The organism is Micromonospora sp. NPDC048169, assembly GCF_040652815.1.
In the GTDB taxonomy this organism is placed as follows: Bacteria; Actinomycetota; Actinomycetes; order Mycobacteriales; family Micromonosporaceae; genus Micromonospora.
On record NZ_JBEZMS010000027.1, the window covers coordinates 1,381 to 59,051 of the forward strand.

Genomic DNA, 57,671 nt, shown 5'->3' on the forward strand with positions numbered 1-57,671 from the left:
TGACCGCCGTGAGGGTGGTGCCCGTGAGGGCGGCTTCCGGGGCGGTGACCGTCGCGAGAGCGGCGCCCGTGACGGTGGTTTCCGGGGCGGTGACCGCCGTGAGGGTGGTGCCCGTGAGGGCGGCTTCCGGGGCGGTGACCGTCGCGAGAGCGGCGCCCGTGACGGTGGTTTCCGGGGCGGTGACCGTCGCGAGGGTGGTGCCCGTGAGGGCGGCTTCCGGGGCGGCGACCGTCGCGAAGGCGGTTACCAGGGAGGCGACAACCGCCGGGAGAGCTACGCCGGCGGCGACCGTCGCGAGGGCGGTTACCAGGGAGGCGATCGCCGTGAGGGCGGCTTCCGTGGTGGCGACCGTGACGGTGGCTTCCGGCGCGACGATCGTCGCGACGACCGGCGGCCGGGCGGCTTCCGGGGCGAGCGCGACGGTGAGCGCCGTGGCTACGGCGACCGGCCGGGTGGCGACGACCGCCGTGGCAACTACGGCCCGCAGCGGGAGCGCCGGGACGAGCGGGGCGAGGGGCGTACCGGCGAGGCGCCGGAGCTGCCGGACGACGTCGTCGCGAGCGACCTCGACTCGGCCGTGCGGGCGGAGCTGCTCTCCCTCGCCAAGCCGGTGGCGGAGACCGTCGCCCGGCACCTGGTCGCGACCGGTCTGCTGATCGACGAGGACCCGCAGCTGGCGCTGGCGCACGCCATGGCGGCCCGCCGGCTCGCCTCGCGGATCGCCGCCGTGCGGGAGGCCGTCGGACTGGCCGCGTACCACGCCGGTGAATGGCAGACCGCCATCGCCGAGCTGCGGACGTACCACCGGATGAGCGGGCTGCAGAGCCACCTGGCGGTGCTGGCCGACTGCGAGCGGGCGCTGGGCCGGCCGGAGCGGGCCATCGACCTGTTCCGCGGCGCCGACCGCGACAAGCTCGACCAGGCCGTCGCGATCGAGCTGCTGATCGTGGCTGCCGGGGCGCGTGGCGACCTCGGGCAGAAGGACGCCGCGGTGGCGATGCTCCAGGTCCGCGAGCTGACCGGCGACTCGACCGAGCCGTGGGCGGCGCGGCTGCGCTACGCGTACGCGGACGCCCTGCTGGCGGTGGGCCGGCGCGAGGAGGCGCGGGAGTGGTTCTCCCGGGCCGCCGACGTCGACTCCGAGGGTGAGACCGACGCCGCCGAGCGGCTGCTGGAGCTGGACGGCGTGGTCATCGAGGGCGACGACGAGCCGGAGGACGACGCGGACGCGTCCGAGCCGTCGGCCGGGGCCGCCCGCGACAATGACGACGACGAGGATGACCTCGACGACGACGACGACGACGACGATGACCTCGACGACGACGACGACGACGACGATGATGACGATGACGACGACCTCGACGACGACGAGGATGACGACGACCGGGATGACGACGCGCGGCTGAGCGAGGACGACTCCGCCTCGGGTGCGGGCGGGGACGCGGCGCGGGCCGGCTACCGGGACCGGGACGCCGGCGATCTGGACGACGACGAGCTGACCGACGCCGAGGCCGGCTCGCTCGCGGCCGGCACCACGGCGGCCACCGCCGAGGCACCGACCACGCCGGCCACGACCACGCCGGACACCGGCGTGACCGGCGACGGCCCGGCGGCCGACGTCGCCCCGGCGGACGAGGCCGGCCGGCCCGCGCCGAGTGACGCCACGGGCGGCGAGGGCGAGGCGGCGGAGCGCCGATGACCGGGTACGCCGGTGACACCGCCTCCGGCGCGGATCGGGGAGAACCCGACCGCGCCGGGGCGGGCGGTCGGCTGGTTGACGCGTACTCGCTCGTGGTCTTCGACCTCGACGGCGTGATCTACCTGATCGACCGGCCCATCCCCGGCGCGGTCGAGGCGGTCGGCCGGCTGCACGCCGAGGGGCGCGCGGTCGCGTACGCGACGAACAACGCCTCCCGCCGCTCCAGCGAGGTGGCCGACCTGCTCACCGGCATGGGCGTTCCGGCCGAGCCGGCGGAGGTGCTCACCTCCGCGGCCGCCACCGCCGAACTGCTCCGCGACCGGCTGCCCGAAGGTGCGCCAGTGCTCGTGGTCGGCGCGGAGGCGCTGCGCGCCGAGCTGCGCGCGGTGGGCCTGCGGCCGGTGTCCACTGCCGACGAGGAGCCCGCCGCGGTGGCACAGGGCTACGGCCCGCAGGTCGGCTGGTCCGACCTGGCCGAGGCGTCCCTCGCGGTACGCGCGGGCGCGCCCTGGTACGCCACGAACACCGACCGCACGCTGCCCAGCCCGCGCGGCCCGCTGCCGGGCAACGGCTCGCTCGTCGCGGTGCTGCGTACCGCGCTGGGCCGCGACCCCGACGTGGTGGTGGGCAAGCCGGAGCCGGCGCTGTTCACCACCGCCGCGCGGCGGGCCGGGGCCGGGCGCACCCTCGTGGTGGGCGACCGGCTGGACACCGACATCGAGGGCGCCCGCCGGGCCGGGCTGGACAGCCTGCTGGTGCTCACCGGTGTCAGCGACGCCGCCGAGTTGCTGGCCACGCCGCAGGAGCGTCGCCCCGCGTACGTCTCGTTCGACCTGGCGGGTCTGTTCGACCCGGCCGCTGTGGTGGCCGTGCCGGGCCCGGAGAACGCGGGCGGCTGGGCGGTGACGGAGTCCGGCGGGGATCTCGTGCTCGACGGCGCGGGACCGCCGCTGGCGGCCCTCGCCGCGCTGTGCGGGGTGGCCTGGTCGACGGCGGCCGGGCCGTGCGTGCGGGCGCAGTCCCCGGCGGCGGCCGAGGCGCTCGCCGCGTTCGGCCTCGACGGCTGAGGCGCCGGCCGCTCAGAGCAGCTTGCGGAGCTTCATCAGGTCGAACGGGTTCGCCTTGATCGAGACCCGGCGGGAGGCCACCGCCGACATCACGTCGAGCCGGCCGTGCACCAGCGCGACGAGGTCGTCGCTGCCGGTGGTCAGCGCGATCTTCGCCTTCGGGTCGTCGCCGTCGGCGAGGTCGACCAGCCGGCCACCCTCCAGCCGCCCGTGGAACGCGGTGCCGAGGTCGGTGATCCGGCAGGCCAGGGTGCGGTCCAGGTCGATGCGCCCCTGCGCCTCGGCGTTGCGGTCCAGCCGCGCGGCCAGGTCCTGCAACGCCTGCCGGCACTCGTCCACGCTGGCCACATCGTCTCCTCACCACGAACCACGCCGTTCCCGGCACCGTACCGCAATGGGACGTCCGGGGTCCCCGGTAGCGTGGCACCTGCACACCTCGCCCCGCGGAAGGACTCAGGCATGCAGGACGCGTGGCGCGCCTACCTCGAGCTGGCCATGGGCCTGACGGAGGCGCCCCGGAAGAAGGCACAGGACGCGGTCATGCGCGTCGTCGGCCAGGGCGGCGCGACCGCCGCCCAGATCCAGACGCTCGCCGAGGAACTGGTGGCGACCGGCCTGGCGAACCGGGAGTCGCTGACCAAGCTGGTCCGCTTCGAGGTGGACCGGGCACTGGGCGCGGTCGGGCTGGCCACCGCCGACGAGGTCGCCGAGCTGACCCGCCGGGTGCACGACCTGGAGCGGCAGTTGCGTGAGGCGCGCGGCCACCTCGGGCCGGGCGAGACGGCGCCCGCCACCCCGTCCGCCCCCGCCACCGCGCCGTCGGGGGCGGCTGCCTCTCCGCAGACCGGGCCCGCGCACGCTGAGTCGTCCGAGGCAGCACCGGCCGGGACCGAGCCGCCGGCGAAGACGGGCTCGCCCGCCGCGTCCTCCCCGGCGACGACGCCGACGAAGGCCCCCGCGACGACTCCGACGAAGGCGGTGGCGAAGAAGACGGTGGCCAAGAAGGCGATCGCGAAGAAGCCGCCGGCCACCGTGGCCCGTACCCCCGCCGACGATTCGCCCACCGCGCCCGCCCGGCCGGCGAAGAAGGCCACCGGGCGCCGGGCGGCCGGGTCGTGACCGCGCCCCGGCCCGGCCCGCAGCCGGGCCCGCGGCCCGGGCCACCCCCGGGGGTACGGCCCGCGCCGGTCGAGGAGGTCGGCGAGGCCCGGCACCCGGCGGTCGACGCCGCGGTGCTCGGCATGGCCAACGCCGAGGCGCTCGCCCCGGCCGACCAGATCGCCCAGTACGAGGCGGCGTACGAGACGCTGCGCGAGACCCTCGCCACCATCGACCAGGCCTGAGCAGAGGCGGAGACACACCTGATGGCTCGTCGTACCCGGCTGGACGCCGAACTGGTCCGGCGCGGGCTGGCCCGCTCCCGGGAACAGGCCGCCGCGCTCGTGGAGGCCGGTCGCGTGCAGCTGCGCGGAGTGCAGGCGCGCAAGGCCGCCGCGATGGTCGACCCGGCCGATCCACTGCTGGTCACCGGCGAGGACCCGGCCGACGCATACGTCTCCCGGGGCGGCCACAAGCTGGCCGGCGCACTCGCCGCGTTCGCCCCCGGCGGGCTGACCGTCACCGGCCGGCGCTGCCTGGACGCCGGCGCGTCGACGGGCGGTTTCACCGACGTGCTGCTGCGCGGCGGCGCCGCCGAGGTGGTCGCCGTGGACGTCGGCTACGGGCAGCTCGCCTGGTCGCTGCGGACCGACGAGCGGGTCCGGGTGTTCGAGCGCACCAACGTGCGTACCCTCACGCCGGAGGCGATCGGCGGCCCGGTCGACCTGACGGTGGCCGACCTGTCGTTCATCTCACTGCGGCTGGTGCTGCCCGCGCTGGCCGCGTGCACCGGCCCCGGCGGTGATCTGGCGCTGATGGTCAAGCCGCAGTTCGAGGTCGGCAAGGAGCGCGTCGGCGCTGGCGGCGTGGTCCGTGATCCGGCGCTGCGGGCCGAGGCGGTGCTCGACGTGGCCGCGACGGCCGCCGGCCTCGGCCTCGGCCTGGCCGGCGTGGCGGCCAGCCCGCTGCCCGGCCCGAGCGGCAACGTCGAGTTCTTCGTATGGTTGCGCGGGGACGCGCCCGCCGCGGACCCGGAGCGGGTCCGCGCGGTGGTGGCCGCCGGCCCGCAGGGCGCCGCCGCGACGGCGGCCACGACCGAGGAGGTGTCCGGGTGAGCCGTACCGCGCTGCTGGTCACGCACACCGGCCGTCGACGCAGCACCGAGCACGCCCGCGCGGTGGCCGCCGACCTGATCGCCGCCGGTTTCGAGGTGCGGGTGGTGGCCGAGGAGGCCGACGACCTGGACCTGCCGGGCGTGGTGCCGGTGACCGGCCCGGAGGCCGCCGAGGGCGCCGAGATCGTGTTCGCGCTCGGCGGGGACGGCACGTTCCTGCGCGCCGCCGAGCTGGCCCGACCGGCCAAGGTGCCGCTGCTCGGCATCAACCTGGGCAAGGTCGGCTTCCTCGCCGAGGCGGAGATCGACGACCTGGACACCGCCGTACGCGACGTGGTCGACCGCAACTACACGGTGGACGAGCGGCTCACCCTCGACGTCACCGCCGAGTTCGAGGGCGGGCCGACAATCGAGTCGTGGGCGCTCAACGAGATCAGTGTGGAGAAGGGCGAGCGCGCCCAGATGCTGGAGCTGCTCGTGGACGTGGACGGCCGGCCGCTGTCCCGGTACGGCTGCGACGGCGTGATCTGCGCGACCCCGACCGGCTCGACCGCGTACGCGTTCTCCGGCGGCGGGCCGGTGGTCTGGCCCGAGGTGGAGGCGCTGCTGCTGGTGCCGATCAGCGCGCACGCGTTGTTCAGCCGCCCGCTGGTGACCGCGCCGACGTCGACGTTCGTCATCACCGTCGACCCGTTCACCACCCTGGCGGTGCTCTGCTGTGACGGCCGGCGCGTCTACGACCTGCCGCCCGGCGCCCGGGTCACGGTGCGCCGGGGCACGCTGCCGGTGCGCATCGTGCGGCTGCGGGCCCGCCCGTTCACCGACCGGCTGGTGGCCAAGTTCGACCTGCCCGTGCAGGGCTGGCGGGGCAACCGCCGCTGACCAGCGGCTCAGCGGAAATTCTCCGTTCGGCCCACCGGCCCCGGCGCTCGCGCGCGTTACGGTGGGCGTACGGGCCGCGAAGAGGTGAGTCCGGGCGCGGCGGTGAGGCCCGTCGTTTCCCGGATGCGGCCCGTCTGTCGCGGGCTCGGCCAGGGGGTGGTCGGGACCGCGACGGTCGGGACGCCGGAGCGTCGCAGCCGGCCCGCGGCGGGCGGACCGGCACGCCGAGTCCGGTCGGGTGTCGACCCCGGCCGGGCCGACAGGTCGCAGGGCCGCCGCCGGAGGAAGCGGCGGCACGCGAACTGGGCGACGCGGTCTCCGGCGTCCCGGCCCCACTCCGTCGTGCCCGTGTCGACCTGGCGCCGATGCGGCGTCCCGGTGACCCGGCGCCGGGCCGACAAGGACGACCTGGGCGCACTGTGGACGTCGCCGCGGGAGGCGCCGCATCGGCACGGGCTGAACCGTACGGGTGCCCGCGCCCCGCCCGGGCGGCTGGTCAACTGTCACACGGCGGGGCTACTGTCGGGTGCTGTGCTGGAAGAGCTGCGCATCACCGGACTGGGCGTCATCGAGGACACCACGCTGCCGCTGGCCGCGGGGATGAACGTCATCACCGGCGAGACCGGCGCCGGCAAGACCATGGTGGTGACCGGCCTCGGCCTGCTCTTCGGCGGCCGCGCCGACGCCGGCCGGGTGCGCGCCCAGCCGGGCCGCGCGGTCGTGGAGGGCCGGCTGCGGCTGGGCGGCCGGGTGGCCGAGTCGGTGCACGCCCGGATCCTCGACGCCGGTGGCGAGCCCGACGAGGACGGCGCGCTGCTGCTCAGCCGCACCGTCACCATCGAGGGCCGCTCGCGCGCGCACCTGGGCGGTCGCGCCATGCCGGTGGCCACGCTCGGCGAGGTCGGCGAGCAGGTGCTGGCCGTGCACGGCCAGTCCGACCAGCTGCGCCTGCTGCGCCCGGCCGAGCAGCGCGCCTCGCTCGACCGGTTCGCCGGGCCGGAGCACGAGAAGCTGCTCGACGCGCTGCGCGAGACGTACGCCAGGTGGCGCACAGTCGTCGATGACCTGGCCGACCGGCGGCGCAACGCCCGGGAGCGCAACCAGGAGGCCGACCTGCTGCGCCTGGGCCTGGACGAGATCACCCGGGTCGACCCGCAGCCGGGGGAGGACGAGGAGCTGAAGGCCGAGGCGCAGCGGCTGGAGCACGCCGAGGGGCTGCGCACCGCCGCGCAGGTGGCGCAGCAGTGCGTGGCCGGTGGCGTGGAGCCGGCCGACGAGACGCCGGACGCGAGCGCGCTGCTCGGCACCGCGCGGCGCACCCTCGAGGCGCAGGCCGGCACCGACCCGGCGCTGGGTGAGCTGGCGGCCCGGCTGGAGGAGGCGGCCACGCTCGTCACCGACGTGTCAGCGGAGCTGTCGGCCTATCTGGCCGCGCTGGACGCCGACCCGGCCCGCCTGCAGACCGTCTACGAGCGGCGGGCCGCGCTGCGCGGGCTGACCCGCAAGTACGCCGACGACGTCGACGGCGTGGTGGCGTGGGCCGAGCGGGCGCGGACCCGGCTGTCCGATCTGGACACCTCCGACGAGTTGCTGGACGAGCTGGACCGCGAGGCGACCCGGCTCGCCGGTGAGGTGGCCGACCTCGCCGGCCGGCTGTCGGCGTCCCGGCGGGAGGCAGCGGTCCGCTTCGCCGAGGAGGTGACCGTCGAGCTGGCCGGGCTGGCCATGCCGCACGCCCGCATCGAGGTGGCGGTGCTGCCGCGCCCGGCGGGCCGGTCCGAGCCGAGCCTGCCGGTCAACGGCGTCGAGACCGGCGTCGGCGCGGACGGCGCCGACGAGGTGGAGCTGCGGTTGCTGGCGCACCCGGGCGCACCGGCGCTGCCGTTGCAGAAGGGCGCCTCCGGCGGCGAGCTGTCCCGGGTGATGCTCGCCATCGAGGTGGTCTTCGCCGGTTCCGGTGGCCCGCCCACGCTGGTGTTCGACGAGGTCGACGCGGGGGTCGGCGGCCAGGCCGCGGTGGAGATCGGTCGCCGGCTGGCCCGGCTGGCCCGCAGCCACCAGGTGCTCGTGGTCACGCACCTGCCGCAGGTGGCCGCGTTCGCGGACCGGCACCTGGTGGTGGCCAAGGACACCGGGGGAGCGGTCACCACCAGCGGGGTGCGTGTGGTGGAGGACACCGAGCGCGCCCGCGAACTGGCCCGGATGCTCGCCGGTTTGCCGGACTCGGATCTGGGTATCGCCCACGCCGAGGAACTCCTGGCAGTGGCGGCCAAGGAAAGGCGTCCGTGATACCCCGATTGTGAGCGCAAGCACACCGGCGCGGGTCCCGGTGTGCTTCCCTGGGTAGGCGGCCCTGCTCAGGCATGTCGCGACAGCAAAACCTGCCTCACATGCCAGGATGGTCACGATGCGTCTACCCACACTGCGCCGGAGCCGGAACCCGGAGCCGGGCTCCATCGTCGGCACCGCGCGCCTGGACCGCCGGACGAAACGGCTGGTCGGGCGGCTGCGGCCCGGCGACATCGCGGTCATCGACCATGTCGACCTGGACCGGGTGGCGGCCGACTCGCTCGTCGCGGTGGGTGTGGCGGCGGTGCTGAACGCGAAGCCGTCGGTCTCCGGCCGCTATCCGAACCTCGGGCCCGAGGTGTTGGTCTCGGCCGGCATCCCGCTGCTGGACGATCTCGGCGAGGGCGTCTTCGAGCAGGTCCGCGAGGGCGACCGAATCCGCATCGAGGGCAACACCGTCTTCGCCGGCGAGGAGCCGGTCGCGCACGGCTCACTGCAGGACGCCGAGACCGTGGCCAAGTCGATGGCCGACGCCCGGGAGGGCCTGTCGGTGCAGTTGGAGGCGTTCGCCGCCAACACGATGGACTACCTGCGGCAGGAACGCGACCTGCTGCTCGACGGCGTCGGCGTGCCGGAGATCCAGACCCAGATCCAGGGCCGGCACTGCCTGATCGTGGTGCGCGGCTACGACTACAAGGCCGACCTGGACGTGCTGCGCCCGTACATCAGGGAGTTCAAGCCGGTGCTGATCGGCGTGGACGGCGGGGCCGACGCGCTGGTCGAGGCGGGCTACACGCCTGACATGATCATCGGGGACATGGACTCGGTCACCGACGACGTGCTGCGCTGCGGCGCCGAGGTGATCGTGCACGCCTACCCGGACGGGCGGGCGCCCGGTCTGGCCCGGGTCAACGGGCTCGGCGTGCCGGCGATCACCTTCCCGGCGGCGGCCACCAGCGAGGACCTGGCCATGCTGCTGGCCGATGAGAAGGGCGCCTCGCTCCTGGTGGCGGTGGGCACCCACGCCACCCTCGTCGAGTTCCTGGACAAGGGACGCGGGGGCATGGCGTCGACGTTCCTGACCCGGCTCAAGGTGGGCGGCAAGCTGGTCGACGCCAAGGGCGTCAGCCGGCTCTACCGGCAGAGCATCTCCGGGTCGTCGCTGCTGCTGCTGGTCCTGTCGGCGCTGGCCGCCATGGCCTCCGCCGTGGCGGTCTCCACCGTCGGGAAGGCGTATCTGGGCGTGGTCTCCGAATGGTGGGACAATTTCGTGTTCCAACTCGGCCAGCTCTTCTAGCCCTCCCGACGATCAAGAGGCTGCAAGCGTGATCAACTTTCGTTACCACGTGGTGTCCCTGACCGCGGTGTTCCTGGCACTGGCGATCGGCCTGGTGGTCGGCACGGCCGCCCTCAACGGGCCGGTCGCCGACTCGCTCCGGGAGCAGGTGAACGGCCTGCGTAAGGACAACTCGCTGATGCGCCAGTCGGTGAACAGCATGCAGAAGCAGTTGGAGACCGAGGAGGACTTCGCCGGCGAGATGGCCCAGCTCGTCCTGCCCGGCAAGCTGACCAGCCGCCGGGTGCTGGTGCTCACCCTGCCGACCGGCCGCGACCAGGCCGACGGCGTGGTGAAGATGCTCCAGACCGCCGGCGCCGACATCACCGGACGGATCAACGTCCAGGACAAGTTCGTCAACCCGGACAGCAACAACAACCTGCTGGAACTGGCGGTCACCGCGGCCCGGCCGAACAGCGCGCCGACCGGCAACCTGCCCGGCAACGGGCACGGCGTGGAGACATCCAGCGCGCTGCTGGCCAACGTGCTCGTCGACCGTCCGGCCGGAAGCCCGCCGGTCAGCGAGGCCGACCGGCGTGCCGTGCTGGAGCAGTACGCCACCGCCGGGTACCTCACCCCGGCGGACCGGATCTCCACCGCCGCCGAGGCGGTGGTGATGGTCACCGGCCAGCCGTACGTGGACAAGGACTCGGCGAAGAAGGACGAGTCGGTGGTGAAGATCGCCGAGCAGTTCGACCGGGCCGGCGCGCTGGTGGTGGCCGGCATGGGCTCGACCGGCGGGAACCTCGTCTCCGTGGTCCGCGGTGACCCGGTGCTGTCGCAGACCATCTCCACCGTCGACAACGCCAACACCGTGCAGGGTCAGCTCGCCACCAGCCTCGCCCTGGCGGAGCAGCTCACCGACAAGAAGACCGGCCAGTACGGCGTGGGCGACAACGCCGCCACCCGGGTGCCTACACTGCCCCGGTGACCGCTCCGGGCCGCCCGGTCCGTGCCGCGTCGCGTTCGAAGTCCGGATCGAGGAGGTCCCGTGAGACTGGGTCGGCTGCTGGCCGTGGGCGCGGGCGCACTGGCCGCCCGCTACGTGCTGCGCCAGACGCGCACGTCGCCGGGCGGGCCGGCGCTGGAACGCACCAACTACCGGGGCCGCACGGTGACCCTGGCCGCCGGTCCGGCCCTGGCCGTCGGCGCGGCCACCGGGGCCGCGCTGGGCGCCGGTAGCGCACCGGCCGGCGCCGCCGCGCTCGTCGCCGGGCTCGGCGCGGGCGCTGTCGGCCTCTACGACGACGTGGTCGGCGCCCGTCCCGAGCAGAAGGCCGCCAAGGGCTTCGCCGGGCACCTCGCCGCGCTGCGGGAGGGGCAGATCACCGCCGGGATGGTGAAGGTCGCCGGGGTGGGCGTGGCCGGGCTGGGCGCCGCGGCGCTGCTGGCCGCCGACCGCCGGGTCGCCGCGCACCCGCGCCGCCGCAGCGCCGGGGCGTTCGGCCGCGGGGTCGACGTGCTGCTCGGCGCCGGCGTGGTGGCCGGCACCGCCAACCTGGTCAACCTGCTCGACCTGCGGCCCGGCCGGGCGCTGAAGTCCGGCATGCTGCTCGGTGTGCCGCTGACCACCGGCCCGTACGGCGGCGTCGCGGCGGGCGCTGTCGGCGCCTCGGCGGCACTGGTCGGCGACGACCTCGGCGAGCGCGTCATGGTGGGCGACAGCGGCGCCAACGCCCTGGGCGCGCTGCTCGGGGTGAGCCTCGCCGCGCGTACCGGGCCACTGGGCCGGGCCGGGGTGCTGGCCGTGCTCGCCGCGCTCACCGCCGCCAGCGAGAAGGTCAGCTTCACCCAGGTGATCGCGTCCACGCCCGGGCTGCGGCATCTCGACGAGCTGGGCCGGCTCTCGGACTGACGTGACGAAACCGGCTCCTCTCGCCGCCGCCGGCCGGGTCGCCGGGGCGGCCGCCCTCATCGCCGTCCTCACCGTGTTCAGCCGGCTCGCCGGCTTCGGCCGGACCGCCGTGTTCACCTGGACGCTGTCCACCAGCGACCTCGGCGGCGCCTACGTGGTGGCGAACTACGTCCCGAACTTCATCTTCGAGATCGTCGCCGGTGGCGCGCTCGCCAGTCTCGTCGTACCGCTGCTGGCCGGCGCGGTCGAGGCGGGTGACCGGCGGGCGGTGGCCGCCACGACGGGCGCGCTGCTGACCTGGACCTTGACCCTGCTGGTTCCGCTGGCCGTGCTGGTGGCGGTGTTCGCCGATCCGCTGCCGGGCCTGATCGGCAACGGTCTCAGCACGGCCCAGCAGGAGTCCGGGGCGCGGATGCTGCGCGTGTTCGCGCCGCAGCTGCCGCTGTACGGCGTGGGCATCGTGCTGACCGGCGTGCTCCAGGCGCACCGCCGCTTCGCCTGGCCGGTGATCGCGCCGCTGCTGTCCAGCGTCACTGTCATCGCCGTCTACCTCGGCTTCACCGCCACCGAGGGGCGGCTGGCCACGATCGGCGAGGCCGGGCGCGGCGGCGAGTTCCTGCTGTCCGCCGGCACCACGCTCGGCGTGGTGGTGCTCTCGCTGTCGCTGCTGATCCCGCTGCGCCGGCTGCGGCTGCGGATCCGGCCGGGCTACCGGTTCCCGGCCGACGCACGGGCCCGGGTCGGCGGTCTGGCGGTCGCCGGGGTGGTCACCGTGACCGCGCAGCAGATCGCGCTGGTGGTCGCGCTCAACCAGGTCACCTACGGCCGGACCGCCGACGTCGGCGTCTACAACCTGGCCCAGACCGTCTACTTCCTGCCCTGGGCGGTGCTGGCGGTGCCGCTGGCGGTGGCCGCGTACCCGACGCTCGTGGCGGCCCGGGCCACCGGCGACGAGCGTGCCTACCGGGAGACGCTGGCCCCGGCGGTACGCGGCGTCGTGCTGCTCAGCCTGCTCGGCGCCGCCGCGCTGGTCGGCACCGCCATTCCGGTCGGGCACTTCTTCTTCGCCGACCCGCTCGACGCGCGTACCGCGGCGGCCGCGATCGCCGGGTTCGCGCCCGGCCTCGTCGGCTACGGCCTGTTCGCGGTCCTCACCCGCGCCCTGTACGCGCGCGGCGAGACGCGCCGGGCCACGGTCGCCACCGCGCTCGGCTGGCTCAGCGTGCCCGCGCTCGCCGTCCTCGCCGCCCAGGCGCTCCCGCTCGCCGACCGGGTGCTCGCGGTGACGCTGGCGAGCTCCGCCGGGATGCTGCTGCTCGGCGTGCTGCTGCTCGTCGCGGTCCGGCGGGCCGCCGGTGGCGGGGCGCTCGCCGGTGCGGGCCGGGCCGGCGCCGCCGGGCTGCTCGCCGCCGTCGTCGCGGCGGCCGGCGGGACGGCCGTCGCGGCGGGACTCGCCGGGCTCGGCGACGGCACCCCGACGACACCGCGGGCGCTCGCGCAGGGCATGCTGTCCGGGGTCGTGGTCGGTGTCCTGTTCCTGGCCGTCGCCTGGCTGACCGACGCCCGCGACCTGCGGCCGCTGCTCGCGGCCGTGACCCGCCGGCTACGCCGGCGACGCCCGGCCGGCGGGGACGACGGCCCGCCGGCGCAGCAGCACCCCGGCGAGCGGGGTGACGGAAGGGAGACCGTTTCCTCATGACGGACGCCTCGCCGGCACCGCGCTGGCCCGGGTCGGTGGCCCTGGTGCTCGCCTCCAGCACCGGCGGGGTCGGGCAGCACGTGCGCTCGGTCAGCCGGGGGCTGACCGAGGCCGGCGCGTCCGTGCTGGTCTGCGGCCCGGCCGCCACCGAGGAACAGTTCGACTTCACCGCCGCCGGGGCCCGGTTCGCGCCGGTGGAGATCCCGGCCAGCCCCACGCCGGGCGACGCGCGCGCGGTCACCGCGCTGCGCCGGGCGCTCGCGGACACACCTGTCGACGTGGTGCACGCGCACGGGCTGCGCGCCGGCCTGGTCGCCGCGCTCGCCCGCCCCGCCGCGCCGCTGGTCGTCACCTGGCACAACGCGGTCCTCGCCGGTGGCCTGCGCGGCGCGGTGTCCCGGCTGGTCGAGCGGGTCGTCGCCCGGTCCGTGCGGGTCGCCCTGGGCGCCTCCGCCGACCTGGTCGACCGCGCCGCCGCGCTCGGCGCCGCCGACGCCCGCCTGGCCCCGGTCGCCGCGCCGGTGCTGCCCGCGCCGCGTCGCCGCCGCACCGCGGTACGCGCCGAGTTCGGCGTCGCCGCCGACCGTGAGCTGATCCTGTCAGTGGGTCGACTGCACCCGCAGAAGCGGTACGACGTGCTGATCGACGCCGCCGCCCGCTGGCGCACCCGCACCCCCGCCCCGCTCGTGGTGATCGCCGGCAGCGGTCCGGCGTACCTGCCGCTGGCCGCCCGGATCTCGGCCGCCCGCGCGCCGGTGACGCTGCTCGGGCACCGCACCGACGTGGCGGACCTGCTGGCCGGTACCGACCTCGCCGTGGTGACCAGCGACTGGGAGGCCCGACAGTTGTTCGCGCAGGAGGCGCTGCGGGCGGGCGTGCCGCTCGTCGCGACCGCCGTCGGCGGGCTGCCGGACCTGGTCGGCGACGCCGCCGTGCTGGTGCCGCCCGGTGACGTGGACGCCGTCGACGCGGCGGTGCGCGACCTGCTCGACGACCCCGTACGCCGGGCCGAACTGGGCCGCCGTGGGATGGCGCGGGCCGCTACCTGGCCCACCGAGGCGGACACCGTGGCCGCGCTCGCCGGCCTCTACGCCGAGCTGACGCCCCAGCTGTCGACCGGGAACCGCTGATGCTGCGCAGACTGACCCCGGTCCTGCTGACCCTGATCGTGGTGGCGCTGGGCATCACCGCGCTCTCCGCCCGTCCGGACGACGGCGCGTCCCGGCCCGGCGCCGACTTCGTGGTGCTCGTCGGCGCGGCGGGCCTGCGGTGGGACGACGTCGACCCGGAGAACACGCCGACGCTGTGGCGGATGGCCGAGCAGGGCGCGATCGGGTCGCTCTCGGTGCGCTCCGCGCACCGTCCCACCTGCCCGGTCGACGGGTGGCTCACGCTCGGCGCGGGGAACTACGCGGCGTGGCCCGGCGCCCGCCCGGGTGGCGGCTGCCCGGCCACCTCGGTCACCGTCGAGCGGCCCGACGGCATCGGCGCGAACCTGCCCGACCAGGCCGGCGCGGTGGCGCACAACCAGGACCAGCTCTCCTGGGGCGCCACGCCCGGCGCGCTGGCCGAGTCGGTGCGCTGCTCGGTGGCGGTCGGGCCGGGCGCCGCGGTGGCCGCCGCCCGCCCGTTCGGGCGGGTCGACAGGTACGCCCCCACGCTGCCCGAGGACCCGGCGGAACTGCTCGGCTCCTGCGTGCTGAGCATCGTCGACATCGGCACCGTCGACGACGACGACCGAGCCGTACGGGCCGTTCAGGCGCGGCAGGCCGACGCCCGGCTGGCCCGGGTGCTGGCCGCCCGGCCGCCGCGCTCGCTGGTGCTCGTCGCGGGCGTGTCCGACACCGACTACCCGGCGCGGCTGCACGTGGCGGTCGCCGACGGCCCCGGCTGGGAGGGTGGCTGGCTGACCTCGCCGAGCACCGCCCGGTCCGGCTACCTGCAACTGATCGACCTGGCCCCGACGGTGCTCGCGGTGCTCGACAAGCCGATGCCGGACCGGGCGTTCCTCGGCCGGCCGGCGGTGACCGTCGACGACCGGCCGGACGACCTGCGGGCCGCGATCGAGGCGCCCGCCGACGCGGACCGGGAGGCCGCCGCCCAGCGCCGCGTCGCCGGCTGGTTCTTCACGCTGCTCGCCGCCGCCCAGCTCGCCCTCGCGGTGGCGGTGCTGCCGCTGCTGCGCCGGGCCCGCCGGCACGCCGGACCGCACGGGCCGGAACCGGTGTCCCGGCGGATCGTCGCAGTGGTGGAGCTGCTGCTGATCGCGGTCGCGCTGGCAGTGCCCGCGGCGCTGCTCGCCGACGCCGTGCCCTGGTGGCGGGGGGACCACGCCGGCCTGTGGTACGCGTCGGTGACCGCGCTGCTCATCGTCGGCGGCACGGCCCTGGTCCGGTTCACTCCCGGCCACGAGCGCACGCTCGGCCCGCTCGGCGCCGTCGCCGGGCTGGCCACGCTCGTCGTGGGTGTGGACGTGCTCACCGGCTCCCGGTTGCAGCTCAACGGCGTGGTCGGCTACTCGGCGCTGGAGGGCGGCCGGTACGCCGGTCTCGGCACCGTCGGGCTGGGCGTGTTCATCGCCGGGGCGCTGCTGAGCGGCGGCTGGCTCGCCCAGCGGTTCCGCAAGGGCTGGCGGCCGATGGTGATGGTGACCGTCGGCGGCCTGGCCGTCGTGATAGTGGGCAGCCCGTACCTGGGCGCCGACTCGATCGGGGCCATCGCGCTCACCGCCGGGGTGAGCGTCGCGGCCGCCATCTGCACCGGCGGCTGGCTCACCGTGAGCCGGCTGGCCTGGGCGACGATGGCCGCGCTCGCGGTCACCGTCGGCTTCGCCCTGGTCGACCTCGGTCGCCCGGCGGCCGAGCGGGGCAGCCTGGGCCGGTTCCTTGCCGCGCTCGGCGACGGCACCGGCGGGCTCACCGTGCACCGGTCCGGCAGCTCCAACTTCCAGACGCTGGTGAACAGCCCGCTGACAGTGCTGGCCCTGGCCGGGGCCGCGCTGGTCTGGCTAGCGCTGCTGCAGCCGTGGGGCGGGCTGATGCGGCTGTTCGGCATCTACCCGGCGATCCGGGCGGCGATGGCCGGCACCGGCGTGGCCGTCGGGCTGGGCGGCGTACTCGGCGGGCGGGCGCTGGACGTGGCCGGCGCGGCGGCGGCGCTCGTGGTGCCGATGGCGGCCCTCGCCGCGCTGCGGGTGCTGGACCACTCCACCGACCGTACGGTGCCCGACAGCGGGCGTCCCGGCGGGGAGACGGGCGCGGTCCCACCGGGCGGCGGGCCGGGCGGTGGCGGCGCGGCCGGTGACGGTTCCGGCGGCGACCGGGCGGCTGCCGACGGCGCGGCCGGGGCGGGCGACGGCCCGGGGGAGACCGGGAAGCCGGCCGGGCGGGACTCCGCAGGCGAGGAGGCGCCGGAGGGCCCACGTGCCGCCGGTGCGCGGATCCCCGCACAGCCGGCCCCGGCGTCCACCGAGATCCCCGCCGGCTGAACCGGACCGTCCGGGCCGCCGTGCCGGGTCGCCGCGCCGGGCCGGAGAGGGCCGTCGCGCCGGGCCGGAGAGGGTCGCCACCGGCCCCACGTGCGCCGACAGCGGGTGCGACGCCGGCTCACGGTCCGGATGGTGTTACCGTGGAATCCCGTGGATCGCGTGATCACTCTGCTGATCGGCACGGCGGTTCGCACGACCGCTACGGACGACACGGGAGCAGGCGTTGGCCCCTACAGCACGGACGACCAGGCACATTTTCGTCACCGGGGGCGTCGCCTCCTCGCTGGGTAAGGGCCTCACCGCCTCCAGCCTCGGCAGTCTGCTGACCGCGCGCGGACTGCGCGTGGTGATGCAGAAGCTCGACCCGTACCTGAACGTCGACCCCGGCACGATGAACCCGTTCCAGCACGGCGAGGTCTTCGTCACCGAGGACGGCGCCGAGACCGACCTCGACGTCGGCCACTACGAGCGGTTCCTCGACCGGGACCTCTCCGGCAAGGCGAACGTCACCACCGGCCAGATCTACTCGGCGGTGATCGCCAAGGAGCGGCGCGGGGAATACCTCGGCGACACGGTGCAGGTCATCCCGCACATCACCAACGAGATCAAGGCCCGCATCCGCGGCATGGCCGACCCGGACGCCGACAGCCAGGTGCCCGACGTGGTGATCACCGAGGTCGGCGGCACCGTCGGCGACATCGAGTCGCTGCCGTTCCTGGAGTCGATCCGGCAGATCCGCCACGACCTGGGCCGGGACAACTGCTTCTACCTGCACGTGTCGCTGGTGCCGTACCTGGCGCCGTCGGGCGAGCTGAAGACCAAGCCGACCCAGCACTCGGTGGCGCAGCTGCGCAGCATCGGCATCCAGCCCGACGCGCTGGTGCTGCGCTGCGACCGGGAGATCCCGGAGAAGGTCAAGGAGAAGCTGTCGCTGTACTGCGACGTCGACCGGGAGGCGGTCACCGCCGCGCCGGACGCGCCGAGCATCTACGACATCCCCAAGGTGCTGCACCGCGAGGGCCTCGACGCGTACGTGGTGCGCCGGCTCGGCCTGTCGTTCCGCGACGTCGACTGGACCCGCTGGGACGACCTGCTGGAGCGGGTGCACCAGCCCCGGCACACGATCACCGTGGCGCTGGTCGGCAAGTACGTCGACCTGCCCGACGCGTACCTGTCGGTGAGCGAGGCGATCCGGGCGGCCGGGTTCGGCCACCGCGCCCGGGTGCAGCTCAAGTGGGTGCCCAGCGACGACTGCGTGACCCCGGCCGGTGCCGCCGCCGCGCTGTCCGGCGTCGACGGCATCGTGATCCCCGGCGGCTTCGGCGTGCGCGGCATCGAGGGCAAGGTCGGCACCGCCCGGTACGCGCGGGAGAACGGCGTCCCGCTGCTCGGCCTCTGCCTCGGCCTGCAGTGCATGACCATCGAGGTGGCCCGGCACCTGGCCAACCTCGACGGGGCGAACTCGCTGGAGTTCGACGAGGAGGCAGTGCACCCGGTCATCGCCACCATGGCCGACCAGGAGGACATCGTCGCCGGGCGCGGCGACCTGGGCGGCACCATGCGGCTCGGGGCGTACCCGGCGAAGCTGGCCGAGGGCTCGATCGTCGCCGAGGCGTACGGCAGCACCGAGGTCAGCGAGCGGCACCGGCACCGGTACGAGGTGAACAACGCCTACCGCGACCAGCTCGCGAAGGCCGGCCTGAACATCTCCGGCACCTCGCCGGACGGGCGGCTGGTCGAGTTCGTCGAGCTGGACCGCACCCTGCACCCGTTCTTCGTGGCCACCCAGGCGCACCCGGAGCTGAAGAGCCGCCCCACCCGGCCGCATCCGCTGTTCGCCGCGTTCGTCGGCGCCGCCGTGGCGTACTCGCAGGCCGACCAGCTGCCGGTGGACCTGGACGGCGCGTCGAAGAAGACCGGCCGCGGCGGCGGCGCGAAGGCGTCCGGGAAGTGAGCGGCGTCGAGCACCGCTATGAGGTGACCGGCCGCCGGGAGATCTGGTCCGGCCGGATCTTCTCCGTGGTCAGCGACGACGTCACCATGCCCGGCGGCGGCAGCGCGACCCGCGACTACGTGCGGCACGTCGGCGCGGTCGCCGTGGTGGCGCTCGACGACGCCGGTCAGGTGGTGCTGATCCGCCAGTACCGGCACCCGGTCGGCCGGCACCTGTGGGAGCTGCCCGCCGGTCTGATGGACGTCGGCGGCGAGGACCTGGCCGCCGCCGCGCTGCGGGAGCTGGGCGAGGAGGCGGACCTCACCGCGGGGCGCGTCGACGTGCTCGTCGACCTGCACAGCTCGCCCGGCTTCACCGACGAGGTGGTCCGGGTCTTCCTGGCCCGCGACCTGGCCGACGTGCCGGCCGAGCAGCGGCACCACCGCCACGACGAGGAGGCCGACCTCCAGGTGGTGCGCGTGGACCTGGACGAGGCGGTGCGGATGGTCCTGGCCGGCGAGATCACCAACGCCTCCTGCGTGGCCGGACTGCTCGCCGCCGCCCGCGCCCGCGAGACCGGCTTCACCGAGCTGCGCCGCCCGGAGGCGCCGCTGCCGCGCTGAGGGGGGACTTCGCTTGGGGCGGCCCGGCGTACCGCGCCGGGCGGCCCTTCGCGGTAGTTCACGTCCGTCCGGCGTCGCCGCGGCGCCGGTGCGAAGATGACATCGAACTCTGTCCCGTCGGCGGGTGACGTCTCCACCGGGCGGCCCGAGGGGTTGCCTGACAGACCGTCAGGACCAGCGGCCACCGGATGTCACAGTGTCGCGGCCGGTGGACCTTCCACGGGCCTAGACTGCCGCCGGCGGGACCGGCAGACCGCGCCGGCAACGGAGCCGGCGCGGCGCCGCGCAGTCGGGGGTGAACCGCCCCGGAGGAAGGTGTCTGCATCGTGAAGGTCGGAATCCCCCGCGAGGTCAAGAACCACGAGTACCGGGTGGCGATCACACCCGCGGGCGTCAACGAGTTCACCCGCCACGGCCACGAGGTCTTCGTGGAGGCAGGCGCGGGCGTCGGTTCCAGCATCACCGACGACGAGTTCGCCGCCGCCGGCGCGAAGATCCTGGCCACCGCCGACGAGGTGTGGGACACCGCCGAGCTGGTGCTCAAGGTCAAGGAGCCGATCGCCGAGGAGTACCACCGGATGCGCGAGGGGCAGGTGCTGTTCACCTACCTGCACCTGGCCGCGTCCCGCGAGTGCACGGACGCGCTGGTCGACCGCAAGGTCACCGGCATCGCGTACGAGACGGTCGAGCTGCCCGACCGGTCGCTGCCGCTGCTGGCCCCGATGTCCGAGGTGGCCGGCCGGCTCGCCCCGCAGGTGGGCGCCTTCTACATGATGCGCACCGGCGGCGGGCGGGGCGTGCTGCCCGGCGGCGTCTCCGGCGTGTACGCGGCGAAGACCGTGGTCATCGGCGCGGGCGTGTCCGGCCTGAACGCCGCCGCCATCGCGCTCGGCCTGCAGTCCGAGGTGCTGCTGCTGGACAAGAACGTGGCCCGGCTGCGCCAGGCCGACGCCATCTACCGGGGCCACCTGCAGACCGTCGCCTCCAACGCGTACGAGATCGAACGGGCCGTGCTCGACGCGGACCTGGTCATCGGCGCGGTGCTGGTGCCCGGCGCGAAGGCCCCGAAGCTCATCTCCAACGAGCTGGTCTCCCGGATGAAGCCGGGCAGTGTGCTCGTCGACATCGCCATCGACCAGGGCGGCTGCTTCGAGGACTCGCGCCCGACCACGCACGCCGACCCGGTCTACAAGGTCCACGACTCGATCTTCTACTGCGTGGCGAACATGCCGGGCGCGGTGCCGAACACCAGCACCTACGCGCTGACGAACGTCACCCTGCCGTACGCCCTCGAACTGGCCAACCAGGGCTGGCAGCAGGCGCTGCGCAACGACCCGGCGCTGGCGCTGGGCCTGAACACCCACGCCGGCAAGGTCGTCTACGGGCCGGTCGCCGAGGCGCACGGCATGGACGTGCTGCCGCTGGACGAGGTGCTGAGCTGACCGACGCCGCGGTGCGCGGGGCCGGCGCGGAACCCGCGCCGGCCCTGCGCCGTGCGGTCCGGGCCTACCTGGACCACCTCACCGTCGAACGCGGGCTGTCCGCGAACACGCTCGCCTCGTACCGCCGGGATCTGGACCGCTACCTGGCCACCCTGGCCGCGGCCGGGGTGACCGACCTGGCCGCCGCCGGGCCCGCGCAGGTCGAGGCCCACCTGGCCCGGCTGCGCGCGGGCGACGACGACCACCCGCCGCTCGCCGTCTCGTCCGCCGCCCGCGCCGCCAGCGCGGTACGCGGCCTGCACCGCTTCGCGCTGCGCGAGGGACTCGCCGGCGCCGACCCCAGCCGCGACGTCCGGCCGCCCGCACCGCCGCGCCGGCTGCCCCGGGCGCTGCCGGTCGACGCGGTCCTGCGGCTGCTGGAGGCCGCCGGCCTGCCCGGCGCCACCGGCGACGCCGCCGCCCGCGCGCTGCGCGACCGGGCACTGCTGGAATTCCTGTACGGCACCGGCGCGCGCATCTCCGAGGCGGTCGGCGCGGCGGTCGACGACCTCGACCTGGACGCCGGCACCGTGCTGCTGCGCGGCAAGGGCGGCCGGACCCGGCTGGTCCCGGTCGGCGGGTACGCGGCCGACGCGCTGCGCGCCTGGCTGGTCCGGGGCCGCCCGGCGCTGCTCGCCGCCGGGCGTGGCACCCACGCGGTCTTCGTCAACGCCCGTGGTGGCCCGCTCACCCGGCAGGGCGCCTGGGCGGTGCTGCGCTCCGCTGCCACCCGCGCCGGCCTGCCCGTCGACGGGCGCGACGCGGTCTCCCCGCACACGCTGCGCCACTCGTACGCCACCCACCTGCTCGACGGCGGCGCCGACGTGCGCGTGGTGCAGGAACTGCTCGGCCACGCCTCGGTGACCACCACCCAGGTCTACACGCTGGTGACCGTGGAGCGGCTGCGCGAGGTGTACGCGACAGCGCATCCGCGCGCCCGCTGAGCGCCGACGCGACCGGCCCTGGCTGACGGGCGGCCGACACGCCGACCCGCTACCGAACGCGCTGCTGGCCGGTGGCGTACAGTCGGCATCGGCGCGGGCCTCCAGGTACGACGGACCGGGGGTGCGCAGCGGCGCCGCGAGGGACGTCGGACGGCTCCGACGCCGGGTGGTCGTCGGGAGGGGGCAACGAGGACATGGCAGGCAACGGTGACCGTGCCGAGACCTGGACGTCGGAGCTCCGTGAGCAGCAGGCGACGCTCGGTGCCGATCTCGGCCCCGCCGACCCGGCCGCGTACACCATGCGCAAGCCGATCCCCGAACCCATGCCGACCGACCGGCACGGCCCGGCGCGGATCATCGCGATGGCCAACCAGAAGGGCGGCGTCGGCAAGACCACGACGACCATCAACCTGGGCGCGGCCCTGGCCGAGTACGGCCGCAAGGTGCTCCTCGTCGACTTCGACCCGCAGGGCGCCCTCTCCGTCGGGCTGGGCGTCAACCCGCACAACCTGGACCTGTCGGTCTACAACCTGCTGATGCAGGACGACGTCACCGCCGAGGACGTCCTGATCAAGACCGACGTGGCCGGCCTGCACCTGCTGCCCGCCAACATCGACCTCTCCGCCGCCGAGATCCAGCTGGTGAACGAGGTCGCCCGGGAGATGGCCCTGGCGCGGGTGCTGCGCACCATCCGCAAGGAGTACGACTTCATCCTGATCGACTGCCAGCCCTCGCTGGGCCTGCTGGCGATCAACGCGCTCACCGTCGCGCACGGCGTGCTCATCCCGCTGGAGTGCGAGTTCTTCAGCCTGCGCGGTGTGGCGCTGCTGCTGGACACCATCGACAAGGTGCGCGAGCGGCTCAACTTCGACCTGGAACTCGAAGGCATCCTCGCCACCATGTACGACAGCCGCACCACCCACTGCCGGCAGGTGCTGCAGCGGGTGGTCGAGGCGTTCGGCGACAAGGTCTACCAGACCGTCATCACCAAGACGGTGAAGTTCCCCGAGTCCACGGTGGCCGGCGCCCCGATCACCACCCTCGACCCGGCCTCCTCCGGCGCGCGCAACTACCGGCAGCTGGCCCGGGAGGTCATCGCCGCCCAGGCGGACCGGTAGGGCGTACGCCGGCTGCCCGCCGCGTCGTCTACGGTTTCCCGGTGACCGCACCGCCCCTCGACCCGCCGCACGGCCCCGGTGACGCCGCCGTCGCCGCGGAGCTGGCCGCCGAGGTCGACGGTGTGGTGCCCGACAGCCCGGAGACCAGTGGCTTCACTGTCCGGCTGGACAACTTCACCGGCCCGTTCGACCTGCTGCTCCAGCTGATCAGCAAGCACAAGCTGGACGTCACCGAGGTCGCCCTGCACAAGGTCACCGACGAGTTCATCGCGTACCTGCGCGCCATGGGCGACCAGTGGGACCTGGACGAGACAAGCGAGTTCCTGCTCGTCGCCGCCACCCTGCTGGACCTGAAGGCGGCCCGGCTGCTGCCCTCGGCCGAGGTCGAGGACGAGGAGGACCTGGCGCTGCTGGAGGCGCGGGACCTGTTGTTCGCCCGGCTGTTGCAGTACAAGGCGTACAAGGAGGCCGCCGCGCACATCGCCGAGCTGGAGGCGGTCGGCGGCCGGCGCTACCCGCGGGCGGTCACCCTCGAACCGCGGTACGCCGAGGCGCTGCCCGACCTGGTGCTCGGCATCGGCCCGGAGCGGCTGCGCAAGCTGGCGGTCAAGGCGATGAGCCCGAAACCGGTGCCCGAGGTGTCCATCGCGCACGTGCACATGGTCCGGGTCAGCGTCCGGGAACACGCCGGCATCATCGCCGACCGGCTGCGCCGAGCCGGGGTCGCCACGTTCTCGCTGCTCTGCGCCGACTGCGAGATGACGCTCGAAGTGGTGGCCCGGTTCCTGGCGCTGCTGGAGCTGTACCGGCAGGGCCTGGTGGCGTTCGTGCAGGAGCAGGCGCTGGAGGAGCTGACGGTCCGCTGGACCGGCCCGGCCGACGGTGACGCCGAGCTGACAGTCGACGAGTACGCCGGCACCCCCGAGCCCACGACCACGTCCGTCCCCGCCGCGCCGGCCGACGACGCTGCTGCTCCGGCCGACGATGCTCCGGCCGGCGCCGTCGTGACTGGCGATGCTGCCGTGACTGGCGATGCCGCCGTGCCGGGCGGCGTCGCAGCGCCTACGGCATCCGAGCCCGCCGTGCCCACCGAGGCGGCGGACGAACCCGCACCGACGCAGGAGTGAACGGATGAGCGACCAGGAACGCCGCGACTCCCTGGCCGACCAGGCCGCCGCCTGGGTGCCCCCGTGGGAGCGCCCCACCCCGCCCAAGCCCGCCCCGGACGACACCGTCCCGGCCGACACCCACCCCTCGAAACCCGACATCACGGACACCGCATCGAAGCCGTCCACAGATCTTGGAAGCGAGGGGCCCTCAGAGGGGCCGATTCCTTCCAAGATCGCCGCTGCGGTCCCGGCCGTGCCGGATCTTGGTACGGGGGCGCCCTCTGAGGGGCGGGACCGTACCAAGATCTCGGGGGCGAGCGGGGCGAGCGGGGCGAGCGGGGCGGGCGGGGCGGGCGGGGCGGGCGGGGCGAGCGGGGCGGGCGGGACGGCGACCGGGTCCGGGGGCGGTGCGGCGGGCGCTGAGGGGTCCGACGACGATCGCCCGTCGCCTGCGGTCGGCGATCGGCCAGTGGCCGCCCTCGGCGACGACGCCGGGCGGGACGCGGCGCGGCAGGAGGGCGGGGGAGCGGGTGCTGAGGGCGTACCCCCGAAGCGGGGACGGCGGCGAGCCGTGCCGGAACCGCCGCCCGCACCCGTCCTGGACGACGCGGAGCTGCGCGGCGCCCTGGAGGCGATCCTGCTCGTGGTGGACCAGCCGGTCAGCGAGCTGACCCTGGCCGAGGTCCTCGAACAGGCCCCGGAGCGGGTCGGCGCGATGCTCGACGAGATCGCCGCCGGGTACACCGCGGCCGGGCACGGGTTCGACCTGCGCCGGGCGGCGGGTGGCTGGCGTCTCTACACCCGCCCGGAATACGCGACGTACGTGGAACGGTTCGTGCTGGACGGGCAGTCCGTGCGGCTGACCCAGGCCGCGCTGGAGACCCTGGCCGTGGTCGCCTACCGCCAGCCGGTGACCCGTTCCCGCATCTCGGCCATCCGGGGTGTCAACTGCGACGGGGTCCTCCGTACCCTGGTGGGTCGCGGCCTGGTCGAGGAGTGCGGCACCGAAGCGGACAGCGGCGCCTACCTCTACCGGACCACCACCATGTTCCTGGAGAAGCTGGGGCTGAACTCGGTGGACGACCTGCCGCCGCTCGCCCCGTTCCTTCCCGACGACGTAGAAGAGCTTGCCGATGCGACGCGATGACCGTGCCCCGAAGCCCGACGCCCCCGTGTACGAGGGCGCCGAGCGCCTGCAGAAGGTGCTCGCCGCCGCGGGGGTGGGTTCCCGGCGCGCCTGTGAAGACCTGATCTTCCGGCGCCGGGTGACAGTGAACGGGCGGGTGGCGCAGCTCGGCGACAAGGCCGACCCGGCCCGCGACGTGATCGTCGTCGACGGGGAGCGGCTCCAGGCCGACGTCCGCCTGGTCTACGTGGCGATGAACAAGCCGCGCGGGGTGGTCACCACCATGGCTGACGAGAAGGGCCGCACCGAGCTCGCCGACTTCATCGGCGCGCGGCTGGAGCAGCGGGTCTACCACGTCGGGCGGCTCGACGCCGACAGCGAGGGCCTGCTCCTGCTCACGAACGACGGCACCCTCGCCCACAAGCTCATGCACCCGTCGTACGAGGTGCTCAAGACCTACCTCGCCGAGGTCGCCGGGCCGATCCCGCGCAACCTGAGCAAGCGGCTCACCGCCGGCGTCGAGCTGGAGGACGGGCCGGTGAAGGTCCACGGGTTCAAGGTGGTCGACACGCTTGGTAAAACCGCCCAGGTGGAGCTGACCCTGCACGAGGGGCGCAAGCACATCGTCCGGCGCCTGATGGCCGAGGTGGGACACCCGGTGTCCCGTCTGATCCGTACCTCGATCGGTCCGATCAAGCTCGGCGACCTGCGCACCGGGCGGCTGCGGCGGCTGACGAACGCGGAGGTCGCCGCCCTGTTCAAGGCGGTGGGTGACTGACCCGCCGATCGGGGTACCGCTCCCGGTAGGCTTCGACGCGGTCCGCGGGCCGGCACACGCCGGCCCGGCGGGACGCCCGCGCGGCGCGGGCATGATTGACGACAGAACCATCCGCTCAACGGCGCCCGGGAATCGGGCGACCCGCGAGGTACGGGCTGAGGAGGACAACGGTGGAGGAAAACGTACCGGCCGGGCGATGCGTGGTCGCTGTGGACGGGCCGTCCGGTTCGGGGAAGTCCACCGTGTCGCGGCGACTGGCCACGGGCCTGGGCGCCCGCTACCTCGACACCGGCGCCATGTACCGGGCGCTGACCTGGGCGGTCCTGCGCTCCGGGGTGGAACTCACCGACACCGAGTCGGTGGCGAAGGTCGCCGCCGAGGCCGACCTCCGCATCGGCACCGACCCCCAGGGGTACGCCGTGACAGTCGACGGCACCGACGTGTCCACAGCCATCCGCGGCGCCGAGGTGACTCAGGCGGTGTCCGCGGTCGCCGCCGTCGCCGCCGTACGCGAGCTGCTGGTGGACCGGCAGCGGCGGGTGATCGCCGACGCGGGCCGGATCGTGGTCGAAGGCCGGGACATCGGCTCGGTGGTCGCGCCGGACGCGGACCTGAAGGTGTACCTGACCGCCTCCGAGGCGGCGCGCGCGAAGCGCCGCAGCGCCGAGGACGCCGCCGACGTCGCGGCGACCGCCGCCGACCTGGCCCGCCGGGACCGGCTCGACTCGACCCGCACGGTCAACCCGTTGCAGCAGGCCCCCGACGCGGTGGTGCTGGACACCACCGAGCTGGGCATCGACGAGGTAGTGGCACGTCTGCGCGACATGCTCACCGAGCGGGGTGTGGCGTGAGTGACAATGATTTCGGTAGCTGGGTGGAGCTGCGCGAGCCGGAGGCCGACTCCGGTGAGCCGACCGGCCCGCAGCCCGTGGTGGCAGTGGTCGGCCGTCCGAACGTCGGCAAGTCCACGCTGGTCAACCGCATCATCGGCCGCCGGCAGGCGGTCGTGGAGGACATCCCCGGCGTGACCCGGGACCGGGTGCCCTACGACGCGCAGTGGAACGGCCGGGCGTTCACGGTGGTGGACACCGGCGGCTGGGAGCCCGACGCCAAGGACCGGGCCGCGGCCATCGCCGCGCAGGCCGAGACCGCTGTGGCGACCGCCGACGTGGTGCTGTTCGTGGTGGACGCCATGGTCGGCGCGACCGACGTGGACGAGGCAGCGGTGAAGATGCTGCGCCGCAGCGCCAAGCCGGTGATCCTCATCGCGAACAAGGCCGACAACGCCACCATCGAGATGGAGGCGACCTCGCTGTGGTCGCTCGGCCTCGGTGAGCCGTTCCCGATCTCGGCACTGCACGGCCGGGGCTCCGGCGACCTGCTCGACGCGATCATGGACGCGCTGCCCGAGGCGCCGAAGATCGTGGAGGACCGGCCGCGCGGCCCCCGCCGGGTGGCGCTGGTGGGCCGCCCCAACGTCGGCAAGTCCAGCCTGCTCAACCGCTTCTCCGGCGAGGAGCGCGCGGTGGTCGACTCGGTCGCCGGCACCACAGTCGACCCGGTCGACAGCCTGGTCGAGATCGGCGGCGAGACCTGGCAGCTGGTCGACACCGCCGGCCTGCGCAAGCGGGTCGGCAAGGCCAGCGGCACCGAGTACTACGCCAGCCTGCGTACCGCCTCGGCGATCGAGGCGGCCGAGGTCGCCGTGGTGCTGCTCGACTCCAGCGAGGTGATCAGCGAGCAGGACCAGCGGATCCTCACCATGGTCGTCGAGTCCGGGCGGGCGCTGGTCATCGCGTTCAACAAGTGGGACCTGGTCGACGGCGACCGCCGCTACTACCTGGACAAGGAGATCGACCGGGAGCTGCGGCGCATCCCCTGGGCGATCCGGCTGAACCTGTCCGCGAAGACCGGCCGCGCGGTCGACAAGCTCGCGCCCGCGCTGCGCAAGGCGCTGGCGAGCTGGGAGACGCGCATCCCCACCGCGCAGCTCAACCAGTGGCTCACCGCGCTGGTCCAGGCCACCCCGCACCCGGTACGCGGCGGACGCGCGCCGCGCATCCTGTTCGCCACCCAGGCCGGGGCGGCGCCGCCGCGCTTCGTGCTGTTCACCACCGGCCCGCTGGACGCCGGCTACCAGCGCTTCGTCGAGCGCAAGCTCCGCGAGGAGTTCGGCTTCGAGGGCAGCCCGATCGAGATCTCGGTACGCCCGCGCAAGAAGCTCGGCCCCGGAGGCCGGGGCAAGGCCCACGGCTGACGCTTCGGGCGCCGCCGTTTTGCCGCGCCACACCCTCCTAGGATGCTCTAGGGGGTGTGGCGCGCGGCGCGGGAGGGGCCTCTGCGCGCGGTGCGAAGATCCTGCGCTAAGCTGTACCGGCTGCCGCGGGGGAGACCTGGCGGGGGCATCGGGACGTGGCGCAGCTTGGTAGCGCACTTGACTGGGGGTCAAGGGGTCGTCGGTTCGAATCCGGCCGTCCCGACAGCAAAAGAGCAGGTCAGGGCCTTGATTCACTTTGGTGGGTCGAGGCCTTCTTGCTGTTTCGTCTCACAATTCATCACGTACGCGCGTACTGCTGAATTTCGTGTCACGGGAGTCACCCGAACAGGCCCGATTCCAGGTGCTCGGCGGCGACCTTGAGGTGGCTGTTGTCCGGGTGGACGTAGACCCGCTTGGCCAGCGTGCCGCCGTCCGCGTGACCGGCCCAGGCCGCCAGCACGACGTCGGGCACCCCGGCGCCGGCGAGGTAGGTCAGGCAGGCGTGGCGGGCATCGTAGGGCCGGACCTTCCGCACGCCGACCTTCTCCATCAGCTTGTAGACCCGGCGGCGCAGCCAGTCGGTGCGTTGGGGGCGGCCGAGCTCGTCGACCAGGACGTAGCCGCTGTCGACGTATGCCTCGCCCGTCTGCAGTCGTTCCTTCTTCTGCAGGGTCTGGAAGTCCTTCAGCGCCTTCGCGACCGTGGCCGGCATCGGTAGCCCGCGCTTGCCGGCCGCGGACTTGGCCTCCTTTTCCTCGACCTCGCCGTCAACGAGCGTCCGGGTGTTGTCGCCGGCGGCGATCGTCCCGGCCTCGAAGTCGACATCGGACCACCGCAGCCCGCACACCTCAGCGGGCCGCAGACCCATGAGCGACAGCAGGCAGGGAGCATGCAGACGCTCGCCGGCGATGCCGGCCAGGAACGCCTTCACCTCGTCCTGGGTCCAGGGCTTGTGCCTCGCCTTCTCCTCAGCGGCGGCCTTCGCCGCTGCCCGGGGGATGGTCACGAATGCCGCGACGTTCCGCACCACGAGCTGACGGCGAACCGCGACGTTCAACGCGGTCCGGAGTCGGCCGAGGGTCAGGCGGACTGACCGGACGCCCAACCCCGTTCCCGGCTTGCCGCCCCGGCGCCGTCCCTCCGTGAGCATCCAGTCGATCAGCGCCTCGATGTCGGCCTCGGTGAGGTCCTGGAGCGCCTTGATGCCGAGGCGGGCGCGGACAGGCAGGAGCGCGTCGCGGTAGTTCGCGGTGGTGGCCTTCTCGACATCGCGAGTGGCGGACGCCAGCCACTCGTCGAGGAACTCATCGACGGTGATCCTGCCGGGCTTGACGTACGTGCCGCGGTCGGTCTCGTGCTTGATCCGGGCGTACTCCGCCTTGGCCTCCTTCCTGGTGTCGAACGTGTAGGTGCGTTGGTCGCGACGTCCGTCCGGCTTGCGCCCGACGTCGAGGACGAACCGGTAGCGGGTCTTGCCGCTGCGAAGGGTGACCTTCTTGATCGGGTCCGAGGCGCTCACGTGCGTCCTGTTCCTTCCATGAGGGATGGGCTGCCGCCCTGGTCTCGTGCGTGAAGCTACCGCGCACTTGACCCGATGGTACCTAGAAGAGGTACCTATTCGCGGTCCCGTCGGACTCGTGAGTTGGTGATTGGTGATAGGCGGTGTGGGATGTGGCAACCTCGACTCGTCACCTAGCCGTTCTGACAGTTCGAGGAGTTGAGGCATGCCGCGACAGCGTCCTGTCGCCGAGAACCTGCCGCCGCTGCCGACGCGGGAAAGGCGGGATCAGCAGGTCAAGATCCGCCTCACACCCTCGGAGATGGAGAGGCTGACGGCGATGCGGCCTGATCTCACGCCGTCCGGCATTCTCGCGCTGCTCGTCGACGACGTGCTCGCCGGGCGGTACCGGCCGGCGTGGGCGGCCGCTGCGCCCGACGAGGCCGGCCATCAGCGAGAGACGTAGACTCAGGTGTCCGTTCGCACTAGAGGATCCTCGCGGCCGGACTGCTGCCGTTCGATGCCAACGAGCCTAGGCAGGTCCGCCGTACGTACGCGGTAGGTGGTTCCGATCCGAAGCACCGGGCAGGGGAAGGCGCCGCTCTTCGCCAGTTCATAAGCCTTCGTGCGGCCCACGCCGAGAGCGCGAGCGGCGGTCGCGAGATCGACCATCGCCGGTAGTTGGAGTAGCTCGTCCCGGTTGAGAGTGCTGACGGTCATCACCCTGCTCCTTAGGTCGAGGGGAGCGGACGCCTGGGCGTCCGGCTGGAGAGGCATGGTCTGACATGCCTCGACACGACCATCCGGTTCGGGCGTTGCTTGTGGCGCTACCTCTCCTTCGGCTGCCCAAGTCGGAGCGTCGGTAGCGCCTCGTTCATCCGGCACCGGCTACCGCTGAAGGCGCTGACGGCACCGCAACCAGCGGGATCGCAGATCTGCGGGGCGGAAGTTCGGTGTGCCAGGCGCCCTCGGGTGTTTGCGCGGGGAGAAGTTGCTCAGGATCAGGCAGAGTCGTTGGTCGGGCAGCGGCAGTGCGGGGTCTTGAGGAAGCTGTGAGACTCGCGCCAGCGTTTGCTGTCCCGGATGTGGTAGCGCCGTTTTCCTGGCCAGGTCCAGTGCGGCGATCATGTGTCGCAGGCCCCGGTCGCGTTGTGTCGTTGGCCCGCAGCCGGACCTGGCGTCCCTGATGTCGCCAGTCCCGGCGGGGTCGCAGGTTCAGCGGCTCGAACTTGTCCACACGCAGGACCCGCCCATCGGCGGATGGATGGCCGTAGAGGTCGGAGATTCGGCGCATCTTCGACATGAAGTCGGGGTGGTCGACGCTGATCCCCGCGACGTGGCCCGGCAGCGATGAGGCGATCGCGCGGCTAGAGACGCGACCAGCAGGAGAACGGTTGGCCGAGGAACAGGGGGTCTGATGCCTCCCGGGCGCCCTGATAGCCCGGGTGCAACGCGACCGTCGTGGATGCGTGCTCGTGCAATCGTGAATGAGCCAGAGAACTCCGCAATGATATTGATTACTTTTTTAAAAACTTTTACTATGGCGACCATGGCGCAGAGTGACACCTTCGGCCGTCCCCAAGATCTTGCCGAACAGAGGGCGCTCTGGCGCAAGCAGGCCAGCGCGATCCCAGGGCTGCTCGGCGGTAAGGCCGTGTGGCTTCGGCTGGTCCTTGAGCTCGTTAAGCAGGTTGGCGAAGGTCGCGCGGTCGGCCTTGACATGAAGCCGGAGTTGTCGTTTGACATCGAGAGCGTCGAACGACGTCAAGGCGGCGCAGCTCCCAGGATGGAGCCCGCGACATGGCGGGCCTACTACGGCTTCCTTCGCGGCCTCCAGCTCGTCGGAAACGCCGCGGACGAGCTTCACCTAACCGCGACCGGCTTGCAGCTTCAGTCCGATCCGACGCCTGCACGTCTGGCGACGATCCTGGCCGACCGCATCAGGCTGTTCGCGGAGGTACTATCGCTGATCGCCGTGGAGCCGCTAACCGTCGACGAGGTTGATGAGCGTATTCGAGCGCGATATAAGCAGTCTTGGAAAAGCAAGGGGAACACTCGTATCCGGATGGACTGGCAGGAGGTTCTCGGCCTGATCGAGGCAGTCGGCAACCGGCGGTGGGGCATCACGCCAGCTGGGCGGACTGTGCTCGTAGGTCGTGTGCTGGTAGGGCCGGAGGCTTTCCGTGCAGCAGCTGTTAGCGTGGCCGAGCTTCCTGAGGCTCCGGCCGAGATTGCTGCTCTTCTGGAGGAATTCTCGACGTCGGCGCGCACGCATGAGTCGCGCAACACCTACAACATTTGGGTGCCGAGTCCGCCGTCGAATCCCAATAAGGTCGAAAATCTCAGAACCATCATGAACGCGACCCTGGGGCGGATCGAACGAAGAGAGCTCTTTTCGTTCATTAGCGAGACGTTCGACCTGAGGCGCAGCAGCGTGGAGTCGATGCTGCCGTTCTTGCGGGCGTCAGGTCTTCTCATCGAGGTGGGTCGCGGGGTTTTTGAGGCCACGCCAGCGGCGAGAGCATGGGTCGAGTCGGGTGAGGACGTAAACTTCTTACGAATCTTGCACGCCCACATGCGATTCGTCGGTGAGATGATCCGTGCGGTGGAAAATGACGTCACTCGAAATGAGATGTACTCTGAAGCTGCCCAATTCGGGTTGAACATTGATAAGTGCCGCTGGATTGCTAGCTTCCTGCTCAACACCGGACTAATCGAGGAGCCGCGCTACGGGAGTCTCCGGGCCACGCCGCGAGGGGCCGCGCTGGCGGCTGAGTTGCCTTTAGCCGACGTGCCGAGCACTCCGCATGGGCGTTCAGCTCAGACGCAGGACACTCGACGGGTGCCGGATGGAACTCAGCCGCTTCAGGTGAAGCAGGACCTAGCCCGCCTCTCCAGGGACCCTCTGGCCGGAGGCGAAGGTGCCGGCCGGGCTTTTGAGAAAGCCATCTGTGACTCTTTTCTCGCTATGGGGTTCGAGGCTCGCGCGATCGGCAGATCTGGCGACACGGACATCCTTGTCCGATGGCGTAACGGCGACGGTTCACAAGCGACGGCGATCATCGAAGCGAAGGCGCGATCGTCCGGCCATGTTACCCACACCGACGTGAGCGATGTAGCGATCGAAACGCACAAAGGGCGCCAGCATGCCAGTTTCATCGCAATCGTTGGTCCCGGCTTCAGCGGTGACACCATTAAGAACATGGCGTCGCAGAAGAAGTGGGTGCTGCTAGACGCCGACCGGTTGGGAACGCTCGCGGAGGCCTCGATCGCCTTGGGGCTTCGGCCGTACGAAATAGGCCAGTTGTTCCTCGTTCCGAACGGACTTTCGGATCTCGACGATTTGATCGCGGACCGCCGGCGGGAGTTGCAAATCGTGTCGTTCCTGCTTGCCAAGCTCGCTGAGGAGGAGAGAGAGGCGGGCGAGGCGATTTCTGCCCGAGATATTTCTCGGGACGGGCGAAGAACGGAACTCCGTCCGAGTGTAGAAGAGATCGTCAATGCGATTGACGTCATGTCAGGCTTGCACGCTGGTGCCCTGCGGCTGGTCGATCCAGCCGACGACCCAAGATTCGCGACGTACGTTCTCGGCGATGCTCTAGCGGGAGCGAGGCGCCTCCGCGCGCTAGCCGACGCCATCGAGTGCCGACCCAGCGAAGCCCAGTAGGCCCTGGTACGCCTGTGAGTCCAGCTCGATGAAGGTGAGACCTCAGGCCGATCCCGACAAGCGAACGCCCGCGAGTGAGCCGCGAGCCGCATAACGGCTCCGGCCGGCACCGCTCGGCCGTTGAGATGACTAGTGCGGCGGCGTCGCCCTTGCTCTGCTGTCGGAGCAAGATATGGCCATTGCTTATCGATCTGCGACCGTGCGCGGTCGCAGATCGGCAATGGAGGCAGGCCCGCACACCCCGCGCCGGCCCCGTGCAGACGTTCGGTTGAGTGCGGCCAGGTAGGTGCGGACGATCGGGACCAGTCTCCGGCCCACGCCCAGGCGTAGCTTGACGAACGGCGGTGGGGTGGAATCGCAGGACTACACCTGCTACCGCGCCGCTTCCGCTCCTCGCCGCTGCGCGGCTGCGGTGCGGGTCGGCTTGCTCTCGAATGACTACCGCAGCGCCCGCCGGCGACCGCAACGACGCCAGCAGGTCGGCAGGCGCAAGCTTGGCCGTCCCAGACCAGCGCGGCAGACCGCGCCCGAGCTGGCCTATACCGAGGGCAGTCGGTGGGTACGCGGACGGACCCCACTCAGGCATACGTGGCCGAGACCTCGTACGCCGACAGCCCAGCGGCGCTGGTAGCCCCGGACGCTCACTTGCCGGCAGCGCCCGGGGCGCACAGTGGCGGGTGATGGAAAACGATCAGCCCGCCCCACCCCGGAAGGCCCGGCACCGTGCCCACCAGCGGCCGGCCCGCCCGCACGCGATGCTGCTCCGACTATCGGACGAGGAAAAGGCTGCGATCGACGCGGCAGCCGCAGCCGCAGACCTGACCCCCACGGGATACGCGGCCAAGGCGGCCGTCGCCGCCACGACCGCCGGCCAAGCTCCCAGCGACGCGATCGGTGACCTGCGAGGCCTGCAGCATGAGCTGTTCGCTGCCCGCCGCGCCGTGGCGATGTTTGGCAACAACGTCAACCAGGCCGCCGCGGCCTTCCACGCCACCGGCCAGCTACCGGACTGGACAACCGACGCCGTCCGCCTTTGTGCCGCAGCGGTGGCTCGGCTCGACGAGATGATCTCCATGATCCACCGGAGACTGCGGTGATCACCCGCGTGCACCGACGCGGCTCGCGGGTCGGCGGACTGCTGCGCTACCTGTGGGGCCCGGGCAAGGCGGAGGAGCACACCAATCCCCACCTGGTGGCCGCCTGGGACGGCGCGGGTCCGCTGACGGACCTGGAGCCCAAGGCCACTGCCGGCGGCAGGCGGGATTTCCGGGCGCTGACGGCGTTGCTCGAGCAGCCGGTCCGGGCGGGCTACCGGCCGCCGAACAAGTTCGTGTGGCACGCCAGCATGCGGCTGGCGCCCGAGGACCGGCACCGCACCATCAGTGACTCGACGTGGGCAGGCATGGCGGTGCAGATGCTCACCGAAGTCGGGATCGCCACTACCGCGACTGATCCGGGCCTGCGGTGGATCGCCATGCGGCACGCCGATGACCACGTACATATCGTCGCCACGCTGGTGCGCGAGGACGGGCGGACCAACTGGATGCGCAACGACTACCCGCGCTGCGTCAAGGCCACCTACAACGTCGCTCGCCGCTACAACCTGCACCGCCAGGTCCCGCCGGCGGACCGGACCGCCCACCGCCGTCCCCACCCGGTCGAGGTCAGCAAGGCCCGCCGCACCGGCCGCGCCCAGACGCCCCGCGACGAGCTGCGCCGGCGCGTACGCAGAGCCGTGGCCGCAGCCGGCTCCGAGGAGGAATTCTTCACCCGGCTCCGCGAAGCAGGAGTGCTGGTCCGACTCCGACACAGCAGCACCGACGCCCAGCAGATCACCGGGTACGCGGTGGCGCTACCCGGCGCCCGGACCGCCGGCGGACAACCGGTCTACTTCGGCGGAGGCCAGCTGGCGCCCGACATGACCCTGCCCAAGCTGCGGCTGCGCTGGGGCACCCCGACGCCGCAGCAGACGGCACCAACGGTCGGCCGCAGCGAACGTGTCGAGGCGATGCGCCAGGCCGCCAAGGTCGCCACCGCAGCCGCCGACGACATCCGCCGCGCCGCCCGTACCGAACCGGGCCGGGCGCAGGCCACCGCGGTCGCCGCGGCAGATGTGCTCACCAGCTTGGCGTACGCGATGGAGGGTGACCGGCGCGGGCCGCTGCACCGAGCCGCCGAGGTCTTCGACCGGGCGGCCCGCGACCTGTACGGGCGGGCCCGTCGGCCCACCGGCCGCAGCCAGGAGATGCGCGCCATGTCGCGGCTGGTAGCGCTGATGGGCCGCATAACCGGCGACGACGACGCCATCGCCGCGCTCGCGCTGGTGATGGACCTGGCCCGCCTCGCTGACACCCTCGAGCAGCTACGCACGGCACAGCAGCGCCTGCACCAGGCCGAGGCGGCGCGAGCCGCGGCCGATGCGCTGCGGCTGGTAGCGGGTGGCCGGCAACCGGCGGTAGCGCTGCCGCTCACTGCCACGCCCACCTCCGAACCGACAGTGGGAGGCGGCCGACGCGTGACGCGCGGCCGCTGAGCAGGCAAGGGAGGTGCACGTGCCGCACCCGCAGCAACACGAGGACCCGATGGCCGAGACCCGCCAACAGTTCCTGCAAGGGCTGGCCACGATGGCAACCGTCGGCGAGGCCGGCGCCCGCTGGGCCGCCGTCGGCATCCAGAACAAGGCCGCCGACCGCGAACGCCAAGCCCACCGCGACCAGGCCGCCGCGGCAGCCCGCCGCGAAGCCGACCGACTGGCCGCCAAGGTACGCGTGGACCGCGAACGGATGGCGGGATCGCTTGACGGTGGCTGGCTGGTCAACAAGGCCACCTTCGCCGAGGCCGCCGCCGTCTGGCGTACCGCGACGCTCCACTCCGGCAGCGACCCGGTCGCCCGCCGCTTTACGGAATTCGCCGAGCAACGACTGCGCCAGTTCCGCCCCGACCTGATGGACGCCTACGAACGCCACAGGCAGGCCGGAACCCCGATCCCCGAAGCCATGCGCGCCGCCGCCCGGGAGGTGTGGGAGAGCGATGCCCGTACCGGTCATCGCCACGGTGGGGCCCGCGCTCACGGCGGCACCCCCGACCGGCCGGGGATCACGCCTGACGGGCCGGTCGCGCTGCCGCCGGGCGGTCGTGGGGTCGTCGACGACTTCGACGCTGCTGTCCGGCAGGAGGCGATCAGACTGGCTGAGCACGTACGGCCCGAAGCCCTCGACGAGCTACAACGCCAATGGCGTGCCACGGGCAAACTCCCCGCAGGCGAACCCGTACAACTCCTTCGTGACCTTGCAGCGGAGATGAGTCAGGCCGTTAGAGCCCGCGAGGCTACCGGGCGGCCGGTTGAGGCGATCCGCCTGGCCCGCAGCCACGTGGAGGATGCCCTGGGTCGCGACCTGCAGAGCCGAGCGGCTATCGAGCGTGGTGAGGGGGTCCGCGACGGCGGGACAGTTGATGACCCCCGCACTCCGGCAGGCGAGCATGTAGTCCAGCAGTCGGCGATCGTGCTCCACGACGACGCTGCTGATCACTCCGTCGTCACCTCAGCTGCGTTCCATCATGTTGACACGCTTGCGATACCGGCCTGGGCGCAGGCCTTCCCGAACCTTCGCGTGGCCCAGGTCAACCTGGCGGTCGCCAGGAAGCAGCCCGCGGCAGCGGTCACCGCGGTGCCGATGCGCGGCAGGACACGATGATGCCGATCCGCACGGACGCGGCTATTCAGCTCGACGAACTGGCCGCTGAGGTCGCGAGGCTAGCGGCACAGGTCGCCAACCTGCAGCAGACTCAGACCGAGCGCGCCCACGCTGGCGACGGGGATGATCAGCTGCCGCTGTACTCGACCGTCGAGGCTTGGGTGACCACGTACCTGCTGCCGACCTTTCCGCGTCCGGTCGGCGAGGTCGGCATGACTCGCTGGCACTGGTGCGAGCAGTGGTGGCGCCACGACGAAGCAGTGACCCGGCTGACGGCTCTCTGGTACGGCTGGGAACAGGCCCGCCTGCAGATGACCGGCATGCTGCCTTGGCTGCGAGAGCTCGACCACCAACTGCCCATCCTCTACGGTGACGACGGCCCGTTCCGCAACTGCACCCCAGGCGGCGAACTCGGGAAGCACCAGCACCGCTCGTCGCCTGGGGTGCCGGCTCAGCCCGCACCCGAGGATTGGTGGAGGTGGTGGGACTGACGCTGCCCTGGGCGTTGCAGTCGTCACCCCTAGACCGCGGCCAAGCCGAAGTGATCGACGAAACCGTGATTCACCGGCTGCGGCCGACACAGCACTCCGCGACGCGCGTCGGCGGCATGAGCGGATTCGCAATGAGCACGCTCGGCGTCCGAAGCGGTGGCTCCGGCCAGCCAATCTTGGGGCGACGAAGCTCCCGCGGCAGCGGAGGTCGCCTGGGCAGACAGCTAATTGGTGGTCACGTGCAGGAGAGCTGCTTGCTCTTTCTTTAGTGCGGCGAACGCCTCGTGAACATGTGCAACGAAATTTGCCCCTGGATGCCTAATCAACGCGGCCTCCTTGACATGTCCGTCTTCGCCTTCTATCACGATTTCTTGAGCGGCGACGTGCGCGCAGAAATCTCGAAAAACTTGCGGAACTTCGACCCCAATTAGAAGGTCGGCGTGTTCGATAATCAAGTCGCGCATCCGCCGATTTGCTGGTTGAAGAGCATGGTCTCTCCATCGTCGCCAGACATCTGTCCCCCCTTCGGGAGTCCTTTCGCTCTGTGCTGGTAGCAGCCCTTCCGATCGCATTGCAGTCCAGATTCGTTCATTCACATCGACCAGCGCGTTCAGAGGGCCGTAAAGATCTCGAAGTTGACTGTTGATTCGTGACAATTTGGCTTGCCTACGCTCTTGTCGGAATTGTCCTATTTGGTTGAGCGTGAATACAAGTACGGCCACCAGTACGCTCGCGCTGGCAGCAATGACGGCAGCAGTCATAGCTCAATCTTCCCGCACGGACGCCAGCAAGGCCAGCCTCTCGCAGGCTGACCAGCTGGTGCGGCACCCCGTCGGCCCGGAAGCCAGCCAGCGCCACACCGACGATACCGAACATGTCGGCCATCGAGACGATCCGGATGAGCACCAAGGTCAGGGTTCGATGCAACCTCGACCCAGGCGACGTGGTGAGTCCGGGCGGGCTGATCTAGCAGTCTGCCGTGAGAAGTGTCAGCATGGCGACTTCCAGGAGGCGGCGGGAAGATTAAGTTTGTGACTGCAGGTGGTTGTGGCTGCAGGCAGGTGGCGAATCCGTCCCCATGCTCGCTCATTCGCAAATCTCTCGACCGATACCTTGAGGTCGAACTCTAGATCCGGAGGGAGTGCGTTGACCGGAACTAACCGGTTGCTAATCGCCTTTACGCGCGTAATCTTGACTCTTTGCATGTTTCCGCACTCGGTGTCAGTGGTCGGGTTTTTTGCTATTCCGGCTGTGGCGTTAACCCAAGCTGAGGCGACGCCGATCCGTGCCGCCGCATTTCTAGCTGCCTTGACACTTCCTTTGCTGCTGTCATTTAGGTTTCAAATATTTATTGCTGTCAGGATTCATCGACTTGATGTTCTCCTTGAGGCGAGTTCCCGCAGGCGCACGGGCTGCGTACGCGCAGCGCTGCTCCAACGCCAAAGGGTCCGTCGCAGCATTGCCGCTATCCTTCGTTGCGCCAGCTTGCTGTCAATTCCGGCAATCGTCGTCTCTGCATCTGTGTTCAGCAAGAGACTAGAGGGTGCCGAGCTGGAGAAGGTATCCATGACGGCAATTATGGCCATTTTGTTCTTCTGCGGCTTCTCATTACCAATAATATCCGGCAAGCTGCATACATTGAGTCGCCGCCTGGCGGCTGAGGTGCCGGAGCCTTCCTCGACTGCGGGTCTTGATGGCTTCGTATTGTATCTCCGGCCTTTTCGAAATGATCGGATTGGCGCAAGGATTATCAACGCCTCTTTGTACGACCACTGGCGCGCGTTGCGCAGGTATACCGAGGAGGAGATTCTATGCTTTTTGCTCGGCAGGGCGTTCGGTGATGTCGTGGCGATGGGGTCGCCGTCGGATAGGCTGCCCGCCGCCGGTGCAAAGCGCATTTACGTACCGGACAGGTTGTGGCGGGCCGAGGTTACAAGCCTGATAACCCGGGCAGTGATTGTAGTGGTCAACATTGCAGAAGGGAAGCAAACCCTATGGGAAATAAAGAAAGCGCGGGAACGCCTGGATGTCACCCGGATACTTCTCTTGGCACCACTTAGAACGTTTAGCGAGCAGTATATTGACGAGCTCTGTAGTTGTTTTGAGGATGCACCGTACTTCCGAACACTTCTGAAGTTGCACAACAATCGAACATCGCACGACTGGCCGGGACTTCATACTTCTAGTGCCTACATTACTGCTTTTTGGTTTGATGGCAGGGGGGCAGTGCATCAGGGTCTCGCAGACTGGAATCGGTTTCAGCGGCCAGATGATCATGAGCTACTTTCGGCATTCGGTCTAACGAACTTTTTCTTAGCGCACGGTCGCCCCGGGTGGGCATATTTTTTCGGCTTTGGCTGCTGCCGTAAAAGACTTGATCAACCACACGGCGAAAAGACTCGTTGCCGCATTCCTAAAACTGAATGCCCCGGGGTGGTCAACAAAATTTCCACGCCCTCAGGTGCGCGGCCATCTTGTTGTCCAGCTTGCTTGAGGGCTCGAGAAAAAGGAGCGATGTCCTAACCGTGCTACATTATGCGACACTCGCAACCTTGTTGGCGAAAGGGTCCTGGCGGTGGCGCAACGACAAAAACGGTGCTCATTCTTTACTGGCGCGTAGGCACCCAATCTTGGCCGCAGCGGCTTCATGTTGCGTGGACTCTAGATGTCGCGATCTTTGCGAGCCTACGCCAAGCGGCCGAACATGATCTCCCGCCCGACTCCGAGGCGGTTCGAGGTCCGTGAGTACGACGCTGACCGCGGCCTCGCCGTCGCGTGCGGATGCGCTGATTCCGGAAAAGGGGGTTTGGAGTGCGGTTTGGTGGAACGTCGGCTGATCGCCCGCCAGCTCGATCAGCTGCCTGCTGTCCAATCGCAAACGGTCAGGCTGAGGTGTTGTAGTTCGTCTTCCAGATGCCCGATCGCGGCAAGCGTAACGGTGTCGACCGCGGCCCCGGTGTTCGCGACGATGCGTCGGGCCACCCGGATCGCCTCATCCGGGCTCCCCGCTTCGAACAAGAGCGGCACCAGCAGGCGCACCGCAGCGCATCTGCCGTCGATGTCCTCCAGCAGTCGGGGATGCCGCTCAACGAGCCGGGCGAGCCGGTGGTCGACCACCGCGTCGAGCATCGGCCGCGCCCGCCTCCGCAACGCGGCCCGCAACTGAGCCCGACCATTCGGCTGGCACAGTAGGTCCGCCGGATCAGCGCCCGCACGAAACTCCGCCACAGACAAGGGCCCGTGCGGACGCCGCTGCCGAAGCAGCTGCCAAGCCCGATCCACCGCACCCCGGCCGGCCGGGTCCGCGTCAAACGCCGCCACCATCCCCTCCGCCGCACCGGGCAGCTCCCGCAGGCTCGCGGCCTGAATGGAGGTCAGCGCAGTGCCGCATGGCGCGACAGCCGCAGCTCCGGACCGGCGAGACCGGGAGTAGGACAGCCACACCGCGAGAACGTCGGCGGGCCCTTCGACCAGGACCGGCGTCCACCGTGCCGCCAGGCGCTCCTGCTGCTCCGCAACACCGAAAAGCAGCCGTCCCTTGTCGTAGATCGCCGTCTCAGGACTATTCATGTACTTCGGAACGCCAGAGCCGGCCCCGGGCCCGGCACGACCGAGGAACCCCACGGCATGCCCGGCCAGGTCGCGCACGGGGAACATGATCCGGTCCCGGAACACGTCGACGAGCCGGTCCGGGTCCGCCCGTGTACGGGTCGACAGGCCGGCGCCGACCAGCTCCTCCGTCGTGAAGCCAACAGCGCGCAGGTGACGCGTCAGCGAACTCCAGCCGGGCGGGGCGTATCCGACCCGCCACGGCCACTCCCGCTGCGCAACGACACCGAGGCCACGTCCGGTGAGATAGGCGCGAGGGCCGTCGGCGTGTTCGAGCTGGGCGCGGTAGTAGCTCCCCGCGGCCTCGACGGCCGCCACCAGCCGCGCGGGATCGAGACCGGTGCCGCGGACCGGGAATGTCGGAGGACTGATGCGAGGTGCGCCCATAGCCAACCTCCGATGTCCAAGCTAGCTTCGGTCGGTCTGTCCCCGCCAGGAGCGCTGCGCCATGCGGTCCCGGCGTGCGGCGCGGGTGCGCTGGGCGTGGCGGGTCATCTCAGCGGTGGAGGCGGCAACAGCGGCGGTGAGTCGCTCGGCGTTCGACTCGTCGTACCAGGGCAGCAGATTGAGCATGGCGACCTCGACGCCGGTGGCGAACAGCAGCGCCGACCCCTTCGGCAGCGCCCGGATCTGCGCGGGGTCGAGGATCCGCTGCCGGCGAACCGAGGTCTGGTACGAGGTGCGGCCCTGTCCGTCGCGGCTGCGGGAGGCGACGGTGATGTCGTGTTCGCCGACGAGTCGGGACAGGTCCTCGGCGAACCGGGCGTCGTCGATTCCCGCGCCGACCAGCTTGACCGTTGCCGCTGACCAGAGCGCGTCCATGCCGTGCTCGCCCCAGACTCGGGTGCCTTGGCGGTAGGACTGCAGGATGGTGAGCGGGATGATGCCGCGGCTACCGAAGTGGCTGTACAGCTCCGGCAGATCCCTGATTTTGCAGATGTTCGCGGCCTCGTCGAGGCAGGCGACCAGCGGCGGGTCGAGCCGGCCTCCGTGCGCTTCGGCGACGGTGACCGCAGCGCGCAGCACCTGATCGGTGAGGCCGGCAACGAGCGGCGCCGCGGCCCCCGCGCCGTCCTTGGACAGCAGGTAGAGCGTGTCGGTGCTCTCGACGAGCGCTTCGACGTCCAGCGCCGGCAGCGGCCGGTCGGGCGGGGTGACCCAGGCCATGATGGTCGGGTTGGCGAGGCAGGCTGCGGCAGTGCGGGCGGTTTCGTAGAGCCCTTCGCGTGTTTCGGGTGCGCCTGCTTGTCGGCCGGACATGGCTCGGGCGGAGGCGCCGAAGCCGTGGCTTTTCAGGATGTTGGCCGGCTCGCGGGAGGTGGAGTCCGACAGCCACGCCTGTACCGAGGTGAGGGTGCGGCCTTCGATCGCGGCGGCGAGGATCAGGGAGGTGAGCAGGTCCAGCGCGCCCTGGATCCAGAAGTCGTCGCTGCCGTGGGAGTTGCGTACCTGTTGGACGAAGTGGTTGGCCAGCCGGTGGGCGTCCTCGACGTCTTCCACTGCGGCGAGGGGGTTCCACCACCAGCTCTGCGGTACGTGGGCGATGGACTGCGGGTCGAACACCCACACCGTTCCGTGCTCGGCCCGGGCGCTGGCGGTGGTGGCCCAGAGGTCGGGTTTGTTGCTGGTGGCGAGGGCCGCCCCTGGCGCGGTGAGGATGGACTGCACGGCCAGGGCGGTTGTCTTTCCGGCGCGGGGTGCCATCACCGCGAGGACGACGTCTTCCCAGGAGGAGTAGAGGCGAGGACCCGAGCCGCGCCGGCGCCTATGGGCGCCGAGCACGACACCGGCCGCCTCGGCCGAGATCTCCTTCACTGGTACGCCGGCCAGGCAGGGTCGCAGGCGGCGCGCCTTGGTGGCGACCGCCGGCAACGTCATCGCGCGTACCTCGGCGGCGCCACCCAGCGACGGCAGCGGATCCTCCGCGTCGGGCCTGCGCCCCTGCCACCACACCGCCGCAACGGTGACCACGCCGACCAGCACCAGCAGCAACACCGCGTAGACGAAACTGACCGCGGTGGGCGAGACCCCGGGCCACAGCGCGGCCCAGTCGGCATGCAGCAGGTGTTCCAGGTACGCGGACCCGAAGCCGGGACCACCGGCGGGATGCCCGGTCACGGCAGCGGCGATCCGCCCCGCCAACCAGGACAGCCACATCAGCGCGATCACCGCCCACGCCAGGCCGAGCAGCATGAGCGGGGTGAGCGGGCCGCCGGCGGTGCCGCGGGGCTCGACCGGTCGGGTGCTCATGGCTGCACCTGCCGGATCGCCGCGTCGGTGTCGTAGAGCTCCCACTCCTCGCCGACGAGGGTCAGCGACACCGGCAGCCCGTTGCGCTCACCGGTCTTGATCAGGTATTTGCCCCGGCCGGGATGCACGGAGCCGACGAACCACGCTTCCGGTGCGGCCCATGACGCCACCAGTTCGCGCTCGGGCCCGGATAGCTTGATGACGTCGTTGACGCGGTTCAGCTCACGCGGCGGCAGTCCGGCGAGGATCTTGATGGCGGAGCGTTCGATGAAGCCTTGCGCCTTGGCGCGGTCCTCGGGTGTGGGTAAGGCGTCGAGGTCGGCGAGGGAGTGGGTGACCATCACGCTGGCCATGCCGCGTTGCCGGTTGAGCCGGGTGAGCGCGTCGGCGTGCTCGACCAGTCCGGACGCACCCCGCAGCGCCCGCCACAGCTCGTCCATCACACCGAGGTACTGGCGGCGTGGTGCCAGGCCCTGGTCTGCGAGCACGGAGGCGGCGTCGACCATGCCGAAGCCGTACGCCCAGGTGCACAGCATCGCCGCGGCGACGAGCTGGTCGCCGGCGGCGGCGACCTGGGAGATGTCGACGCTGACGGCCGGTGCGTCCAGGTCCAGCGGCCTGGTGGTCGGACCGTCGAAGACCCCGCGCAAGCTGCCTTCGCACAGCAGCGCCAACGTGGGTACCAGCTGGTCGACGCGGCGGCGGTACTCGCCGTCGGTGCGTGCCCGGGCCGCGGCCCGCAGCTCGTCGGCGCCGGCTTCGACCAGGCCGAGCACGTCGGGCACCGTCGGGTCGTGGTCGAGACGATCAGCGAGTACGTCGATCGCGCGGCCGAGGATGATCTCCTCGGTGTTGTTGAGCGCCTGTCCGCGTACGAGGGCGCACAGTGCCAGCAGTAGGGACATGCGCCGGCCGCGAATCTCCAGCCGCAGTTGCCGTGCGTCGGCGGTGCCCATGCGGGCGAGTGCGCTGCCCAGCGGGCCGGAGTCCAGCGGGTTGAGCCGGTCCAGGCCGCGTCCGACCCGGATGACCTGGCCGCCGAGGTGCTCGACGAGCCGGGTGTAGTCGGGTTTGGTGTCGCCGAGGATCAGCGCGCTGGTGCCGAACCCGGTCATGCCGGTGATGAGCCGTTTGACCACGGTGGACTTCCCGACGCCGGGCTGGCCGAGGACGAACACCCCCGGGTTGGTGATGAGGCCTTCGCGGAGCCATTCGAGGGGGTCGAGGCAGACGACCTCGCCCCACAACATGTGTCGTCCGATGGGCACGCCGATGGTGGGTGCTCCGGATCCGGCGACGAAGGGGAACAGGCCGCACAGCTGGACGGTGGTGCCCTGGTACTCCATGCCGGGAGCGATGTGGCTCGCCCGACCGGCGCCGGGCGCGCGTACACCCCAGGCAGGGGCGGTAACGGTGCTCGTCATCGAGTTTCTCCTGGTGGTGAGGTCAGTGGGGCCAGTGGCGGGCCAGCTGCGGTGGGCACACGCCGCAGGGCAGGGTGGTGGCGAAGCCGACGGCCTGGCTGGCGCGCAGCCGCCGTAGCCGGATCTTGGCCACGTCGGCGCGGGACTCGACGTCGGCTACGGCCCGCCCCAGATCCTCGGCGGAGACCACGGTGGTGGTGACGAACAGCGACATCAGCCCCACCCCGGAGCCGGTCGCCTCCTCGCGTGCGGTCTGCAGGGCCCGTTCCCGGTCGGCGTGGTCGCGGGCGGACTCGTCGCGCTTCTGCGCCCGGTGGTACGCCGCCCGGAACGCCGCGGCGTTGACCTCGCTCTCGACGATCCGCGCGGCCTCCCCGGCGGGGAAGGGCCGGTAGAGCAGCGACACCCGCTTCGGGTACGGGCCGGGGGCGAGTAGCCGGGCGAGGACGTCGGCGTGCACGTGCTGACGTGGCGCCTCGTGCCACGCCCACGACACGGACGTTCCGGAGTCGTGGACGTACCGGTCGAGGTGCTCCTCGGCCATCACGGGTCCGGCGCTGTCCCAGTCCACCCACCGGCCCAGATCGAGCCCGGGCGTCGCCGCAAGCCGCGCGATGTCGCCGCGGGCGGCCGGGTCGAACGCCGTACGCACGATGGCCGAGATGGTGTCGGCGCTGGCGCGGTCGAGCACGGTCAGGCCGCAGCTGCCCAGGGAGTCCTGCAGACCCGGCAGGGTGCGGCTGATCTCGTCCAGGGCCTCGTCGAGGTTCTTGGGCTTGCTGGGGGAGGAGCCGGGCTTGAACGTCACCGACACCCGGGTCTCCACGTCGGCGGCGGCCGCCGGGGACACCTCCACCAGCCGTTGCAGCACCCGCCTGGCCGAGGCCGGCCCGTGCGGCACGATCCGCCGGCTGACGTGGTCGGCCAGCCGGGATCCGGGGTCCGGCGCGGTGTCCACGGTGACCGCGACGTGGTCGACGATCGGCAGGTAGCCCAGGTTCGCCAGCCATCCGCCCCAGTTGGCCACCCATGCCGCGCTGGCGTCCGGGTCGGCCAGCCAGGTGGAGGTGGCCGCGCAGCGCAGCGTCACCGTCATGGTTCCCAGCCGCCGGTTGTAGACCACCGCGTACCCGCCGCCGCTCTCGTCGGCAACGGTCAGCAAGGTGGTGGGCGCGAGCACGCCCGGCAGCTGCCAGGCATGCTCACCGGCCACCATTACCCCGGAGCGGTACGAGGTGTAGCCGCGACTGCTGCCGACCAGCCACCGCAGCCGCTGGGCGAGCCCGGCCGACAGCGGCACTCCGTCCCACCGCAGCACCAGCAGCGCTACCAGCAGCGCACACGGGCCGGCGGTAACGGCCACCGCCCGCAGGCCGAGCGAGCCGGAGACGATCAGCGCGGTGATCGCCGCGAGGACCGTGAACGTCTGCATCGGCCCGAGCCCGAACAGACCCATGCCGCGAGCGCGCCGCCAGCCGCCGTACGTGCGTACCTGTGCCTGATCGGTGCTCACGAAGGCGAGCTCCCGTCCTGCATCGCGGAGCTGGCGGCGTTCGCGCCGGCCCTTGCTACCGCGGTCCCGGCCTGAGCGGCCAGCACGGTGCCGATGACCACGGGCGCCGCCGGCCCGGTTGCCGCTCCCGCCGCCCCGGCTCCGGCCATCCCCCCGGTAGCTGCGCTACCACTGGCGGTAGCGGTAGTGCCGCTACTGGCCAGCCCTGTGGCTGCGGACGTTGCCGGCCCGGTCGAGCTGCCGGTGACGGTGCCGTTCATGACCTTCGGCGCGCTACCGCTCGTACCTCCGGAGCCACTCGTGGGTGCGGGTGCCGAGGGGACCGTTGCCGCCCCGCTCGGACCGCTGCCTCCACCGCTACCAGGTCCCCACGAGTCGAGGTAGCGGGCGTGGTCGCCGGCGTTGTGGCCACCGACCGCACCGCGCACCGACGATGTGGCGTGCAGGCCGGCTGCCATGCCGGCGCCGGCCATGCCCAGGCCACCGCCTGCGGACGCGACGCCACCGGTGAAGGTCGTGAAGAACTTCATCAGCGCGGGTAGGGCGATCACCGACAAGGCGAGCATGCCGAGGCCCATCAGCCAGTCGCGCCCGTTGCCGCGCATCATCACGAACGAGGTGGCGTATACCGACACGGCTGCCGGCTTGTACAGCGCGAGCGCCAGCGACCAGCCGAGGGTCTTGTGCAGCCACTGGCTCGTGCCCCGGGTGACGGACCCGGCCGCGGCCAGTTGCAGCAGTCCAGCCAGGATGACCACCGAGCCTTCCCGGAAGACCATCAGGATGGTCTGCACAACGGCGGCGAGGATGACGACGATGCCGACGAGGATCATCACGAACGGCGCGACCGCCGCGCCGGGGAGCAACACCCCGCCGAGCGCCGTGGTCATCGCCTCGTTGGGTGGCTTGTTGGACTCCTTGAAGATCGCCTCGTTGAGTAGCCACATGGAATAGCTGTCCCCGGCCTTGAGGACCAGGTGGGTGCCGGCGACGCCGATGCTGCCCCACAGCGCGGTGTTCCAGACTCCCCGTACGGCCTGCAGGAGCGGCTCGCCCCGGCGGCTGACGACGATGGTGATGCCCTGCCAGACCAGGCCGCCGACCAGGACCAGGATCGTCATCGGCAGCATGAATCCGCGGAGCTGTTGCGCCGGGCCGCCGGCGGAGTTGCACTGGGCCATCCAGTCGGAGGCCCATCGCCCTGGATCCGAGCCGGTGGTCGGGCACAGGTTGTTCGACGGGATCAACGTCCAGCTGGTCAGCAGGACGGCGACCCACTCGATCCCCTCCCGGACTGCGTTGGCCAGACCGTCGAGGATCCCGTTGACCATCGAGTCGCGGACCGAGGCGCCCGGGTTGACACCGCCGACAATGACGCCGGAGCAGGTGGCGGGCAGGAACGGATTGCAGAGCGGCATCAGGTCACCCACCTACGGTGAAGCGAAGGAACGTCGCGGTATCGGCGTCCGACGCCGTCATCACGGTCTGCTCGAACGTCCCGCCGGCGGGCGCCAGCAGCGCCCAGTCGGAGCCGGTCCAGCGCACGCGCACCTCGGCGACCACCAGCAGGGGTACGCCGTTGGCGGCCGGCGCCTCAGTCAGCAGCCGTACGGCCGCCTCGTCATCGTGGTAGCTGACGATGCGGTAGCCCTGGAGGATGGCGGTCAAGCGTCCGAGAGGCTGTCCGCTCAGTTGTGCGCGGAGCTCGTCGTACGCCTGCGCGACCTGGACCCGCATCGCGGCCGCATGCGGCCCGACCACCTGGTCGCGCAGCGTCGGTCCGAAGACGGCCGGGCCGACCTGCGGGTTGATGCGTACGACGATGTGCACGGCGGCGAGCAGCGCACCGACCTGGTCGTGCGCGAACCCGCGAGCCTGCCCTCCATCGGTGATGCGAGGGCCGGAGCGGCTCGACACGGGCACCGAGACACCGGCGACGTCGAACCACTCGAGATCGGTGAGCCTCTGCGTCTCGCTACCGGGGGTCGCGCCGGTGACGGCGAAGGTCGACGTCGCGCGACCCGGGGGTGAGTCGGCAGGCCGGCTCGGGGTCGTGGTGGCGACAACGGCGACGGCCACGGCAGCGCTGAGTGCCACCGCGGTCAGGCAGATGGTGGTGAGCCGGCGGCGCGTGGCGCGGCGGGCACGGTCGATGACGTCGTAGGTCATGGCTCAGCCCGGGATAACCGTGCCGACTACGACCGCGGCGACCGCCCCGCACGTCAACCCCGCCAGCACCCACGGGATGCCGGCGGCGCCGTCGGCAGCGAATGCCGACCGGTTGCGTCGACCGACGGCCATCATGATCCCGCAGATGAGCAGGCCACCGACGCCGGCCACGATGAGGATCCACTTCATCCAGCCGATGAACATGTTGCCGGCGCTCTCCAGACCCGGGGGAGGGAGAGGAGCCGGAGTCGGAGCGGCCAACAGCTCGGCCGCGGCGCCGGCGAGGTGGTGAGCAAGCACAGCAATCTCCTGACGGTCAGGACACCCGGGCGGGCGTCTGCCACGGACGCTGGCTAGGAGCTGCTGACGGCAGAGTTGATGCCGGAGTGGCCTTCTCCGCTACCGCTGCTGCTTGCAGCCGACGGCAGCGGTAACGGCCCCGACGGCCCGACAGGGTCGTGCCATGAATGCGCCACAACGAGTCGCGGCGGAAGTGATCATGGCGCTGGCCGTTACCGGCTGCCCTGCCAAGACCGAGCCGACACCGCCCGAACCGAGCGCTGGCGGCTCGTCCGTTCCCAGGCCGACCATCGTGGCGGTCCCGGTGCCGCCGCCCACACAGCCCGGCTTCTGGTATGTAGACCCGGGCCAGGTGTGCCAACGGTTCGTAATGTCCCTCTACAGCGCCGACACCCGCCGCGACGCGCGACCGGGCGACGCCTATCGGCGGGCCATGCGATTCGCCAGCGGCACCCTGGTCGGCCAGAGCGCCGCAGCCGACCATGACGGCCGTTGGACGATCTGGACCGCTCACCGCGCCTACATCCAGGCCCTCGTGACGCCCTTCGCCGACGTGCCACCGGCCACCGAGGGCGGGATCACCGCTCGGCGGGCCTGCCAGGTGAATGCGACCCAGGTGGGAGAACGTGGCTGGCGCGGTCGGACCGAACACAGCGTCGTCTACTGCGCCCTGCGCCGCGGCGGCGCTGTCGGTCCAGGCTGGCGAGTCACCAGCTACGAGATCCGCCTGGCCGGCCTGCGATGACCCGCCGTTGGCTGATCGTTGTGGGCGGACTCGTCGCTGTTGTGCTGGCGTCGATGGCGCTGGTCGTAATGGTCCCGGTCTCGATCCTGAGCGCAGACCCCGCAATGGCCTGCACCATCAGCCCACCCAGCACCTCGCCCGATGCGACAGCCACGGCGCCGGTCTTGCCCGAGCAGGGCTCGTGGACCTCCGAGCAGGTCGCCAATGCCGCCGCCATCGTCGCCGTCGGCGCTGAGCTGAATGTGCCGCGCTACGGCTGGGAAATCGCCGTCGCCACCGCGATGCAGGAATCCACCCTGCGTAACCTCGGCCACCTCGGCGCGGACAACGACCACGACTCACTCGGCCTGTTCCAGCAGCGTCCCAGCCAGGGCTGGGGGACACCCGAGCAGATCCTGAATCCGCAATACGCCAGCCGGAAGTTCTACGAGCGCCTGCTCGACATCGACGGCTGGCAGACCATGCCCCTCCCCCAGGCGGCGCAAGCGGTGCAGCGTTCGGCGTTCCCTGATGCGTACGCGAGATGGCAGACGGAGGCCGAGCAGCTCGTCGCGGTGACCAGCGACGGCTTGGGCATCGGCTGTACCAGTGACGGCGGTGACGGGATGCCGCCGATGGACGACGAGGGTCTTCCCGAGGGCTTCATACTGCCGGCGGACCCGCAACTCCGGGCCGTTGTCGCGTTCGCGCTGGCCCAGCGAGGCAAGCCATACGTCTGGGGCGCCGAAGGGCCCGACAGCTACGACTGCTCGGGCCTGATGATGGCTGCCTGGGCCAAGGGCGGTGTCCGGATCCCTCGGGTGACCGCGGACCAGGTGCACACTGGCCTCGCTGTCTCGTCGCTGGCGGCGATGCAGCCCGGTGATCTGATCTTCATCCCGGGCTCCGACGGCACGATGTCCCGGCCGGGCCATGTCGGGATGTACATCGGCGCTGACCGGAGCGGTCGGCAGTATCTCGTTCAGGCACCGAAGACCGGCGACGTCGTGAAGGTGATTGCCGTCAGCGGCTGGAGCCGACAGGTCGCTGCCATCCGCAGGCCGCTACAACAGTAGTGCCTTCTGCCGCCAGCGTGTGCCACTCAATTCAATCGACGACGTGGATTCGTTGTTCTACTTGAGATGGTGATTCGGTCGGCCTCCATGCCGAAGGGTGGAGACTGCTGCCCGGCGTCGTCTCGCATCGCGGAGTTGCAGGCTGGTGGCGATCACTTATTGAGGTTGAATGGATCTAGCCCTTGCACCCATCTTGCAGTTACAGGGTTCCAGTCCCATTCCTTGCCATATTCGGCTGTGAACTGACCACTCTCGTCGGACAGCCATCGAAAAGGCTGCTGTTGGCTGCCCCACCTAATAGTTTCTGGCTTGTTGTTCACGATGGCCTCGACTACGAGGCGTCCTTCGTAAAGGAAGCCATCCATTGATTTGACCATAACCGCCGCGTTCGAAAAACCTGCATCTCCCTGTCCTAGCGTGAGGGAGCCCGGCGGCATCTCTGTGACCTCGTCGCTCTCGAACGGCTGAAAGGTCGTGCGCTGGGCGGCGGTGTCGACGTAGACATTAACTCCGGCATTCGAGCCGCCGCCGTAGAGGCATTTGATTGTCGTGCCCGGCGTCGCCGGTGTCCGCTTGAATATCTCTACTCTGACATCCTTAACCACCACCAAATCGTCGTGGCCAGCCGTCATTCCGATCTCGAAAATGGGGCTCGTCATGTAAATCCGAGAATCGCTCGCTAGCCACTCTCGCCATTCGTCACAATGCCCTTGAGTGGCTTCGACTGGGTAGGCTGGCGGCACCGGAAGCTGATCCGGTGGGCCAGCAAAAAAGGCCGTGATAATCTTGTGACTTTCCAGGGTGACGTTACCGAAAGATCTGGCTTTCGGCGGGCAGACGATAGTGTTGCCAGTGCCTTGTCCGATGCAGTTATCGTTGCCAGTGATCTCCTGATTTTGCACCACTGTGCTATTGGATGGCGCAGTGGATTGTTTGTCCGTGTTGCATGCCGCTGCTATGCCGATGACGCTCACGATCACGCCAGCTAAGCCGACCAAGGCGCCAACTCCTTGCCACCATCCCCGGCTCAGGTTAAGCCGCGAGCTCTTCCTGAGGGATGCCCCGGCCTCAGCCATCTCGGCCGATTCGATGCCGTCTGGTGGGGGAACGCTCTGAGACAAGCCGCCACACTCCAAGTTACTTCGCCTGTGCAGAGGGTTTCAGGATTGTCTTGGTTCTACATCGACCGAAGGTGCCGCTCAAGAGGCCTGATCATCGGTGGGTGTAGTCCAACGAAACGTGGGGTGGACTGGGCCAAGTTGCCCGATCTCATACCCGTTGGGATAGCTCTTGGTCGCGATTCCATTGGTGAAGAGCCCTTCCGCTCGAGGCTTGCCAAGCCAGCGCTGGAGCCAGGAGCGCCCCTTCAGTGCGACGGCTAGGCCAACCCTGACTGGCCAGGAGGGTGCAGCTACCTGGATTGCCTCCCGCAGGCGTACGTCGTACATCGCACTGACCAGCTCGTCGCCCAGCGGCGCGAGAAGCCGGGGGATCCGGCCAAGCAGCAGCGACCGGGTCGCGCGCTCGATCGCTGCAGCGTCGTCGTTGGGCGTCAGGTGAGCAGCGTCGTACGCGTCGAACCAGACCTCGAGTTCCTCGTAGGAGTCGGGGATGTCGCTGATCCCCATCCGCCGGCCCAACTCCCGGTAGAACAGGAAGGTCGCCCGCCGCTCGTGGCAGCAAGGCCGACGCCAGCCGTACCGTTCGAGCCACCGCGTCGGAATGACCACCAGGCAGCCGAGCACGTACAGGTAGTCCTCGTTTGGGATGTTGTACGGGCGGTGGATCTGGTTGACCCGGCGCAGCGCCTCCCGACCACGCGGCTGGTCGAAGCCGTTGAGCACCATCTCGTACATCAGCAGGCCGGTGTCGTCGATGCGCTTCTGCGTGCGCTCGGTCAGCTCGCCGGTGGCGGTGTGCACCGCGGCGATGGCCGGGATGGAGAACGACCGGTTGAACGCGAGGTTCAGCCCCAGCTTCATGTCCCAGGGGAACTCCAGCCGCAGCATGGTCTGGTAAATCTCCAGCCAGTCGCGCTCGGGGTCCAGCGTGCGGATGCGGGCCAGGTTGGCGTAGCGCTTTCTCATCGTGCTGCATCTCCAACCCGGGGGTTCGCGGCATCCTGGGCGGCCGCGAGCCGGGCCGCGACGAGCGTCCGGGCCACCACGGGGGATCGGGTGTAGGCAGTGGTGACCTGCGCCAGCCATCCGATCTCGCCGGCGTAGCCGCCTTCCGGGCGGTACAGCTGGTCGGCCGGCTGGGGGACTGCAGCCATGAGCCCGGCCCGGTGCCGACGTAGGGCGCAGGCAAGGTGGGCTGCCTCGACGTTGGCTCGCTGCTCGTCAGCACTCATGCCGGCCTGCTCGGCGAACTGCTCGGCCAGCTCCGTCACCTTGACGTCCATGTACGGGCGAAGGGCCAGGCGGCTGTCGCGGATCTCGGCCACCCGGCGGGTCAGGGCGTAGTCGATGTCGCGGACGGCGCCGAGCGGACGCCGCAGGCTGGGGTCGAGTTCGAGCTCCGGCAGGGCGGCGACGAGGTCCCGCCACAGCGGTTCGAGCTGGCGGTACGAGCGGTAGTCGTCCCAGCGTCGGGTGATGGTGAAGATCGGGCCCCATGCCGGCATGGTGAGACCGATCATCATGAGCAGCGCGCCGATGGTGACAAGGACGGCGGCGATCTCCCGTTCGCCAGCTGGTTGGTGGCCGAACCAGTAGGCGATGAGGTAGACGATCTTGTTGGTGCTGTAGAGCAGCGCGAAGGCGGCGCCGACGGCGGTGAGGCGGAGACCACGACGCAGCCACGGCCGCCCGCAGATGCGAGCGAATCGCCAGCACAGCCGGGCGATGTCGGTGCAGTAGGCGAAGAAGCCGACCAGCATGAAGATCAGCAGATAGGCGGTAACGGCCGGGTCTCTGGCGTACTCGACGGTCAGGAGCACCGGCTTGTCGTAGGTGAGCGTGTAGGTGAACAGGGCGACCATGGCGAGGAAGGCGCTGCCGGTGACCCATACCCAGATCCGGCTGCGGGCTGCTGCCTTCGCCGGCGGTAGGGACAGGTGAAGGAGCATGTTCTCGGCGCTCGCGGCGATCGTCATGGCACAGCCGTGGGACATCACCTTGGCTAGGTTCGGTAGCCCGGACGCGTCGTCGATGCCGGCCGCGATGGGTGGGATGGCGAGCGTGATGCCGGCGGCGAAGGCGCCGAGCGCCACGCAGATCGCGCCGCGGACCTGACTCGGCTGCCGTCGCTGGAGCCGCAGCATGTAACCGAAGGCGAACCAGCCGGCGACCGCGCACACGGCGTACAGGATGGTGTCCATCTCGTCTACCAGTCGGGGTGTTCCAGAGAGTGCCGGAGTCGGCCGTACAACTCGGTGTGCCGGCTGTCCAGCGGCGAGTCGGGCTCGACGACGCGGCCGGCGCGTGCCCGGCGCAGCAGCAGTGAGCCGATCATCTCGGCCTCGCGTTCCTCGGCGGCTGCGTAGTTGCTCCGGCCGAGGCTGCGCTGGACCAGTTGCGGGTCCAGGTCGGGCAGGAGCAGTCGGGAGGCTTCCGGGTCCAGGATCTCGGTCGTCTGGTGGCCGGCGAGCAGATGCCCCAGCTCGTGACCGATGATCAGCAGTTGATGCAGGGGAGAGGTGTCCTGCTCGAAGAAGATGGCGTCGAAGTCGCCGGTCGGTACGCACATGCCGCAGACCGTGAGGGCGGGGAGCCGGATCGGCACCAGATGGATGGGTCTGCCACGCCGCTCTCCGAGCAGGTCGCACAGCCGCTGGATGTCGAACGGCTTCGGTATCTCCACCTCCGCGGCTATCTGCTCGCAGCGTTTGCGTAGACGGTGCAAGTTCACGTCAGGGTTCCCCCGCTCATCGGCGTACTGCCACCGAAGGATCAACACGGCTATCTGCGATCGTCTGGCGCGGTGTTGGTCTCGTCCGGGCTGGCCGCTTCGGCGACGGCGCGCAATCGGGCGACCATCTGCTCGATGAGCTGCGTGTCCCGCGCGGACAATCCGTTGTCGGCGAGTACCTGGCGCAGCGCCACCTGCTTGACGTCCATCCGACGCAGCTCGCTGAGCAGCGTGATCTGTTCCTGTATGCGTCGTGCCGCCGCGTCGTCGACGAAGTAGCCGGAGCTCACACCAAAGGCGGCAGCCAGGGCGCGTACGTGGGAGGTGCGAGGATCGCTGGCCACGCCGCGCCGCAACTCTCCGATGTAGGCCGCGCTGATCGAGACACCAGTCGAGGCGGCATTCGCGTTGATCTTGTCGGCGATCTCCTTGTTGGTGTACCGGCGGCCGGGCTCGTCGGACTCGCCGAGTTCCTCCGGGGCCGGCCGGATCCGGTCGAACAGGTACTCCAGCCGGGCGGCCAGTGTGTCGAGGGATGGCAGCTGCTGCCCCACATGCCGATCGTCGACCATGACTCATCACCCTCCAGCGACTAAACGACAGTGTCGCAGATGCAAGCGCCAACAAAACAGATGTTGACACATGCACGGAACGTGAGCGTATGCTCGCTCCTGTTTGGAGCAACGGACGTTGAGTGGCGATGCAATCTGCTCAACACCCGTTGCGTTGGCTGGTCAGGGTTGTGATCGGCCAACTCGCCAGGGGGAGGTTCATCGATGTCGGGAAGCCGGCCTTGCCCGACGCCGATGCTCGGAGGGGGACGCTGGGCTGCTCGGGCCGGTCAACGATCCGGACCGGGCACCCCAGAGTCAGTCGCCGCGCTCGCGGCAACGAGCCGCTTCTCCGCATCTGCCGGCAGCGTAGCCGCGACAGGAGCCCGAGCCGCGCGTCCGTCACCAACGGGAGGCATCACGTTGACCGCAACGGTAAGCAGGATCCGGCGGGCTGACGTCCGCGTTACCGCCTGGCTCGCCGTCATCGTCGCCGGCGTTGCTGGCTGCGGTAACGACAAGCCGGACGCGACGCCGAGCCCCACGACGTCATCGTCGTCTGCAGCGCCCTCTTCGACGGCCGGCGCCGAGAACACCGCAGCCAGCGCGGCCGCGTTGGCGGCCTACCGGAACTACGTTCGGGCCTACGTCACCGCGTCGAACAAGGGTGACTACAACGCCAAGCTCGACAGGTTCGTGGCCGACCCGGCGTTGCCGACCGTGCGCCAGGACCTGCTGATCAAGTTCCAGCAGGGACTCATCACGGAAGGCGAACCGTCCTCGACGCCCACCGTACGCAGTGTCGACACGAGCCGCCGTCCCTTCACCGCCGAGATCGAGGACTGCTTCGACACCGGCACGTGGGACGTGGTCTCCAAGAAGACCGGCAGATCGGTACGCACCGACGGTCAGGCCACGAGGTACGTGGTGACCGCCAAGGCGGAGCTGTTCGACGACGGTCAGTGGCGCATCCGGGAGGTCAACGCCCAACGGGAACGGCCATGCTGATCCGGAGGCTCGTGGCGCTGCTCCTGGCGGTCGGCGCCGGCGCGCTGCTGGCGCCCGACGTCGCACACGCCGACTACGAGCACTGCGACGCGCTGGGCAACTGCTACTGGGTGGTGGAGAAGCCGGGCACCGGAGGCGGCGGTAACGACGGCGGTGGTGACAGCGGCGGCGCCGGGCAGGGCTGCCGCTACGAGGGACGGACCGTGCCGTGCGTGGTCGACAGTTTCGGGGTGTGGGACGGGTCCTGCTACGTCAGGCGGGTTCCGCCACCATCCGGCGGTCGGACCGATGGCTACTGGAGCATCCGCACCTGTGGCGTCTACGGCGGCATCGCCTCGCAGACGACGGCCTGGTCGCCGGAGCCGCCCGCCGGCATCCTGCCCAGCTACCAGGAGCTGGCGCAGCGAGCCATCGCCCAGATGAACCTCGACGGTCCCGACATCGGGATCGCCCCGCGCATCGACGGCGCCGGCCTCGTCGGGCTGCCGATCTGGCTCTGGAACCGGGTGAGCCCGAGCACCTGGGGACCCGTTACCCGTACGGCCGCAGTGCCGGGACGGTCGGTTACCGCGACCGCGCGGGCGCAGATGGTCGTGTGGGACATGGGCGACGGGCAGTCCGTCACCTGCACCAAGCCCGGCACCCCGTACCAGCCCTCGTTCGGCAACAGGCGGTCGCCGGACTGTGGATACGACGGCTACCGCCAGCCCAGCAGCACCTTCGCGGGCGGCCGCTACACCGTCACGGCCACAACGACGTGGCTCGTCACCTGGAGCGGCGGCGGCAGCACCGGCTCCCAGTCCATCGACCTGTCCTCCAGCACCACGATCGACATCGACGAACTGCAGGTGATCACGTCATGACCAGTGCGCCGCCCAAGGCTGGCCGCACCGCCTCGCCGGTCAATGCCCCTTACGCCGTGCCCCGCGTCGCGCCGCAGCGTCGTTGGCGTCCGGCGCTGGTCTGGCTGGCCGTGGCGCTGGTCGCCGCCGGCGGGCTGATCGCGGTCGCCGTGCTGCGCAAGGTCGGCACCACAGCGGAGTACCTGGCGGTGAGCGCCACCGTGGAGGTCGGCTCGACCATCGAGCGGTCCGATCTCAGCACCGTACGGATCACCGTCGACCCGACGCTCAAGCCGATCGAGGCGAGCGCCGCCGACCAGATCGTCGGCAAGTTCGCGGCCGTCGCGCTGGTGCCCGGCACCCTGTTGACGCGGGCCCAGCTCACCGACCGAGCTGTACCTGGGGAGGGCAAGCAGCTGGTGGGCCTCAGTCTGCCGCCGGAGCGCCTGCCCGCCGATCGCGTCAAGCCCGGCGCCGCGGTGCTGCTCGTCGTGACCGCTGACAGCGGCCCAGTCCCGAACCAGCAGCCGAACGCCACCGCGCCGATCAGCATCAACGCCACTGTCGTGGACGTGCACGCCGGCATCAGGGAAGGCACGACGCTGCTCAACGTCGCCGTGGCCGAACGCGACGGGCCGCTCGTCGCCTCACGCGCGGCGGCCGGTCGGATCGTCGTCGCCCTGACCACGGGGGGCTGACGTGGCGATCATCGCGATGGTTTCGGCTAAGGGCTCGCCCGGCGTCACCACCACGGCACTCGCCTGCACGCTTGCCTGGAGAGAACGCACGGTGCTGGCCGAGTGTGATCCCGCCGGCGGCAGCGTCCTCAGCGGCTACCTGTCCCGCCTCGAGATCCCACCCGTCGGGCTACTGCCGCTTGCCGCGGCTGCCCTCCGCGACCAGCTCGCCGAGACGTTCGCCGACCAGCTCGTCGACCTCGACGCACGGGATCCGGGCCGACGACTCCTCCTGCCCGGCATCAACGACGCGGTCCAGGCCGGAACGCTGCGGCCCACCTGGGAGATGCTGGGCGAGTACTTCGCCGGTCTGGAGCGCAGTGACCCCGGCTATGACGTCATCGCCGACTGCGGGCGGCTGGCCACCAAC

At 71.1% G+C, this 57,671-nt stretch carries 51 protein-coding genes, 1 tRNA gene and 1 pseudogene (1 of these 53 running past the window's edge); 37 read left to right on the forward strand and 16 right to left on the reverse strand.

Translation table 11 applies throughout. The features are described from left to right. Positions 1-691 precede the first annotated feature (691 nt). Both AB0D28_RS21540 and AB0D28_RS21545 read left to right on the forward strand, forming a co-directional pair. Positions 692-1,699, forward strand: a complete 1,008-nt coding sequence (locus tag AB0D28_RS21540) for a Replicase polyprotein 1ab (RefSeq protein WP_357388404.1) — start codon at positions 692-694, stop codon at positions 1,697-1,699. Continuing rightward, entirely contained in the window at positions 1,696-2,766 is a 1,071-nt protein-coding gene (locus AB0D28_RS21545) for an HAD-IIA family hydrolase (protein ID WP_357388288.1), read from the forward strand. Before AB0D28_RS21540 ends, AB0D28_RS21545 begins: the two co-directional genes overlap by 4 nt. Positions 2,767-2,778: 12 nt before the next feature. Here AB0D28_RS21545 and AB0D28_RS21550 read toward each other — a convergent pair whose 3' ends face one another. Next, positions 2,779-3,114 carry an SCP2 sterol-binding domain-containing protein gene (locus AB0D28_RS21550; RefSeq protein WP_357388290.1) on the reverse strand — a complete coding sequence of 112 codons (336 nt, stop codon included), beginning with the start codon at positions 3,112-3,114 and terminating at the stop codon, positions 2,779-2,781. Positions 3,115-3,225: 111 nt separating this feature from the next. Here AB0D28_RS21550 and AB0D28_RS21555 point away from each other — a divergent pair, with 111 nt between their 5' ends. The 22 genes and pseudogenes from AB0D28_RS21555 (at position 3,226) to AB0D28_RS21660 (ending at position 28,118) form a co-directional block, all read left to right on the forward strand. Then, complete coding sequence (locus tag AB0D28_RS21555) at positions 3,226-3,885, forward strand: hypothetical protein (protein WP_357388292.1); 660 nt, start codon at positions 3,226-3,228, stop codon at positions 3,883-3,885. Beyond that, the gene (locus AB0D28_RS21560) at positions 3,882-4,109 is read left to right on the forward strand and encodes a hypothetical protein (protein WP_357388294.1); all 228 of its coding nucleotides are present in this window, start codon (positions 3,882-3,884) and stop codon (positions 4,107-4,109) included. Before AB0D28_RS21555 ends, AB0D28_RS21560 begins: the two co-directional genes overlap by 4 nt. Before the next feature lie 21 nt (positions 4,110-4,130). After that, positions 4,131-4,979 carry a TlyA family RNA methyltransferase gene (locus AB0D28_RS21565; RefSeq protein ID WP_357388296.1) on the forward strand — a complete coding sequence of 283 codons (849 nt, stop codon included), beginning with the start codon at positions 4,131-4,133 and terminating at the stop codon, positions 4,977-4,979. After that, positions 4,976-5,860, forward strand: a complete 885-nt coding sequence (locus AB0D28_RS21570; RefSeq protein WP_013285580.1) for an NAD kinase — start codon at positions 4,976-4,978, stop codon at positions 5,858-5,860. The genes AB0D28_RS21565 and AB0D28_RS21570 overlap by 4 nt, the downstream gene beginning before the upstream one ends. Positions 5,861-6,391: 531 nt before the next feature. After that, positions 6,392-8,149 (forward strand): DNA repair protein RecN, encoded by a 1,758-nt coding sequence (gene recN, locus AB0D28_RS21575; RefSeq protein WP_357388298.1) that lies wholly within the window; start codon positions 6,392-6,394, stop codon positions 8,147-8,149. 118 nt (positions 8,150-8,267) lie between these two features. After that, positions 8,268-9,446, forward strand: a complete 1,179-nt coding sequence (gene steA, locus AB0D28_RS21580; RefSeq protein WP_357388300.1) for a putative cytokinetic ring protein SteA — start codon at positions 8,268-8,270, stop codon at positions 9,444-9,446. A 28-nt stretch (positions 9,447-9,474) separates the two neighbouring features. Further along, a complete protein-coding gene (locus tag AB0D28_RS21585) occupies positions 9,475-10,416 on the forward strand; it encodes a copper transporter (protein WP_357388302.1) in 942 nt (313 codons plus the stop codon). A gap of 60 nt (positions 10,417-10,476) precedes the next feature. Next, positions 10,477-11,340 (forward strand): hypothetical protein, encoded by an 864-nt coding sequence (locus tag AB0D28_RS21590; protein ID WP_357388304.1) that lies wholly within the window; start codon positions 10,477-10,479, stop codon positions 11,338-11,340. Position 11,341: 1 nt separating this feature from the next. Beyond that, on the forward strand, positions 11,342-13,039 hold the full coding sequence (locus AB0D28_RS21595; RefSeq protein ID WP_357388306.1) for a lipid II flippase MurJ: 1,698 nt from the start codon (positions 11,342-11,344) through the stop codon (positions 13,037-13,039). Further along, positions 13,036-14,169 carry a glycosyltransferase family 4 protein gene (locus tag AB0D28_RS21600; protein WP_357388308.1) on the forward strand — a complete coding sequence of 378 codons (1,134 nt, stop codon included), beginning with the start codon at positions 13,036-13,038 and terminating at the stop codon, positions 14,167-14,169. Before AB0D28_RS21595 ends, AB0D28_RS21600 begins: the two co-directional genes overlap by 4 nt. Beyond that, positions 14,169-16,526, forward strand: a complete 2,358-nt coding sequence (locus tag AB0D28_RS21605; protein ID WP_357388310.1) for a hypothetical protein — start codon at positions 14,169-14,171, stop codon at positions 16,524-16,526. Before AB0D28_RS21600 ends, AB0D28_RS21605 begins: the two co-directional genes overlap by 1 nt. Before the next feature lie 223 nt (positions 16,527-16,749). Then, on the forward strand, positions 16,750-18,480 hold the full coding sequence (locus AB0D28_RS21610) for a CTP synthase (RefSeq protein ID WP_357388312.1): 1,731 nt from the start codon (positions 16,750-16,752) through the stop codon (positions 18,478-18,480). Then, positions 18,477-19,082 carry an NUDIX hydrolase gene (locus AB0D28_RS21615; protein WP_357388314.1) on the forward strand — a complete coding sequence of 202 codons (606 nt, stop codon included), beginning with the start codon at positions 18,477-18,479 and terminating at the stop codon, positions 19,080-19,082. Before AB0D28_RS21610 ends, AB0D28_RS21615 begins: the two co-directional genes overlap by 4 nt. 326 nt (positions 19,083-19,408) lie before the next feature. After that, the gene (ald, locus tag AB0D28_RS21620; protein ID WP_174537683.1) at positions 19,409-20,524 is read left to right on the forward strand and encodes an alanine dehydrogenase; all 1,116 of its coding nucleotides are present in this window, start codon (positions 19,409-19,411) and stop codon (positions 20,522-20,524) included. Between the two features lie 11 nt (positions 20,525-20,535). Beyond that, positions 20,536-21,507 carry a tyrosine recombinase gene (locus tag AB0D28_RS21625; RefSeq protein WP_357388316.1) on the forward strand — a complete coding sequence of 324 codons (972 nt, stop codon included), beginning with the start codon at positions 20,536-20,538 and terminating at the stop codon, positions 21,505-21,507. A gap of 194 nt (positions 21,508-21,701) precedes the next feature. Next, positions 21,702-22,625, forward strand: coding sequence for an AAA family ATPase (locus AB0D28_RS21630; protein ID WP_013285595.1), 924 nt, complete (start codon positions 21,702-21,704; stop codon positions 22,623-22,625). Between the two features lie 41 nt (positions 22,626-22,666). After that, entirely contained in the window at positions 22,667-23,752 is a 1,086-nt protein-coding gene (locus tag AB0D28_RS21635; protein ID WP_357388318.1) for a ScpA family protein, read from the forward strand. Positions 23,753-24,281: 529 nt separating this feature from the next. After that, positions 24,282-24,881, forward strand: a pseudogene (gene scpB, locus AB0D28_RS21640) (SMC-Scp complex subunit ScpB); the annotation flags it as partial. After that, positions 24,868-25,638, forward strand: coding sequence for a pseudouridine synthase (locus AB0D28_RS21645; protein WP_357388320.1), 771 nt, complete (start codon positions 24,868-24,870; stop codon positions 25,636-25,638). The pseudogene scpB and the gene AB0D28_RS21645, both read left to right, overlap by 14 nt. 170 nt (positions 25,639-25,808) lie before the next feature. Further along, entirely contained in the window at positions 25,809-26,489 is a 681-nt protein-coding gene (gene cmk, locus AB0D28_RS21650; RefSeq protein WP_357388322.1) for a (d)CMP kinase, read from the forward strand. Between the two features lie 23 nt (positions 26,490-26,512). After that, on the forward strand, positions 26,513-27,895 hold the full coding sequence (der, locus tag AB0D28_RS21655) for a ribosome biogenesis GTPase Der (RefSeq protein ID WP_357388406.1): 1,383 nt from the start codon (positions 26,513-26,515) through the stop codon (positions 27,893-27,895). A gap of 149 nt (positions 27,896-28,044) precedes the next feature. After that, positions 28,045-28,118: transfer RNA gene (locus AB0D28_RS21660), tRNA-Pro, on the forward strand. A gap of 114 nt (positions 28,119-28,232) precedes the next feature. Here AB0D28_RS21660 and AB0D28_RS21665 read toward each other — a convergent pair. Next, positions 28,233-29,414, reverse strand: coding sequence for a tyrosine-type recombinase/integrase (locus AB0D28_RS21665; RefSeq protein ID WP_357388324.1), 1,182 nt, complete (start codon positions 29,412-29,414; stop codon positions 28,233-28,235). A 205-nt stretch (positions 29,415-29,619) separates the two neighbouring features. Between AB0D28_RS21665 and AB0D28_RS21670 the strand changes: the two genes are divergently transcribed. Next, the gene (locus AB0D28_RS21670) at positions 29,620-29,859 is read left to right on the forward strand and encodes a hypothetical protein (protein ID WP_357388326.1); all 240 of its coding nucleotides are present in this window, start codon (positions 29,620-29,622) and stop codon (positions 29,857-29,859) included. A gap of 2 nt (positions 29,860-29,861) precedes the next feature. Here the strand turns inward: AB0D28_RS21670 and AB0D28_RS21675 are convergent, their stop codons facing one another. Next, positions 29,862-30,113 carry a helix-turn-helix domain-containing protein gene (locus tag AB0D28_RS21675; protein ID WP_357388328.1) on the reverse strand — a complete coding sequence of 84 codons (252 nt, stop codon included), beginning with the start codon at positions 30,111-30,113 and terminating at the stop codon, positions 29,862-29,864. An 829-nt stretch (positions 30,114-30,942) separates the two neighbouring features. Between AB0D28_RS21675 and AB0D28_RS21680 the strand changes: the two genes are divergently transcribed. The 5 genes from AB0D28_RS21680 (at position 30,943) to AB0D28_RS21700 (ending at position 37,246) form a co-directional block, all read left to right on the forward strand. After that, on the forward strand, positions 30,943-33,060 hold the full coding sequence (locus AB0D28_RS21680; protein WP_357388330.1) for a restriction endonuclease: 2,118 nt from the start codon (positions 30,943-30,945) through the stop codon (positions 33,058-33,060). 680 nt (positions 33,061-33,740) lie between these two features. Continuing rightward, the gene (locus tag AB0D28_RS21685) at positions 33,741-34,157 is read left to right on the forward strand and encodes a hypothetical protein (protein ID WP_357388332.1); all 417 of its coding nucleotides are present in this window, start codon (positions 33,741-33,743) and stop codon (positions 34,155-34,157) included. After that, positions 34,154-35,593: a relaxase gene (locus tag AB0D28_RS21690; RefSeq protein WP_357388334.1), complete on the forward strand. Its 1,440-nt coding sequence runs from the start codon at positions 34,154-34,156 to the stop codon at positions 35,591-35,593. Before AB0D28_RS21685 ends, AB0D28_RS21690 begins: the two co-directional genes overlap by 4 nt. 19 nt (positions 35,594-35,612) lie before the next feature. Next, positions 35,613-36,755: a hypothetical protein gene (locus AB0D28_RS21695; protein WP_357388336.1), complete on the forward strand. Its 1,143-nt coding sequence runs from the start codon at positions 35,613-35,615 to the stop codon at positions 36,753-36,755. Next, a complete protein-coding gene (locus tag AB0D28_RS21700) occupies positions 36,755-37,246 on the forward strand; it encodes a DUF4913 domain-containing protein (RefSeq protein WP_357388337.1) in 492 nt (163 codons plus the stop codon). The genes AB0D28_RS21695 and AB0D28_RS21700 overlap by 1 nt, the downstream gene beginning before the upstream one ends. Before the next feature lie 224 nt (positions 37,247-37,470). Here AB0D28_RS21700 and AB0D28_RS21705 read toward each other — a convergent pair whose 3' ends face one another. Next, positions 37,471-38,007 carry a hypothetical protein gene (locus AB0D28_RS21705; RefSeq protein ID WP_357388339.1) on the reverse strand — a complete coding sequence of 179 codons (537 nt, stop codon included), beginning with the start codon at positions 38,005-38,007 and terminating at the stop codon, positions 37,471-37,473. A gap of 442 nt (positions 38,008-38,449) precedes the next feature. Between AB0D28_RS21705 and AB0D28_RS21710 the strand changes: the two genes are divergently transcribed. Then, the gene (locus tag AB0D28_RS21710; RefSeq protein ID WP_357388341.1) at positions 38,450-39,769 is read left to right on the forward strand and encodes a hypothetical protein; all 1,320 of its coding nucleotides are present in this window, start codon (positions 38,450-38,452) and stop codon (positions 39,767-39,769) included. 330 nt (positions 39,770-40,099) lie between these two features. Here the strand turns inward: AB0D28_RS21710 and AB0D28_RS21715 are convergent, their stop codons facing one another. The 7 genes from AB0D28_RS21715 to AB0D28_RS21745 form a co-directional block, all read right to left on the reverse strand. After that, on the reverse strand, positions 40,100-41,242 hold the full coding sequence (locus AB0D28_RS21715; protein WP_357388343.1) for a toprim domain-containing protein: 1,143 nt from the start codon (positions 41,240-41,242) through the stop codon (positions 40,100-40,102). A gap of 21 nt (positions 41,243-41,263) precedes the next feature. Next, positions 41,264-43,105, reverse strand: a complete 1,842-nt coding sequence (locus tag AB0D28_RS21720; protein ID WP_357388345.1) for a TraM recognition domain-containing protein — start codon at positions 43,103-43,105, stop codon at positions 41,264-41,266. After that, positions 43,102-44,529 (reverse strand): hypothetical protein, encoded by a 1,428-nt coding sequence (locus AB0D28_RS21725; protein ID WP_357388347.1) that lies wholly within the window; start codon positions 44,527-44,529, stop codon positions 43,102-43,104. Before AB0D28_RS21725 ends, AB0D28_RS21720 begins: the two co-directional genes overlap by 4 nt. A 22-nt stretch (positions 44,530-44,551) precedes the next feature. Then, positions 44,552-46,042 carry an SCO6880 family protein gene (locus AB0D28_RS21730; RefSeq protein WP_357388349.1) on the reverse strand — a complete coding sequence of 497 codons (1,491 nt, stop codon included), beginning with the start codon at positions 46,040-46,042 and terminating at the stop codon, positions 44,552-44,554. Continuing rightward, complete coding sequence (locus AB0D28_RS21735; RefSeq protein WP_357388351.1) at positions 46,039-47,373, reverse strand: hypothetical protein; 1,335 nt, start codon at positions 47,371-47,373, stop codon at positions 46,039-46,041. The genes AB0D28_RS21730 and AB0D28_RS21735 overlap by 4 nt, the downstream gene beginning before the upstream one ends. Positions 47,374-47,464: 91 nt before the next feature. Beyond that, on the reverse strand, positions 47,465-48,211 hold the full coding sequence (locus tag AB0D28_RS21740; RefSeq protein ID WP_357388353.1) for a hypothetical protein: 747 nt from the start codon (positions 48,209-48,211) through the stop codon (positions 47,465-47,467). A gap of 3 nt (positions 48,212-48,214) precedes the next feature. Continuing rightward, positions 48,215-48,415 (reverse strand): hypothetical protein, encoded by a 201-nt coding sequence (locus AB0D28_RS21745; protein ID WP_227457385.1) that lies wholly within the window; start codon positions 48,413-48,415, stop codon positions 48,215-48,217. A gap of 259 nt (positions 48,416-48,674) precedes the next feature. Between AB0D28_RS21745 and AB0D28_RS21750 the strand changes: the two genes are divergently transcribed. Together AB0D28_RS21750 and AB0D28_RS21755 are read left to right on the forward strand one after the other, a co-directional pair. Then, positions 48,675-49,256: a hypothetical protein gene (locus AB0D28_RS21750; protein ID WP_357388355.1), complete on the forward strand. Its 582-nt coding sequence runs from the start codon at positions 48,675-48,677 to the stop codon at positions 49,254-49,256. Positions 49,257-49,309: 53 nt separating this feature from the next. Beyond that, a complete protein-coding gene (locus AB0D28_RS21755; protein ID WP_357388357.1) occupies positions 49,310-50,311 on the forward strand; it encodes a C40 family peptidase in 1,002 nt (333 codons plus the stop codon). A gap of 152 nt (positions 50,312-50,463) precedes the next feature. On the opposite strand, the gene AB0D28_RS21760 is transcribed toward AB0D28_RS21755, so the two are convergent. The 5 genes from AB0D28_RS21760 to AB0D28_RS21780 form a co-directional block, all read right to left on the reverse strand. Next, the gene (locus AB0D28_RS21760) at positions 50,464-51,387 is read right to left on the reverse strand and encodes a hypothetical protein (RefSeq protein WP_357388359.1); all 924 of its coding nucleotides are present in this window, start codon (positions 51,385-51,387) and stop codon (positions 50,464-50,466) included. 123 nt (positions 51,388-51,510) lie between these two features. After that, positions 51,511-52,398, reverse strand: a complete 888-nt coding sequence (locus tag AB0D28_RS21765; protein ID WP_357388361.1) for an oxygenase MpaB family protein — start codon at positions 52,396-52,398, stop codon at positions 51,511-51,513. Further along, positions 52,395-53,633: an MAB_1171c family putative transporter gene (locus tag AB0D28_RS21770; protein ID WP_357388362.1), complete on the reverse strand. Its 1,239-nt coding sequence runs from the start codon at positions 53,631-53,633 to the stop codon at positions 52,395-52,397. The genes AB0D28_RS21765 and AB0D28_RS21770 overlap by 4 nt, the downstream gene beginning before the upstream one ends. A 5-nt stretch (positions 53,634-53,638) precedes the next feature. Continuing rightward, positions 53,639-54,163: a hypothetical protein gene (locus tag AB0D28_RS21775; RefSeq protein ID WP_357388364.1), complete on the reverse strand. Its 525-nt coding sequence runs from the start codon at positions 54,161-54,163 to the stop codon at positions 53,639-53,641. A 50-nt stretch (positions 54,164-54,213) separates the two neighbouring features. Next, positions 54,214-54,735 (reverse strand): hypothetical protein, encoded by a 522-nt coding sequence (locus tag AB0D28_RS21780; RefSeq protein ID WP_357388366.1) that lies wholly within the window; start codon positions 54,733-54,735, stop codon positions 54,214-54,216. 594 nt (positions 54,736-55,329) lie between these two features. Between AB0D28_RS21780 and AB0D28_RS21785 the strand changes: the two genes are divergently transcribed. The 4 genes in view from AB0D28_RS21785 to AB0D28_RS21800 are tightly spaced (at most 56 nt apart) and all read left to right on the forward strand, a layout consistent with a single transcriptional unit that may run on beyond the window. Beyond that, entirely contained in the window at positions 55,330-55,722 is a 393-nt protein-coding gene (locus AB0D28_RS21785; RefSeq protein WP_357388368.1) for a hypothetical protein, read from the forward strand. After that, positions 55,716-56,585, forward strand: coding sequence for a hypothetical protein (locus AB0D28_RS21790; protein ID WP_357388370.1), 870 nt, complete (start codon positions 55,716-55,718; stop codon positions 56,583-56,585). Before AB0D28_RS21785 ends, AB0D28_RS21790 begins: the two co-directional genes overlap by 7 nt. A 56-nt stretch (positions 56,586-56,641) precedes the next feature. Next, entirely contained in the window at positions 56,642-57,262 is a 621-nt protein-coding gene (locus tag AB0D28_RS21795) for an SAF domain-containing protein (RefSeq protein ID WP_357388372.1), read from the forward strand. A 1-nt stretch (position 57,263) separates the two neighbouring features. After that, positions 57,264-57,671: the 5' portion of a ParA family protein gene (locus tag AB0D28_RS21800; protein ID WP_357388374.1), read on the forward strand. 399 nt of this gene lie beyond the right edge of the window; 408 of the gene's 807 nt are visible here — the first part of the coding sequence; its start codon is at positions 57,264-57,266; the stop codon falls past the right edge of the window.

Excerpts from the sequence above, each read along its gene's own strand:
- AB0D28_RS21540 (WP_357388404.1), top strand. The coding sequence starts at position 692 with ATGGCGGCCCGCCGGCTCGCCTCGCGGATCGCCGCCGTGCGGGAGGCC.
- AB0D28_RS21545 (WP_357388288.1), top strand. The coding sequence starts at position 1,696 with ATGACCGGGTACGCCGGTGACACCGCCTCCGGCGCGGATCGGGGAGAA.
- AB0D28_RS21555 (WP_357388292.1), top strand. The coding sequence starts at position 3,226 with ATGCAGGACGCGTGGCGCGCCTACCTCGAGCTGGCCATGGGCCTGACG.
- AB0D28_RS21565 (WP_357388296.1), top strand. The coding sequence starts at position 4,131 with ATGGCTCGTCGTACCCGGCTGGACGCCGAACTGGTCCGGCGCGGGCTG.
- steA (WP_357388300.1), top strand. The coding sequence starts at position 8,268 with ATGCGTCTACCCACACTGCGCCGGAGCCGGAACCCGGAGCCGGGCTCC.
- AB0D28_RS21600 (WP_357388308.1), top strand. The coding sequence starts at position 13,036 with ATGACGGACGCCTCGCCGGCACCGCGCTGGCCCGGGTCGGTGGCCCTG.
- AB0D28_RS21605 (WP_357388310.1), top strand. The coding sequence starts at position 14,169 with ATGCTGCGCAGACTGACCCCGGTCCTGCTGACCCTGATCGTGGTGGCG.
- AB0D28_RS21630 (WP_013285595.1), top strand. The coding sequence starts at position 21,702 with ATGGCAGGCAACGGTGACCGTGCCGAGACCTGGACGTCGGAGCTCCGT.
- AB0D28_RS21645 (WP_357388320.1), top strand. The coding sequence starts at position 24,868 with ATGCGACGCGATGACCGTGCCCCGAAGCCCGACGCCCCCGTGTACGAG.
- AB0D28_RS21670 (WP_357388326.1), top strand. The coding sequence starts at position 29,620 with ATGCCGCGACAGCGTCCTGTCGCCGAGAACCTGCCGCCGCTGCCGACG.
- AB0D28_RS21675 (WP_357388328.1), bottom strand. The coding sequence starts at position 30,113 with ATGACCGTCAGCACTCTCAACCGGGACGAGCTACTCCAACTACCGGCG.
- AB0D28_RS21680 (WP_357388330.1), top strand. The coding sequence starts at position 30,943 with ATGGCGCAGAGTGACACCTTCGGCCGTCCCCAAGATCTTGCCGAACAG.
- AB0D28_RS21685 (WP_357388332.1), top strand. The coding sequence starts at position 33,741 with ATGGAAAACGATCAGCCCGCCCCACCCCGGAAGGCCCGGCACCGTGCC.
- AB0D28_RS21700 (WP_357388337.1), top strand. The coding sequence starts at position 36,755 with ATGCCGATCCGCACGGACGCGGCTATTCAGCTCGACGAACTGGCCGCT.
- AB0D28_RS21705 (WP_357388339.1), bottom strand. The coding sequence starts at position 38,007 with ATGACTGCTGCCGTCATTGCTGCCAGCGCGAGCGTACTGGTGGCCGTA.
- AB0D28_RS21710 (WP_357388341.1), top strand. The coding sequence starts at position 38,450 with ATGTTTCCGCACTCGGTGTCAGTGGTCGGGTTTTTTGCTATTCCGGCT.
- AB0D28_RS21715 (WP_357388343.1), bottom strand. The coding sequence starts at position 41,242 with ATGGGCGCACCTCGCATCAGTCCTCCGACATTCCCGGTCCGCGGCACC.
- AB0D28_RS21720 (WP_357388345.1), bottom strand. The coding sequence starts at position 43,105 with ATGAGCACCCGACCGGTCGAGCCCCGCGGCACCGCCGGCGGCCCGCTC.
- AB0D28_RS21725 (WP_357388347.1), bottom strand. The coding sequence starts at position 44,529 with ATGACGAGCACCGTTACCGCCCCTGCCTGGGGTGTACGCGCGCCCGGC.
- AB0D28_RS21735 (WP_357388351.1), bottom strand. The coding sequence starts at position 47,373 with ATGGTCAACGGGATCCTCGACGGTCTGGCCAACGCAGTCCGGGAGGGG.
- AB0D28_RS21740 (WP_357388353.1), bottom strand. The coding sequence starts at position 48,211 with ATGACCTACGACGTCATCGACCGTGCCCGCCGCGCCACGCGCCGCCGG.
- AB0D28_RS21745 (WP_227457385.1), bottom strand. The coding sequence starts at position 48,415 with ATGTTCATCGGCTGGATGAAGTGGATCCTCATCGTGGCCGGCGTCGGT.
- AB0D28_RS21750 (WP_357388355.1), top strand. The coding sequence starts at position 48,675 with ATGAATGCGCCACAACGAGTCGCGGCGGAAGTGATCATGGCGCTGGCC.
- AB0D28_RS21755 (WP_357388357.1), top strand. The coding sequence starts at position 49,310 with ATGGCGCTGGTCGTAATGGTCCCGGTCTCGATCCTGAGCGCAGACCCC.
- AB0D28_RS21760 (WP_357388359.1), bottom strand. The coding sequence starts at position 51,387 with ATGGCTGAGGCCGGGGCATCCCTCAGGAAGAGCTCGCGGCTTAACCTG.
- AB0D28_RS21765 (WP_357388361.1), bottom strand. The coding sequence starts at position 52,398 with ATGAGAAAGCGCTACGCCAACCTGGCCCGCATCCGCACGCTGGACCCC.
- AB0D28_RS21770 (WP_357388362.1), bottom strand. The coding sequence starts at position 53,633 with ATGGACACCATCCTGTACGCCGTGTGCGCGGTCGCCGGCTGGTTCGCC.
- AB0D28_RS21780 (WP_357388366.1), bottom strand. The coding sequence starts at position 54,735 with ATGGTCGACGATCGGCATGTGGGGCAGCAGCTGCCATCCCTCGACACA.
- AB0D28_RS21790 (WP_357388370.1), top strand. The coding sequence starts at position 55,716 with ATGCTGATCCGGAGGCTCGTGGCGCTGCTCCTGGCGGTCGGCGCCGGC.